The organism is Parvimonas sp. M20, from assembly GCF_035282425.1.
Lineage (GTDB): Bacteria > Bacillota > Clostridia > Tissierellales > Peptoniphilaceae > Parvimonas.
Genome location: NZ_JAYKBQ010000002.1, coordinates 1 through 57,671 on the forward strand (window position 1 = coordinate 1; position 57,671 = coordinate 57,671).

General features: G+C 27.6%; 64 protein-coding genes, 1 other RNA gene and 1 pseudogene (1 of these 66 running past the window's edge). 55 read left to right on the top strand and 11 right to left on the bottom strand.

Going from position 1 to position 57,671, the window contains the following annotated elements:
• Positions 1–407 (bottom strand): IS3 family transposase (locus VJI93_RS09370; RefSeq protein WP_442953992.1); only part of this gene is annotated, 407 nt, incomplete at its 3' end.
• Entirely contained in the window at positions 359–640 is a 282-nt protein-coding gene (locus VJI93_RS00955) for a transposase (protein ID WP_323998898.1), read from the bottom strand. The genes VJI93_RS00955 and VJI93_RS09370, both read right to left, overlap by 49 nt.
• Positions 641–721: 81 nt before the next feature.
• Here VJI93_RS00955 and VJI93_RS00960 point away from each other — a divergent pair, with 81 nt between their 5' ends.
• From VJI93_RS00960 to VJI93_RS01025, 14 genes are all read left to right on the top strand, one after another.
• Entirely contained in the window at positions 722–1,162 is a 441-nt protein-coding gene (locus tag VJI93_RS00960; protein ID WP_323998897.1) for a TipC family immunity protein, read from the top strand.
• A gap of 242 nt (positions 1,163–1,404) precedes the next feature.
• Positions 1,405–1,905 (top strand): dihydrofolate reductase, encoded by a 501-nt coding sequence (locus tag VJI93_RS00965; protein WP_323998896.1) that lies wholly within the window; start codon positions 1,405–1,407, stop codon positions 1,903–1,905.
• Positions 1,906–1,908: 3 nt separating this feature from the next.
• On the top strand, positions 1,909–2,682 hold the full coding sequence (gene srtB, locus VJI93_RS00970; RefSeq protein ID WP_323998894.1) for a class B sortase: 774 nt from the start codon (positions 1,909–1,911) through the stop codon (positions 2,680–2,682).
• A gap of 116 nt (positions 2,683–2,798) precedes the next feature.
• Complete coding sequence (locus tag VJI93_RS00975; protein ID WP_323998893.1) at positions 2,799–3,776, top strand: glycosyltransferase family 2 protein; 978 nt, start codon at positions 2,799–2,801, stop codon at positions 3,774–3,776.
• Positions 3,776–4,585: a LicD family protein gene (locus tag VJI93_RS00980; RefSeq protein ID WP_323998891.1), complete on the top strand. Its 810-nt coding sequence runs from the start codon at positions 3,776–3,778 to the stop codon at positions 4,583–4,585. Before VJI93_RS00975 ends, VJI93_RS00980 begins: the two co-directional genes overlap by 1 nt.
• Positions 4,586–4,594: 9 nt before the next feature.
• On the top strand, positions 4,595–5,407 hold the full coding sequence (locus VJI93_RS00985; RefSeq protein ID WP_323998890.1) for a LicD family protein: 813 nt from the start codon (positions 4,595–4,597) through the stop codon (positions 5,405–5,407).
• 17 nt (positions 5,408–5,424) lie between these two features.
• The gene (locus tag VJI93_RS00990) at positions 5,425–6,933 is read left to right on the top strand and encodes an oligosaccharide flippase family protein (RefSeq protein ID WP_323998889.1); all 1,509 of its coding nucleotides are present in this window, start codon (positions 5,425–5,427) and stop codon (positions 6,931–6,933) included.
• A 226-nt stretch (positions 6,934–7,159) separates the two neighbouring features.
• The gene (locus VJI93_RS00995) at positions 7,160–7,771 is read left to right on the top strand and encodes a hypothetical protein (protein WP_323998888.1); all 612 of its coding nucleotides are present in this window, start codon (positions 7,160–7,162) and stop codon (positions 7,769–7,771) included.
• A 15-nt stretch (positions 7,772–7,786) separates the two neighbouring features.
• A complete protein-coding gene (locus VJI93_RS01000; protein ID WP_323998887.1) occupies positions 7,787–8,323 on the top strand; it encodes a hypothetical protein in 537 nt (178 codons plus the stop codon).
• 143 nt (positions 8,324–8,466) lie between these two features.
• A complete protein-coding gene (locus tag VJI93_RS01005) occupies positions 8,467–10,245 on the top strand; it encodes an NTP transferase domain-containing protein (RefSeq protein WP_323998886.1) in 1,779 nt (592 codons plus the stop codon).
• Positions 10,246–10,432: 187 nt separating this feature from the next.
• Complete coding sequence (locus tag VJI93_RS01010) at positions 10,433–11,278, top strand: energy-coupling factor transporter ATPase (RefSeq protein ID WP_323998885.1); 846 nt, start codon at positions 10,433–10,435, stop codon at positions 11,276–11,278.
• Positions 11,278–12,132: an energy-coupling factor transporter ATPase gene (locus tag VJI93_RS01015; RefSeq protein WP_323998884.1), complete on the top strand. Its 855-nt coding sequence runs from the start codon at positions 11,278–11,280 to the stop codon at positions 12,130–12,132. The genes VJI93_RS01010 and VJI93_RS01015 overlap by 1 nt, the downstream gene beginning before the upstream one ends.
• Positions 12,132–12,950, top strand: coding sequence for an energy-coupling factor transporter transmembrane component T family protein (locus VJI93_RS01020; protein ID WP_323998883.1), 819 nt, complete (start codon positions 12,132–12,134; stop codon positions 12,948–12,950). The genes VJI93_RS01015 and VJI93_RS01020 overlap by 1 nt, the downstream gene beginning before the upstream one ends.
• Before the next feature lie 17 nt (positions 12,951–12,967).
• Positions 12,968–14,701 (top strand): Rqc2 family fibronectin-binding protein, encoded by a 1,734-nt coding sequence (locus VJI93_RS01025; protein ID WP_323998882.1) that lies wholly within the window; start codon positions 12,968–12,970, stop codon positions 14,699–14,701.
• A gap of 34 nt (positions 14,702–14,735) precedes the next feature.
• On the opposite strand, the gene VJI93_RS01030 is transcribed toward VJI93_RS01025, so the two are convergent.
• From VJI93_RS01030 to VJI93_RS01055, 6 genes and pseudogenes are all read right to left on the bottom strand, one after another.
• Positions 14,736–14,909, bottom strand: coding sequence for a sulfurtransferase TusA family protein (locus VJI93_RS01030; protein WP_081446152.1), 174 nt, complete (start codon positions 14,907–14,909; stop codon positions 14,736–14,738).
• Positions 14,910–14,961: 52 nt separating this feature from the next.
• Positions 14,962–16,014 (bottom strand): annotated as a pseudogene (locus VJI93_RS01035) (YeeE/YedE family protein).
• A 344-nt stretch (positions 16,015–16,358) separates the two neighbouring features.
• Complete coding sequence (locus VJI93_RS01040; protein WP_323998881.1) at positions 16,359–16,913, bottom strand: hypothetical protein; 555 nt, start codon at positions 16,911–16,913, stop codon at positions 16,359–16,361.
• A gap of 40 nt (positions 16,914–16,953) precedes the next feature.
• The gene (locus VJI93_RS01045; RefSeq protein ID WP_323998880.1) at positions 16,954–17,442 is read right to left on the bottom strand and encodes a sunset domain-containing protein; all 489 of its coding nucleotides are present in this window, start codon (positions 17,440–17,442) and stop codon (positions 16,954–16,956) included.
• 235 nt (positions 17,443–17,677) lie between these two features.
• Positions 17,678–18,025, bottom strand: a transfer-messenger RNA (tmRNA) gene (gene ssrA, locus VJI93_RS01050).
• A 60-nt stretch (positions 18,026–18,085) separates the two neighbouring features.
• Entirely contained in the window at positions 18,086–18,472 is a 387-nt protein-coding gene (locus VJI93_RS01055; RefSeq protein WP_323998879.1) for a hypothetical protein, read from the bottom strand.
• A 198-nt stretch (positions 18,473–18,670) separates the two neighbouring features.
• Here VJI93_RS01055 and VJI93_RS01060 point away from each other — a divergent pair, with 198 nt between their 5' ends.
• The 12 genes from VJI93_RS01060 (at position 18,671) to VJI93_RS01115 (ending at position 30,011) form a co-directional block, all read left to right on the top strand.
• A complete protein-coding gene (locus VJI93_RS01060) occupies positions 18,671–19,555 on the top strand; it encodes a YicC/YloC family endoribonuclease (protein WP_323998878.1) in 885 nt (294 codons plus the stop codon).
• Positions 19,556–19,568: 13 nt separating this feature from the next.
• Entirely contained in the window at positions 19,569–20,141 is a 573-nt protein-coding gene (gene gmk / locus VJI93_RS01065; protein ID WP_323998877.1) for a guanylate kinase, read from the top strand.
• 12 nt (positions 20,142–20,153) lie between these two features.
• Positions 20,154–20,351 (top strand): DNA-directed RNA polymerase subunit omega, encoded by a 198-nt coding sequence (gene rpoZ, locus VJI93_RS01070; RefSeq protein ID WP_068473103.1) that lies wholly within the window; start codon positions 20,154–20,156, stop codon positions 20,349–20,351.
• Position 20,352: 1 nt separating this feature from the next.
• Positions 20,353–21,534 carry a bifunctional phosphopantothenoylcysteine decarboxylase/phosphopantothenate--cysteine ligase CoaBC gene (gene coaBC / locus VJI93_RS01075; protein ID WP_323998876.1) on the top strand — a complete coding sequence of 394 codons (1,182 nt, stop codon included), beginning with the start codon at positions 20,353–20,355 and terminating at the stop codon, positions 21,532–21,534.
• On the top strand, positions 21,528–23,924 hold the full coding sequence (priA, locus tag VJI93_RS01080) for a primosomal protein N' (RefSeq protein ID WP_323998875.1): 2,397 nt from the start codon (positions 21,528–21,530) through the stop codon (positions 23,922–23,924). The genes coaBC and priA overlap by 7 nt, the downstream gene beginning before the upstream one ends.
• Before the next feature lie 9 nt (positions 23,925–23,933).
• Positions 23,934–24,428 carry a peptide deformylase gene (gene def / locus VJI93_RS01085; protein ID WP_323998874.1) on the top strand — a complete coding sequence of 165 codons (495 nt, stop codon included), beginning with the start codon at positions 23,934–23,936 and terminating at the stop codon, positions 24,426–24,428.
• Positions 24,428–25,351 carry a methionyl-tRNA formyltransferase gene (gene fmt / locus VJI93_RS01090; RefSeq protein ID WP_323998873.1) on the top strand — a complete coding sequence of 308 codons (924 nt, stop codon included), beginning with the start codon at positions 24,428–24,430 and terminating at the stop codon, positions 25,349–25,351. The genes def and fmt overlap by 1 nt, the downstream gene beginning before the upstream one ends.
• A complete protein-coding gene (gene rsmB / locus VJI93_RS01095) occupies positions 25,351–26,655 on the top strand; it encodes a 16S rRNA (cytosine(967)-C(5))-methyltransferase RsmB (RefSeq protein ID WP_323998872.1) in 1,305 nt (434 codons plus the stop codon). Before fmt ends, rsmB begins: the two co-directional genes overlap by 1 nt.
• A 333-nt stretch (positions 26,656–26,988) precedes the next feature.
• A complete protein-coding gene (locus VJI93_RS01100; RefSeq protein ID WP_323998871.1) occupies positions 26,989–27,753 on the top strand; it encodes a class I SAM-dependent methyltransferase in 765 nt (254 codons plus the stop codon).
• Between the two features lie 565 nt (positions 27,754–28,318).
• Positions 28,319–28,939 carry a DJ-1/PfpI family protein gene (locus VJI93_RS01105; RefSeq protein ID WP_323998870.1) on the top strand — a complete coding sequence of 207 codons (621 nt, stop codon included), beginning with the start codon at positions 28,319–28,321 and terminating at the stop codon, positions 28,937–28,939.
• A gap of 312 nt (positions 28,940–29,251) precedes the next feature.
• Positions 29,252–29,515, top strand: coding sequence for a DUF2087 domain-containing protein (locus VJI93_RS01110; RefSeq protein WP_323998869.1), 264 nt, complete (start codon positions 29,252–29,254; stop codon positions 29,513–29,515).
• Between the two features lie 16 nt (positions 29,516–29,531).
• The gene (locus tag VJI93_RS01115) at positions 29,532–30,011 is read left to right on the top strand and encodes a GNAT family N-acetyltransferase (RefSeq protein ID WP_323998868.1); all 480 of its coding nucleotides are present in this window, start codon (positions 29,532–29,534) and stop codon (positions 30,009–30,011) included.
• 80 nt (positions 30,012–30,091) lie between these two features.
• Here VJI93_RS01115 and VJI93_RS01120 read toward each other — a convergent pair whose 3' ends face one another.
• The 3 genes from VJI93_RS01120 to VJI93_RS01130 all read right to left on the bottom strand — a co-directional run bounded on the left by VJI93_RS01120 (position 30,092) and on the right by VJI93_RS01130 (position 33,426).
• Positions 30,092–31,183, bottom strand: coding sequence for a sulfurtransferase (locus VJI93_RS01120; protein WP_323998867.1), 1,092 nt, complete (start codon positions 31,181–31,183; stop codon positions 30,092–30,094).
• A 273-nt stretch (positions 31,184–31,456) separates the two neighbouring features.
• Entirely contained in the window at positions 31,457–32,356 is a 900-nt protein-coding gene (locus tag VJI93_RS01125) for a TIGR01212 family radical SAM protein (protein ID WP_323998866.1), read from the bottom strand.
• An 11-nt stretch (positions 32,357–32,367) separates the two neighbouring features.
• Positions 32,368–33,426, bottom strand: coding sequence for a rod shape-determining protein (locus VJI93_RS01130; RefSeq protein ID WP_323998865.1), 1,059 nt, complete (start codon positions 33,424–33,426; stop codon positions 32,368–32,370).
• Between the two features lie 237 nt (positions 33,427–33,663).
• Here VJI93_RS01130 and VJI93_RS01135 point away from each other — a divergent pair, with 237 nt between their 5' ends.
• The 29 genes from VJI93_RS01135 to VJI93_RS01275 form a co-directional block, all read left to right on the top strand.
• A complete protein-coding gene (locus VJI93_RS01135; protein ID WP_323998864.1) occupies positions 33,664–34,956 on the top strand; it encodes an NAD(P)H-dependent oxidoreductase in 1,293 nt (430 codons plus the stop codon).
• Between the two features lie 8 nt (positions 34,957–34,964).
• A complete protein-coding gene (locus VJI93_RS01140) occupies positions 34,965–35,981 on the top strand; it encodes a hypothetical protein (RefSeq protein ID WP_323998863.1) in 1,017 nt (338 codons plus the stop codon).
• Between the two features lie 11 nt (positions 35,982–35,992).
• Positions 35,993–36,265, top strand: a complete 273-nt coding sequence (locus VJI93_RS01145) for a DUF3343 domain-containing protein (RefSeq protein WP_323998862.1) — start codon at positions 35,993–35,995, stop codon at positions 36,263–36,265.
• Positions 36,258–37,088, top strand: coding sequence for a mechanosensitive ion channel family protein (locus VJI93_RS01150; RefSeq protein ID WP_323998861.1), 831 nt, complete (start codon positions 36,258–36,260; stop codon positions 37,086–37,088). Before VJI93_RS01145 ends, VJI93_RS01150 begins: the two co-directional genes overlap by 8 nt.
• Positions 37,081–37,290: a DUF951 domain-containing protein gene (locus tag VJI93_RS01155; RefSeq protein WP_269754373.1), complete on the top strand. Its 210-nt coding sequence runs from the start codon at positions 37,081–37,083 to the stop codon at positions 37,288–37,290. Before VJI93_RS01150 ends, VJI93_RS01155 begins: the two co-directional genes overlap by 8 nt.
• A gap of 11 nt (positions 37,291–37,301) precedes the next feature.
• Positions 37,302–37,823, top strand: a complete 522-nt coding sequence (locus VJI93_RS01160) for a nitroreductase family protein (RefSeq protein ID WP_323998860.1) — start codon at positions 37,302–37,304, stop codon at positions 37,821–37,823.
• A gap of 13 nt (positions 37,824–37,836) precedes the next feature.
• On the top strand, positions 37,837–38,532 hold the full coding sequence (locus VJI93_RS01165; protein WP_323998859.1) for a DNA alkylation repair protein: 696 nt from the start codon (positions 37,837–37,839) through the stop codon (positions 38,530–38,532).
• 160 nt (positions 38,533–38,692) lie between these two features.
• Positions 38,693–39,190, top strand: a complete 498-nt coding sequence (locus tag VJI93_RS01170) for a hypothetical protein (RefSeq protein ID WP_323998858.1) — start codon at positions 38,693–38,695, stop codon at positions 39,188–39,190.
• Between the two features lie 192 nt (positions 39,191–39,382).
• A protein-coding gene (gene prfB / locus VJI93_RS01175; protein ID WP_323998857.1) for a peptide chain release factor 2 occupies positions 39,383–40,496 on the top strand; the annotation gives its coding sequence in 2 pieces (ribosomal slippage) (positions 39,383–39,457 and positions 39,459–40,496; 1,113 coding nt in all).
• A gap of 99 nt (positions 40,497–40,595) precedes the next feature.
• A complete protein-coding gene (locus VJI93_RS01180; protein WP_323998856.1) occupies positions 40,596–41,213 on the top strand; it encodes a regulatory protein RecX in 618 nt (205 codons plus the stop codon).
• A gap of 14 nt (positions 41,214–41,227) precedes the next feature.
• Positions 41,228–41,497, top strand: a complete 270-nt coding sequence (locus tag VJI93_RS01185; RefSeq protein WP_442953991.1) for a GIY-YIG nuclease family protein — start codon at positions 41,228–41,230, stop codon at positions 41,495–41,497.
• Complete coding sequence (locus tag VJI93_RS01190) at positions 41,494–42,312, top strand: hypothetical protein (RefSeq protein WP_323998854.1); 819 nt, start codon at positions 41,494–41,496, stop codon at positions 42,310–42,312. Before VJI93_RS01185 ends, VJI93_RS01190 begins: the two co-directional genes overlap by 4 nt.
• 9 nt (positions 42,313–42,321) lie before the next feature.
• Positions 42,322–42,543: a YdbC family protein gene (locus VJI93_RS01195; protein WP_004832987.1), complete on the top strand. Its 222-nt coding sequence runs from the start codon at positions 42,322–42,324 to the stop codon at positions 42,541–42,543.
• 1 nt (position 42,544) lies between these two features.
• A complete protein-coding gene (locus VJI93_RS01200) occupies positions 42,545–43,327 on the top strand; it encodes a J domain-containing protein (RefSeq protein ID WP_323998853.1) in 783 nt (260 codons plus the stop codon).
• 77 nt (positions 43,328–43,404) lie between these two features.
• Complete coding sequence (pepT, locus tag VJI93_RS01205) at positions 43,405–44,616, top strand: peptidase T (RefSeq protein WP_323998852.1); 1,212 nt, start codon at positions 43,405–43,407, stop codon at positions 44,614–44,616.
• Between the two features lies 1 nt (position 44,617).
• On the top strand, positions 44,618–46,006 hold the full coding sequence (pepD, locus tag VJI93_RS01210) for a beta-Ala-His dipeptidase (protein WP_323998851.1): 1,389 nt from the start codon (positions 44,618–44,620) through the stop codon (positions 46,004–46,006).
• Between the two features lie 119 nt (positions 46,007–46,125).
• The gene (gene folP / locus VJI93_RS01215; RefSeq protein WP_323998850.1) at positions 46,126–47,100 is read left to right on the top strand and encodes a dihydropteroate synthase; all 975 of its coding nucleotides are present in this window, start codon (positions 46,126–46,128) and stop codon (positions 47,098–47,100) included.
• Positions 47,101–47,108: 8 nt separating this feature from the next.
• Positions 47,109–47,576, top strand: coding sequence for a 2-amino-4-hydroxy-6-hydroxymethyldihydropteridine diphosphokinase (gene folK / locus VJI93_RS01220; protein ID WP_041954420.1), 468 nt, complete (start codon positions 47,109–47,111; stop codon positions 47,574–47,576).
• Between the two features lie 80 nt (positions 47,577–47,656).
• The gene (deoD, locus tag VJI93_RS01225; RefSeq protein ID WP_009448231.1) at positions 47,657–48,355 is read left to right on the top strand and encodes a purine-nucleoside phosphorylase; all 699 of its coding nucleotides are present in this window, start codon (positions 47,657–47,659) and stop codon (positions 48,353–48,355) included.
• Positions 48,355–48,999 (top strand): deoxyribose-phosphate aldolase, encoded by a 645-nt coding sequence (gene deoC, locus VJI93_RS01230; RefSeq protein WP_323998848.1) that lies wholly within the window; start codon positions 48,355–48,357, stop codon positions 48,997–48,999. Before deoD ends, deoC begins: the two co-directional genes overlap by 1 nt.
• Positions 49,000–49,115: 116 nt before the next feature.
• Positions 49,116–50,183, top strand: coding sequence for a peptide-methionine (R)-S-oxide reductase MsrB (msrB, locus tag VJI93_RS01235; RefSeq protein WP_323998846.1), 1,068 nt, complete (start codon positions 49,116–49,118; stop codon positions 50,181–50,183).
• Positions 50,184–50,430: 247 nt separating this feature from the next.
• On the top strand, positions 50,431–51,885 hold the full coding sequence (locus VJI93_RS01240) for an alanine/glycine:cation symporter family protein (RefSeq protein ID WP_323998845.1): 1,455 nt from the start codon (positions 50,431–50,433) through the stop codon (positions 51,883–51,885).
• Between the two features lie 202 nt (positions 51,886–52,087).
• Positions 52,088–53,392: a glycoside hydrolase family 73 protein gene (locus VJI93_RS01245; RefSeq protein ID WP_323998844.1), complete on the top strand. Its 1,305-nt coding sequence runs from the start codon at positions 52,088–52,090 to the stop codon at positions 53,390–53,392.
• A gap of 27 nt (positions 53,393–53,419) precedes the next feature.
• Positions 53,420–54,349, top strand: a complete 930-nt coding sequence (locus VJI93_RS01250; protein ID WP_323998843.1) for a DMT family transporter — start codon at positions 53,420–53,422, stop codon at positions 54,347–54,349.
• Between the two features lie 113 nt (positions 54,350–54,462).
• On the top strand, positions 54,463–54,981 hold the full coding sequence (locus tag VJI93_RS01255; protein ID WP_323998842.1) for a hypothetical protein: 519 nt from the start codon (positions 54,463–54,465) through the stop codon (positions 54,979–54,981).
• A 132-nt stretch (positions 54,982–55,113) separates the two neighbouring features.
• Entirely contained in the window at positions 55,114–55,608 is a 495-nt protein-coding gene (ruvC, locus tag VJI93_RS01260) for a crossover junction endodeoxyribonuclease RuvC (RefSeq protein ID WP_009372675.1), read from the top strand.
• A 7-nt stretch (positions 55,609–55,615) separates the two neighbouring features.
• Positions 55,616–56,218 carry a Holliday junction branch migration protein RuvA gene (gene ruvA / locus VJI93_RS01265; RefSeq protein ID WP_323998841.1) on the top strand — a complete coding sequence of 201 codons (603 nt, stop codon included), beginning with the start codon at positions 55,616–55,618 and terminating at the stop codon, positions 56,216–56,218.
• Between the two features lie 8 nt (positions 56,219–56,226).
• Complete coding sequence (gene ruvB / locus VJI93_RS01270; protein ID WP_009354276.1) at positions 56,227–57,234, top strand: Holliday junction branch migration DNA helicase RuvB; 1,008 nt, start codon at positions 56,227–56,229, stop codon at positions 57,232–57,234.
• A gap of 109 nt (positions 57,235–57,343) precedes the next feature.
• Positions 57,344–57,671 carry the 5' portion of a hypothetical protein gene (locus tag VJI93_RS01275; protein WP_323998839.1) on the top strand. It continues 1,160 nt past the right edge of the window, so the window shows 328 of its 1,488 coding nt (coding positions 1–328); it begins with the start codon at positions 57,344–57,346; the stop codon falls past the right edge of the window.

The window sequence follows — 57,671 nt, forward strand, 5'->3', positions numbered from 1 at the left end:
GGATTGAACTGTTGATGTAGATGATTTACACATACTTCGTCTGTTTTTACAAAATTCTTAAATTTTGGTTTTTCTGTGGAACGCTTAGGCAGATTCATAGTGTTTATCAGTCGGTACACTCTTCCAAGGCTGATTTGAATGCCATAATCACGCTCTAAAACACGACGAATCTTGTAAGCTCCAAGTGAATTGTCATAGTCTAAGTAAATTTGCAAAATATATTGACGAATTATTTGATTTTCACAAGTTCGTGGTGCTGGATCAGAATAAAAATGTTTGTAATAAGTACTGCGATGAACTTTAAGGACTCTACAAAGTGTCTTGATTTTGTGTTGATGACGCAGCTTATGTACAGCTTCTAATCGCTGTTTGAGTGTGGCGTGAATATGGCAATCGCTTTTTTTAATATTAGGTTTTCTTCTTCGAGTTGAGCCATACGTTTTTGAAGTTCCTTAACTTGTTTTGCTGTAAGGACTTGACCATCATCTGTTTCCACAGTGGAATATTGTTTAATCCATTTTGTGAGCGCAGATTGTGATACGCCATATTCTTTGATGAGAGAAGCTTGGGTTTTACCATTGTGGTAAAGGTCTACGAGGGTTTGCTTGAAAGCATCGTCGTAACGGTTTTTTGTGGACATAAAAGATACCTCCTTTTTGTGTTCATAAATATAATACTATTATTTATTTAATGTGTCCACTTTTATAAGTAGGGTGCATCAATGAGTGAAGATACAATAGTAGATGAGAGATATGAAAATAAATATAAAACAAAAAAAATAGGAAAATGGGATATAGGATTTAGTTTTAGTTATGATACAAAAAAAGTATATATGTTCTTTTATAATGAAATACCTGAAAAGAAAAAATCAATTTCTATAGATTATAAGTATGATGTAGAAAGTAAGATATTGGTTGAAGAAGTTCGTTTTTATAATGATACTGAAAACTTAAAAAAATCAAAAATTAAAGCTATACCAAAGATAAAAGAATATTTAGAGAAAAATAATATATCCATAAAAGACTTAAAAGAAACAGTAGATGAATTGCTGTATGAAAAGGTAATAGGAGACTGGGAAAAATATACAAACTCAAGATTTTCAAAAGACAATTTAGGGACAGTAAAAATAGAAAGAAGCCCATTGTTTAACGGAGTGGATTAGGGAAAAATAAATAAGTTTAAGGAGATATTTGATTAGATATATTAAGATATATAGAATGGACATTAAATTCAATGGCATTAAAGAAATAGAAAAAAATATATTTTTATAGGTTATAAATACCATATTTTAATAACAAAAATTAGATAAAAATATGGAATTGTGGTATAATGGTTACATTGCAACAACGGAAAAGATTTATCAAAAGGAGTTGCAATTTAATAAAAAATAAAAAGGATAAAAATATGGTTTTAGATAATTTATATTTAATAGTTGCAATTACTGAAAAAAGTAATGCAATAGGCAAAGATAATAATTTATTGTATTTTATAAAAGAAGATATGAATTTTTTTAAAGAAAAAACTTGTGGTAATTCTATAATATGTGGTAGAAAAACATTTGAAGGATTTAAAATAAAACCACTTCCAAAAAGAAATAATATTGTTTTAACAAATAGTGATTTCTCATTTAATGGGGTAAAAATATTTAAAAATATAGATGATTTAATTAGTTTTGTAAAAGAAAATCCAAAAGAAAAGTTTTTTGTTTGTGGAGGGATGAGTATTTATAAACAATTAATTGACTTTTGTTCGAGAATGTATATTACAAAATATGTAGAAAAAGAAATAATAGAAGCGGATAGTCATTTTCCAGAAATTGACGAAAATATTTGGAAAGTTAGTGAAAAGATTGATGGAAAAAACGATAATCCAAAATTAACATTTTATATTTATGAAAGGATTTAAGATATGCAAAGAGAAGATATAAGGATAAAAAAGGGGAGAAAAAGACGAAATAAAAGAAAAAAATGGTTTTGGAATATACTTTTTGTAATCTGTTTGGGAGTTTTTATTTATTCTGCAGGAAATCTAATCAAAGATTATTATGGTTCATACAAGGCAGGTAAAGATTTAAGTGTTCTAAGGGAAACTGCTTTTAATGGTGATAAAGATACTGAAAGAGTAGTAAATATAGAAGAATTAAAAAAGATTAATTCTGATGCTATTGGATGGCTTGAAATACCGGGAACGAATATAGATGAGCCTTTAGTTCAAGGAAAAGATAATGACTACTATCTTTGGAGAGATTTTAAGAAAAATAAATATCCCGTAACAGGAACACTATTTTTAGATATGTATAATAAAGCAGATTTTTCAGATAGAATCAGTTATATATTTGGGCATAATATTTGGGATAAGACAAAATTTTATGAATTAAAAAAGTTTGAAGATTCAAAATTTTTAGAAAGTCATAAGACATTTTATCTTTATACAGAAAAAGGAAAAATGGAGTATGAAGTATTGGGAATAGACCTTGTAGATCCTGATACGCCACTTTATGAGCTCAGTTCAAATAGAAATGAAGATGTAGAAGCAATGAAAAAAGAATTGAGTAAACATATTCCAAAGGCTGAAGTTGATAAAATTGATAAAAACACAAAACTTTTGATGCTTGTAACTTGTAAAACGCCTGATGACAATGCGGCGAGAAGAATTTTGTTTGCAAAATTAAAAGAGAAGTAATTTGTTAAGGAGATTTTTATCTCCTTTATTTATTGTGAAAAATTGTAAATTTTAATGATTTATAGTATAATTTGTATTGACATTAATATAATACGATTAGAAAATAAAGGAGACTTATGGACAAGATAAGTGTTATTGTACCTGTATATAATGTAGAAAAATATGTTAAAAAATGTTTGGAGTCAATTTCAAATCAAACATATAAAAATATAGAAATTATAATAGTAAATGACGGAGCAACTGATAATAGTGAAAAAATATGCAGAGAATTTGTAGGAAACGAGGATAGAGCAAAACTTTATACAAAAGAAAATGGTGGATTGTCAAGTGCAAGAAATCATGGAATGCAATTTGTAACTGGAAATTATGTGTTGTTTATAGATTCTGATGATTATATTTCAGAGGAAATGATTGAAGAACTTTATAATAATATAAAAGCTGAAAGTGCAGATGTTTCTGTATGTGGAGTTTATAATGTTTATTCAGATGGTCAATCTCCACAATGCAAGGAAGAAATTTATTTTAGTTGTGATAGGGATGGATTTTTAAAAGAATATTTTATTGGAGAAAAAATTCCAGGAACCATTTGTAATAAACTCATCTCCTATGAAATTGCAAGTAAGATTTCATTTCCTGTGGGTAAAATCTATGAAGACGCTTTTTATCAGTTTAAACTTGTAAAATATGCAAAAAAATATGTTGTAACAACAAAGCCATATTATTATTATTTTCATCGAGAAAATAGTATAACAACAAAGCCTTATACTATAAAAAATATGGACTGCATAGAAATTTATTCCAATTTTTATGACTATATAAAAAGAGAAATACCGTTTCTTTCTGAATTTGCTTTTTTTAGACTTTCCTATGCACATTTTATGGTTTTTGATAAAATGTTATTGAGTGAAAATTATAAAGAAATTAAAGAATATAGAGAAGTTTTAGGATTCTTAAAGAAAAACTTTTGGAAAATTTACAAAAATAAAAATTTTAGAAAAGGTAGAAGAATAGCTGTATTAATGTTAAAAATAAATATTAAATTATATAGATTTTTGCTTTTTAAGGATTTGAAGAGAAAGGGAGTAAATGCTTAATGGAAATAAAATATCTTTCTATAGATGAAATAAAATCTGTAGAGCTTGAAATTCTAAAATATATTCACAATTTTTGCATTGAAAATGATATAAAATATTTTATAAATTATGGAACTTTAATTGGGGCAGTAAGACATAAAGGATTTATTCCTTGGGATGATGATATAGATATTTGTATGCTTAGGAAAGACTATGAAAAGTTTATAGATTTATTTTCAAAAGATGATGGAATTTATAAGATTTTATCTTTAGAAACTAATGACAAATACTATAACAATTTTATTAAGGTTGTAAATTCAAAAACTAAAATTGAAGATGAAAGAAATTATAAAACTTATGATTCAGGAATTTTTGTTGATATTTTTCCAATGGACTTTTTTGATGATTTAAGTTTAGTTGAAAAAACATATAAATTGGAAAGTTTTAAGCTTCTATCTTTTTCAAAAAAAGAAAATATTCAATATGGGGACAGTAAGCTGAAAGATTTTATAAGATTGTTTTTATGGGCAATATTAAAACCTGTATCTCCAAGATTTTTTGCGAAAAAAATTAAAAAAGCTGTTGAAGGTTATTCCAAAGAAACTGGAAAATATTTTGGAGTTGTGGGCTGTTCAAAATGGAAATATGATGACGTTTTTGACTATAATCCTTTTGATGAATTAATAGAGTTAGAGTTTGAAGATTGCAAATTTTTTGCACCAAAAAAATATGATGAGATTTTAAAAAAATATTATGGAAATTATATGGAATTTCCACCTGTTGAAAAGAGAGTATATCCTCATGAAATTAAAGCTTATTATATAGATTAGGAGATTAAGATGAAAGAAAGGCTAACGGTCGATGAGCTTAAAAATTATGAATTAAATATTTTAAAGTTTATTGACTATGTTTGTAAAAAATATAACATAAAATATTTTGTAAGTTATGGAACATTACTTGGGGCAGTAAGACATAAGGGCTTTATTCCTTGGGATGATGATATTGATGTTGCAATGTATAGAGAAGATTATGAGAGATTTCAAAAAGCTGTAATTGAAGAAAATAATGAAAGATACACAATTTTATCAAAGGATAATAGTGATTGGTATTTTCAAAACTTTTTTGTAGTCATAGATAAACACACTCTGTTGGAAGATAGCGTAAAGCGAAATAGAAAAGATAGTAATATTTTTGTTGATATTTTTCCAATTGATAGATTCAATGATTTAAATTTTGTGAAAAAAGCACATTTAATGGTAACTTTAAAACATATTTGTTTCATAAAGAAAAAATATATAATTCATAAAGATAGTAGAATAAAAGATTTTTGCAGAGTTGTCTTTTGGCATTTGTTGGCGTTTGTAAATCCGAGATTTTTTACAAAAAAAATTGAAAAATTAGTTGAAAAATATGTTGATAAAAATGGAATTTATGAGGGTGCTATTGGGCTTGATAAAACTGGAATGAAGGAAGTTTTTGAAACAGGAACTTATGAAGAATTAATAGAATTGCCTTTTGAAGATATGATGGTACCTGCTCCTAAAAATTATAACAAGATTTTAACTCAATTTTATGGAGATTATATGAAAAAGCCTTCTGATGAGGAAATTGAATATAAATCACATCTTTTAGATGCTTATAGAATAAAATAGGGAGAATAATTTTAGTTATGGCAAAAAATATAAAAGTAAATGCTTTAGCGAGTATTTTAGTTAGAGTTTTTAATATTTTATTCCCATTAATTACAGGCCCATACCTTGCCAGAATTTTGAGCAAGGAGTCTTATGGGGAATTTAATGCTGCAAATTCTATATTAAATTTGTTTATTCCATTTGCTGCATTTGGGATATACAGTTATGGGATTCGTTCAATAAGTAGAGTTAAAAATAATATAAAAGAAATAAGTAAGAATTTTACTGTTCTTTTTTCTATAAATGTAATTAGTTCTTTGAGTATTGGAATTTTATATATTGGATATATGCTTTTAAATGTAAATTCCAATATGTATATGTTATATCTCGCATTAAGTATTCAAATTTTTACTCAATTTGTAACAATAGAGTGGATGAATGAGGCTTTTGAAAATTACGGATTTATTCTCTTTAAGACATTATTTATCCGTGTACTTATGCTCGTTTCGATTTTTGCATTTGTAAAAAAAGCTGATGATATAGTAAATTATGCTTTCATTTTATCTATTACAAATCTTATAAACTATTTAATTAGTTTTTATTATATAAAGAAAAAAGTAAAATTTGTAAAAGTCAAAATAAAAGATATTTTGATACATATAAAGCCTTTAATTGGAATGTTGCTTTTAGCTAATTCATATATGCTATATACTGCATTGGATAGAGCTGTACTTTCATTATTAGACGCAAAGATTTCAGTTTCCTACTATACCTTTGCTTTATCAATAGCTCAATTAATTACAAGTGTAGTTTATTCGATAATAGTTGTAAGTATTCCAAGACTTTCGTATTACTATGGAAATGGTGATGAGAAAAATTATACAGAATTGCTAAATCAAGTTGCCAAGACATTTTTATTCTTGGTAATTCCTATGGGGATTGGATTAAGTTGTGTTTCTGACGAAGTAATGCTTATATATGCAGGGGAAAAATATCTGGAAGCTGGTTTTATTTTAAAATTGTTTTCGCTTAGAATAGTTATGTGGGCATTGGATCAACTTCTTGCAAATCAGGTCTTATTTGTAAGGGGATATGAAAAAAATATAACCGCATTTTATTTTATAGGCGGATTTATGAACTTAATTTTAAATATAGTTTTATTCAAATTAAGAGTTATTCAAGCTGAATATTTTGTATATACTACTTTATTTTCAGAAATTGTAGTATTGATAATTCAAGTTTATTTTATAACTAAGAGAAATATTGTTTCTATAAATGGGATATTAAAATCTTATATTAAATATGTACTATGTTCCATTCCATTTTTTGCAATAACTTATGGAATAAATCATATTTTAAAATATTCATTGACATTGAATTTACAATTCTTTATGAGAGTTTTAGCTATAATTATATCATGCGTACTATACTATTTTATAATTATGTTAATTACAAAGGACAAAATTTTATTTGTTACAATTGATGGAATAAAAAGTAAATTAAGATCTATGAAGTATAAACTTAAAGCAAAAAAATATAATGGATAATCAAAAAGTTCTAAAAATTTAAAATTTTTAGAACTTTTTTAATGCATATAATTTTTAATTAAGGAATATAATATAACTAAAAAGTTTTTATTTAATATTGAAATTGTAAATTTTATATGATATAATAACTTTCGTATAATATATCAGGAAAATACTTTTATGAGATATAAAGTGGTTTGAAGTGGGAGAAATAAATAATTCTGCTTCGTATCCAAAGGGAGGAATAATGAATACATTTTTTAGTTTATATAATTTTTTTGCAATTAGCTTTCTAGCGAGAAGTAATGACTTAGATGAATTTGTTAAACAATTAAGAGGATGGATATTTTTAGTTTTCCCTCCTACATGGCCTTTTGTATTAGCTATATACTTTGTAATTTATTTTATAATATTATATATAGCTATTACTCATCTTGAAATATATAATCCTTCAAAAGTCCTTATGGAATCAGTATTTAAGGCAAGCTTTTTTGGAATTTTTTGTGATATGTTAATTATAATATATTTTTTAGGTTATGTAGTTTTAGCAAGAGTTATGTATTCTAAAGAAATTGAACCTTTTTTTGAAAAGTGGATGGGTCCTTTATATGTAGCAATATTGGGTGGATTAATTAATAATGTCTTCGTAATTTTAATAATATGTTTTCTAATTTTTTTGACAAGGCTATTAAACTATAAATTGAATGAGAGTTTTATTTTTAAAAAACTTGATATAGACGAAGAAAAAAAGAAAAAACTAGCATTATATTTGATACCTGTTACAAGCATTTATGTATTTTTCGTTCCTGTAGGGTGGTTTTTTAAATTAATAGATTTTTTTAGAAATACTTTTATGTAAATTTAAGGAGGGAAAATGAATTTACTTTTTAGTTTAAACTATATTTTTTTAATAAGTTTTTTACAAAAATTTTTTGGAGAATATGGTCTTACAATGCCAGTATGGTTTTTATGGTTGATTCCAACGTTTTGGTTTTTTATTATACCTATAACTTCTATATTTTATTTAATAGTAATGATAATAACAATGTTATGTTTAAAAATAGATAGACCTTTTAATATATTAAAAAAATCAATAGTAAAATTTTCTTTTTTTGGATTTTTAACTGATCTTTTCATTGTTCATTTTCTATATGTTTTATATTTATTGATTGAACTTGATGATAAATCAGGGATTACTTTGAAGTCTTTATATGGGAATATATTCGAGAATAAAGGTATGTTATTTGCAATGTGTTTGGCTATTTTAATTTCAAGATTTATAAATTATAAATTAAATAGAAAATATACCTTTTCAAAACTTGATATTGAAGAAGAAAACAAGAGGAAATTAGCATTAGTCTTAGCAATACTTACTGCACCATATATATTTTTCTTTTCAATAACACTTTAAATAATATTATTTTGTATAAATTATAAAAAATTAAATTAAAAATGTATAAAAAGTTCTAAAACATTAAATTTTTAGAACTTTTTTCTTGTTCATTTTTATATAGTGTGGTATAATTTGTGAACAAGATATTTAAGGAGGTATTTATGTTAACAATACAACAATTTGATATTTTAAATCTATTTTTTAAAAATCCAAATAAAAAATATACTCAAAGAGAAATTTCAGAAATTACAAAAATTTCTTTGGGAAAAGTTAATGAAATTTTAAAAAAATTAAAAAATAATGAATTTATAGATAAAGATTTCAAAATTACAGCTAAAGGGTTTTCTACATTAGAGCCATATAAAGTTGATAATGCAATAATAATGGCAGCTGGAATGAGTTCAAGATTCGCTCCTCTTTGTTATGAAAGTCCAAAAGGTCTTTTAAATGTAAAAGGGGAAAAACTAATTGAAAGAGAAATTTTACAACTAAAAGAAGCGGGAATTGAAGATATTACTTTAGTTGTAGGTTATATGAAGGAAAAGATGTTTTATCTTGCAGAAAAATATGGAGTAGATATAGTCGTTAATGAAGATTATTACAGATTTAACAACACTTCATCTCTAATTTTGGTTACTGATAAATTAAAAAACACTTACATCTGTTCTTCAGATAATTATTTTCCAAATAATCCTTTTGAAAAATATGTTTACAGAGCATATTATTCAGCTGTTTATCAAGATGGAGAAAGCGATGAATATTTTGCAGAATTTGATAAAAAGGGAAGGATTACAGGTGTAACAATTGGGGGAAAAGACGATTGGATAATGCTGGGTCATGTTTTTTTTAACAGAGAATTCAGTAATAAGTTTGTGAAATTGTTGAAAGCTGAATATCATGAACCGATAGTTCATGAAAATTTATGGGAAACTTTTTATATGCGACATATAAAAGAATTGGATAATATGTATATTAGAAAATATGATGTAGAGGATATAAAAGAATTTGATTCTTTGGAGGAGTTAAGACTTTTTGACGAAAAATATGTTACTAACTCTGACTCTAAAATTTTCCAAAATATTTGCTCTGTTCTAAAATGTAATGAAGAGGAAATAAAGGATATTAAACCTATAAAAATGGGAATGACAAATACTTCTTTTAAATTCAGTTGTAAGGGGAAATCCTATGTATATAGACATCCAGGTCCCGGAACTGAATTAATCATAAATAGAAAAAGTGAGTTTGATTCAATGAAAATTGCAAAAGAATTAGAGTTAGATGATACTTACATCTATATGGATAAGGATAGTGGTTGGAAAATTTCAAAATATATAGAAAATGTAAAAATTCTAGATTATGCTGATAAAAAGAATGTAAAAAGAGCTATCTCTATACTTAAAAAATTGCATACAAGTGGTAGAATAACGAAATTTAAATTCAATATTTTTGAGGAAATTGAGAATTTTAAAATCAAAATAAAAAATTCGCATAGAGATGATTTTGATGATATGAGTTTTATGAACGATAAAATCTATAGATTAAAGAATTTTTTAGACAAAGATGATATAAAAGAGTGCATTTGCCATTGCGACAGTTATGATTTGAATTTTTTATTGGACAACAGAGATAAAATGTATTTAATAGATTGGGAATATTCTGCAATGTCAGATCCGGCAGGAGATCTTGGATGTTTTATTACTTGTTCAAAATATTCTTTTGATGAAGCAGTTGATATAATAAAAGAATATTTTAGTGGAAATCCTACAGCTAAAGAATTAAGACATTATATTGCCTATGTTGCAGTAAGTTCATTTTATTGGTTCTTATGGGCGATTAATCAAGAAATTCAAGGAAAGAGCATTGGTGAATATTTGTATATTTGGTATAATCATACTAAAGAATATGCTGACTATGCTTTAAAATTATATGAACAAAGATAAAATTGTTAATAATCAATAAATTAAGAAATTTATAAAGAAAAATAATGTAATTGAAATTAGTTTAGAATATTTTAAAGGCAACTTTACGAAAGTTGTCTTTTTTGCTGATTTTTGGGTATTCAATATTTGTTATTATTGAAAAAAAGTATTGTTTATGTTATCATAAATTGTTAGTAGGTGATAAATTTTGAATGAAAAAATAATTGATATAAAAGATTTAAGATATGAATATTCCGGAGAGGATGATAAGAAGAGTATTGCTCTGGACGGAGTCAGTTTTTCTGTGAATAAGGGAGAATTGATTTCTATTTTGGGACATAATGGAAGTGGAAAATCTACTTTAGCAAAACTTTTAAATGCTCAGATTACTCCAACAGATGGAGAAATTGAAATTTTTGGGATTAATACAAAGGATGAAAATAGAATTTGGGATATTAGACAAAAATGTGCCATGGTTTTTCAAAATCCTGATAATCAACTTGTTGCGACAGTTGTAGAGGAAGATGTAGCTTTTGGTCCTGAAAATTTAGGAGTTCCTTCTGCTGAAATAAGAGAAAGAGTTGATGAAGCTTTAAAAATTGTTGAAATGGAAGAGTATAAAAAGCACTCACCACATATGCTTTCGGGTGGGCAAAAACAGAGAGTTGCGATAGCCGGAATTCTTTCAATGAAATCGGAAGTGATAATTTTTGACGAATCAACAGCAATGCTTGATCCTATCGGAAGAAAAGATATTATTGATACTATTTTAAAATTAAATAGAGAAGAGAATAAAACTATTTTATATATAACTCATTATATGGAAGAAGCTGTTCTTTCCGATAGAGTTATTGTTTTAAATGAGGGAAAGATTGAGTTTGATGATAGTCCTAAAAAAGTTTTTTCAAATGTTGAAACCTTAAGAGATTTAGGACTTTCTGTTCCACAGGTTACAGAACTTGCCTATCTTTTAAAGAATGAAGGGATAGAAATTCCTTCTGATATTTTAACAAATGATGAAATGATAGAATTTTTGGAGAGAAAATTAAAATAATGGATATAAATTTTAAAAATGTAAGTTTTGTCTATGGAGAAAAAACTCCTTTTGAAAAACTTGCTTTAGATAGTATAGATTTAACTATAAAAAAGGGAGAATTTGTTGGTATTATAGGGCATACAGGAAGTGGAAAATCAACATTAATTCAACATTTTAATGGAATTCTAAAGCCTACAAGTGGTGATGTTTTTATTGGAGATATGAACACTAAAGATAAGGAACTTGCTAAAAGCGGTTTAAGATATAAAATTGGATTAGTTTTTCAATATCCTGAATATCAACTTTTTGAAGAGACAATTGAAAAAGATATTGCTTTTGGACCTAAGAATATGGGACTTAGCGAAGCAGAAGTTACAGAGAGAGTAAAAGAAGCAATGGAGCTTGTAGGACTTGATTATGAAGCTAAAAAGGATAAATCTCCTTTTGAAATTTCTGGCGGACAAAAAAGAAGGGTTGCAATAGCTGGAATTTTGGCTATGAAACCCGATATTTTGATTTTAGATGAACCTACTGCAGGACTTGACCCTAAGGGTAGAGATGAATTGTTTTTTCAAATTAAAAGGCTTTATGAAAAGAATAATATTACAATAGTTTTGATTTCTCATAGTATGGAAGATGTTGCAAAACTAGTAAATAGAATAATTATAATGAAAAATGGACGTATCCATTTAGACAAAAACACAAAAGAAGCTTTTAGCGATGTAGATGGTTTAAAAAAAGTTGGACTTAATGTTCCGCAAATTACAGAACTTATGGATATTTTAAGAAAAAAAGGACATCATTTTAGTAAAAATATTCTAACAGTTGATGAAGCTTTTAGCGAAATTAAAATAGAATTGAGGAAAAATTAATGGTAAAAAATATATCTATAGGTAGATTTTTTCCGGGAGACAGTATTATTCACAGACTAGATCCCAGACTTAAACTATATTTTATTTTTATGTTTATACTTTCCATATTTTTTATAAAGAGTTTTCTTGTTTTTATACCACTTGCAATTTTTTTGTTTTCAATTATAAAAATTGCAAAATTACCAATTTTAATGGTTTTAAAAGGATTAAAAGGAATTTTTTACATTGTTTTATTTACAGTGATTTTGAATTTACTTTTAACACCAGGAGAGGTTTTATTTAGAATATGGATTATAAATATAACCAAAGAAGGGGTTAAATTAAGTGCCTTTATGAGTGTTAGAATAACTCTTTTAGTTATAGGGACAAGCCTTTTAACTCTAACAACAAGCCCTATTGTACTTACAGATGCTTTGGAATATGTTATGAAGCCTTTTGAAAAAATCAAGTTTCCTGCTCATTCTGTAGCAATGATGATGACAATTGCTCTAAGATTTATACCGACAATTTTAGATGAAATGGATAAAATTACTAAGGCTCAAACTGCAAGAGGTGCTGATTTTGAAACAGGAAGTATTATATCAAGAGCAAAAAGTTTGATTCCTTTACTTGTTCCACTTTTTGTAAATGCTCTAAAGCGTGCAGATGAATTAGCTGTTGCAATGGAAGCTCGATGTTATAGAGGTGGAGAAGGAAGAACTAGAATGAATGTTCTAAAATATTCAAGAACGGATTATATAGTTATGGCTTTCATAACAGTATTTTTTGGACTTGTAATAGCATCAAGATATTTCTTGAATATTTGGATTTTTAATTAAAAATAAAGGAAAGAAAAATGAGTTTTGATGGAATTTTTACAAAAGCGGTTGTTGATGAAATATATCCACTTTTATTAAATGGAAAAATAAATAAAATAAATCAACCGGATAAAAATGAAATAAATATACAGATATACAACAAGGATAATTATAAATTATTACTTTCTTGTGCAAATAATCTTTCAAGAATTCATTTAAGTGAAAAAAGCAAAAAGAATCCGATAACTGCATATAATTTTTGTATGTTGTTAAGGAAACATTTAGTTGGAGGTACTATTAAAAATATATACCAACATAAAATGGATAGGGTTGTTTGCTTTGAAATTGAAAATTTAAATGAATTAAAAGAACTTAGTAAAAAACTTTTAATCATTGAAATTATGGGAAAACATTCAAATATAATTCTTGTTGATAAAGAGAGTAATAAAATTATTGATGCAATTAAGCATATTGACTCCAGACAAAGTAGTATAAGAGAGGTTTTTCCAAATAAGGATTATTTTTTTGTCAAAGATGAAAAAGAAAATATTTTAGATGAAAATTATAAATTGCCTTCTGAAATTTTAAAAAATTCAGAACCAATTTCAATGAAAAAGTTCTTTTATACAAATTATTTGGGCTTTTCTCCGATTATTTCCTATGAATTATTAAATAATTCAAATGTTGATTCGACTGTTAATTCTGCTAATCTAAATGATGAAGATATTAAAAGAATTGATGAGAATTTTGTAAAATTGGTTGAAAATATTAAAAATAAAAACTATTCTCCTATTTTTATTAAAGATGAAATGAATAACAATAAAGATTTTTATTGTTTTGATTTGGACTTATATGAAAAAAAAGAAAGGGTTGATAGTTTATCGAAATTAGTCGAAAGTTTTTACCATAACAATTCCTTAAGAGATAGGATTAATCAAAAGGCATCAGGATTTAAAAAGATTTTAACTACAAAGTTAAATAGACTTACAAATAAATATATTGCAATGAATGATGAACTTTTGAATAATCAAAGTAAAGAAGATTTAAAGATTAATGCTGATTTACTTTCTATAAATATCTATAAGATAGAAAAGGGAATGAAGAAAGTCTCAGTAGAAAATATTTATAATAATATGGAGGAGGTTGAAATTTCGCTTGATGAAAAGAAATCTCCAAGAGAAAATATTGAAGCATATTACAAAAAATATAAAAAATTAAAAACTGCTGACGAAATAATAAAGGCTGAATTACCGAAAATTGAAGAAGAAATGAAGTATATAAAACAAATTTTGGAAACTATTGAAATTATAACAGAATTAAACGAGCTTTCTGAAATAGAAGAAGAACTTATTTCTTTGGGCTATATTAGGAAAAGTAAAAAAAATAAACAAAAACTTGAAAAGTCAAAACCTTATGTTTTTGAAACTGACTCAGGAGCATTGATTTATGTTGGAAAAAACAATTTACAAAATGAAAATCTAACATTAAAATTTGCAAATAAAAATGATATATTTTTCCATGCGCAAGATGTTCCGGGAAGCCATGTAATCTTAAGAGGATCAAATCTAACAGAAGATGACTACAAAATCGCAGGATTTTTAGCCGGATATTATAGTTATTTTAAAAATGAAGGATATGCAAATGTAGATTACACAGAAAAAAAACATATTAGAAAAGCAAAGGGAACAGGACTTGGAATGGTATATTACGATAATTACAAAACCTTATTTATAGACTTTAAAGATAAATTGTATGATAAATATAAAAAATAGAATGGCAAAAACCATTCTATTTTTTTATATTTTTCTATTTCTTTAAAACTATTACCCAACCTTCTCTGTCAAGTTTATCAAAAGATAAAATTTCGTGATTATGTTCTTGACAATATAAAGGTAAAGTTCCAACAGCTTCTGGACATGTAAATTCCAATTCAATAATTTGCCCAACCTGAGCATCACCCAAAGCTTTTTTAAGCTCTATAAGTGGAAGAGGTCAATCAAGTCCATGTGTATTTACTTTTATTACGTCCATCTTAACTCCTTTGTTTACTAACTAAAAATATTCTTGCACTTATCCAAATTCCTAGCATTAAGAATACAAATGCAAACCAACCTTTCATAGATAATTGAGCGGTGAAAACAAATCCGTTTGAAATGATACAACCTTGTCCCCAAATAGCTCCAAGTGCCATCAATGCACTACCTATGATTGTATATATTATTGTTTTTTTATTAGGCATAATGATTGAAAATTCTTTACTAATAAAAGATGTAAAGAAAGAGCCGAGTATAATTCCTAAAACAAACATACTTCCCCAGCCAAGACCTTGGCCATCGACACCTCATCCTATGCCTGCAGTTTCAATTGGACAAATTTTATCTGCCCAAGTTAAAATTGGAGTTGAAATTCCAAAACTACCAACACGTCCTGTAAGGCTACTAAAATAGAAAGTCAATCCCATTAAAAGTCCTATTAGAATAACAGTAAGTTCTTTTGACCACATTTTTTCACAAAATACATGGCGAAGACCTGTATATCTACTATGTAACTTAAATTTTAATTTATGTGATTTATAATGTCTGAACATTAGGAAGTATAATACTAAAACTATAATTGCACATAATATAATTGGTGAAAAAGGCAACTTTTCTAAAAAGTTATCCGGCAAAGTCAATTTTCCTGATTCAAAATACTTCGAAATTGGCTTTAAAGGTCCTTTTACAGCAATATATGATGTTATTGTGAAGGTTACAAGAGAAATTAATCCTATAATTCTACCATCACCGCTTTTTATTAGAGTGCTTGTTAAACATCCATTGCACATAATCGCACCAAAACCAAATATGAAGCTACCAAATGCAATTGCTATTACTGGGAAATCAACGAAAAAAGTCATAGGAACAAGATTAAAATAACGTAATATATGATAAATCAAAGCATTAGTAAAAATAATTGCTAAGAGTAAAACTAGGTTATAATATCTCTTTTCAAGATAAATATCACGAATAGTTCCTGTTGGACAAAATCTAGATCTCTTTAATAAAAAGCCAAAAAGAAAACCAAAAAGTAATCCTGTATAAATCATATTATCCTCCTTTTTTAAATATCGTCAAGTACAATTTTAACAAATATTTGCTAAAAGGTCAATTAAATTTACTTATGGATTTATTACCTTATTGTGAGAAAATTAAAGAAAAATTTAATTATATTTTATGACATAATAATTAAAATATATTTTTAAAAAATGTCAAAACTAATAATTCTAAAATTATTAATAATTTTATCTGAATTGAGTTTTTACAGATTAAGTTGAAAAATCTATTTTACAATTTTGATGAAAAATAGAAACAAATCAAACAAAAAAGGAGCGTAGGCTCCAATGTTTGTTTGGGAATTATTCTTTTATAATATAATATGATTTTAATTAAATTATTTCATTATATCTTTAATTACTTTTCCAGCTTTTACTTCAACTATAGTTTTGGTTTTATCTGTTGGTTGTAAAATTTTTACTGTTATACTTTTATCAAGATTTTTTGATATTAATAAAGCTGTATCAACAATTTCATTTTGCCAACCTTCAAGCATTGGTTTAGTCATCATACCTTTATCATTATAGTCAATCAATCCTGATACATCTGAAGCAGCTTGTTCAACTAATTCAATATTAACTGTATTATTCTTTTCATCAAATGTAGTCTTGGCAAAATGTTTATTAGAATTATTGAATTCTTGCAAATATTTATTAATCTTTGCAACAGATTCACTTGTAAGAGTTTTATTTTCTGAATTTTTTACTTTTTCTTTTAATTCTTTATTTTCCTTTTCCAGAGAATTAATTTTTTCTTGTAACTCAATGTTTTTCTTTTCCAAAGAATCTTTTTGCTCTTGGAACTGTTTAACAACTTTATTTTCTTCATTATTTTTACCAGAACAACTAACTAACATAATACTTATTAATAGCATAATAACAATTTTTTTCATAATAAAATCTCCTTAAATATATTTTTTAAGTATTTTAATTTTATTTTTTTGCTTTTCTATATCCTGCATTAATAGCTTCTTGTTCGCTATGAAATATAACTAAATTTTTGCTTGAAATTCTGTTATAATGTGCTTGACCTGGCATATGGTAAATTTTAGATTTTCTATTTGCGTGAATTTCTATTGATTCATTATTATAATTTGACGAACTGTTTTTCTCATTAGCTTTTCTTTCTTGTTCATAAGCTTCTTCATCTTTTTTCTTTTGTTCTTCCTGTTTTTGCCTTTCTTCTTCCTTGAGTTTCTCTTCCTCTAGCTTTTTATTTTCTTCTTCTTTACGTTTTTCTTCTTTACGTTTTTCTTCTTCCTCTTTTAACTTTTGCTCTTTTTTCTCTGATTCTTTTTGCTCTTTTTCTAGTTTGGCTTGTTGCTCCATTTTTTGTTGGTTGCTTTTTTCTTTAGAAGAACAACTTACAAAAATTAAAGAAGCCAGCAATAGTGCCAAAAAGCGAGTTTTACTTTTCTTCATTTTATTTCCTCCTAAAAATAAATATTTATAATAAATACTTTAAATATAAATAGTAAAATTTATATATAATAGTATTACTTTACATATAAAATTACATTGTTTAAAATAATTATACATTTAGAATTTATAAATGTCAATAAAAATCGATTGATGAATAGGGGAGATTCTACATAAAACTAAAAAACTCTTGTATATAAGTCATTTTATAAACTTATTATACAAGAGTTTTTTGATTTGGTGGAGATGGTGGGTGTCGAACCCACGTCCGAAAAAGCATTCATATCACTTTCTCCGAATACAGTCAATTTTAAATTTTCCAATAACCTATAAACTAACAAAATCAGTTAAAAGTATCTTATAAATACAATTACAAATCTAAGAACTTTTGTAAAGGTTGCCCACGAATTTAATGATAGAGTTTAGACTTTTGTGGGAAAAGAATAGACTCCAAATAGCTGACTAGGCAGCTAATGCAAAATTATTATTTTCTGCGTTTATATTTAATTTACCACTTTTTATGTTGATTGGATACAACAATTCGCTTATGATACTGCAACTTCCCCGTCGAAGCCAGTTCATCCCCATATTACTAAATATAGTATACCCATATTTTTATATCATGTCAAATTCAAAAAAGGAAAAATCAATTAGACTTTTTTAAAATTCTTGAAATTGATATAAAAATTGTAATTATTGAAAGAATAGCAAGGAAAAATAAAATCATAGTTATTCCATCGTCAAATAATCTTCTATAAAATCTATAAAAGTTATAAATTCTTAATATAAAAAATAAAATTATACCAACATTTATAGTTAAAAGATATTTTGTATTTTTTGTTACCAATAATAAAACAAATATAAATATAAAAATTAGAGAAATACTTAATGGAATATTTTTAAATATTGTTAAACTATGCATATATGGTTCATCAGAAGGATAAGATCCAGCTGATAGTTCTAAAATCAAAAGGTATAATAAAAATATTAAAAAACTAAATATTGAGTAAATTTTTTCTTTTATTAATTTCATAGTATCCTCCTTTTTATATGAACATTAGCAATTTATAACTTTATTATAAGATTATAAAGCTTTTTTGTAAAGTATTTTTTAAAAAAAATAGTCTAAAAGAAAAATTATTAAATTTTCGTAATAAAGTATTGTAAAATATTTTTACTCGATTTATAATTTATTAATATAAAAATAATATAAATTTTTAAGGAGAAAAAGATGTTAAAATCAATGACCGGTTATGGTAGAAGTGAGTTCGTTGATGAAAATTATGATTTATCTTTTGAGATGAAAGCTGTAAATCATAAATTTTTAGATATTCAAGTTAAATTACCATATTTTTTAAATTTTTGTGAAGAAGATATAAAAAAAGTTGTGAGAAAAAAATTATCAAGAGGACGGGTTGATATTTTTATAAGAGGAAAACAAAAGTTTTCTGAAAGTAATTCTGCTTTAGATGTCAATTATGATTTAGCTTCTGCTTATTTTGAGGCTTATAAAAGCATTTCTAAAAATCTTGGAATTGAGAGTTCTGTAAGTATAGGGCATATTGTTAGAAATGAGAATGTAGTTGATGTTAAAACTTCTGAAATAGACGAAGATTATTTGAAAAAGAATGTTTTGGAGTCCATTGAAAATGCGGTTGATGAGCTTGTTTCAATGAGAATTGTTGAAGGAGAAAATCTGAATAAGGATTTGTTAGACAATCTTTTAGCTTTTGAAAATAATTTAGAGAATATCAAAGAAAGAAAAAAAGATGTTTTAAATAATCAAATTGAGAGATTAAAATTAAAACTAAATGAATTTTCTGATGAATTATCTGAAAGTGAAATAAACAGATTAAATCTTGAAGTGATTTTTTATACTGATAAACTTGATATAAGCGAAGAAATTACAAGACTTCATTCACATATTCAAAATTTTAAGAAGTTTTTAAATCTAGAAAATCAAGTCGGTAAAAAAATTGAATTCTTATTACAAGAGATGAATAGAGAAATCAATACAATAGCAAGTAAATCAAATAATTATGCGATTTCAACTTATGTTATTGAAATGAAGGTTATTATAGAGAAACTTAGAGAACAAATTCAAAATGTTGAATAGTTTTGGAGGTAATATGAAAAAGGGATTTTTGATGGTTGTTTCAGGTCCGTCAGGAGTTGGTAAAGGTACTATTTGTGATATTTTATTAAGAGATAATAAAGATATTAAGTATTCAATTTCTGCAACGAGTAGAAATAAAAGACCTAATGAAGAACATGGAAAAAATTATTTTTTCATTTCAAATGATGAGTTTGAAAAGATGATAGCAGATGAAAAACTTTTAGAGTATGCAAGAGTTCATGGAAATTATTATGGAACTCCTAAGGATTTTGTTTTAAATTCTATTGATAATGGAGATGTAGTAATTTTAGAGATTGACGTCCAAGGAGCACTACAAGTTAAGAAAAATTATCCTGATGCAGTTTTAGTTTTTGTTTTGCCACCAGATTTTGAAGAATTAAAGAGAAGACTTGTAGAACGTGGAACGGAAGATGAAGAAACTATAAATGTAAGAATGAATAATGCAAAAAAAGAAGTTGAATTTTTAAATGAATATAATTATTCCATAGTGAATGATTTTATAGATGAAAGTGTAGATAAAATGAAGGCGATTATTGAAGCCGAAAGATTAAAGATTAAGAAATAGGAGGAATGAAAGATGATAAATCCATCATTTAAAGAATTAGAAAAAATTGATAAGAGTAGATATGCTCTAGTTGTAATGACAAGTAAAAGAGCTAGAAGAATTGTAAACGGATCTAAAAATTTAATGGAAACAGATGCACAAAAACCAATTACTCAAGCACTTCAAGAAATAGTAGCTGAAAAGGTAACTAAAAAAGAAAAGGAAGATTAATATGAAAAAAAATATTTTAGTTGGAGTAACTTCGGGGATTGCAATTTACAAGTCTTTAGACTTGGTTAGTATGTTGGTTAAGGCAGGATATGAAGTTAATGTTGTTATGACTGAAAACGCAACTAAACTTATAAATCCTTTGATTTTTGAAACAATAAGTCAAAATAAGGTTTATAGCGATGTTTTTGAAAGAGATATGGATAGTGAAGTTAAGCATATAAAACTTGCAAAAAATGCAGATTGTATTATTATTGCGCCACTTACTGCAAATACTATGGCTAAAATTGCTTATGGAATTGCTGATAATTTAATTACAAATATTGTACTTGCACATACTAAAAAGATGATTTTAGTTCCAGCTATGAATGTTAATATGTATGAAAATCCAGTAACTCAAAAAAATATTGAAACTTTAAAAGAAAGACATATAGTTGTAAGTCCAGATTATGGTCGTCTTGCTTGTGGTGATTATGGAAAAGGAAAATTTCCTACAACAGAAAGAATTTTCGAGGAAATTGAGAGCTATTTTGTGAAAAAAGATTTGCTTGGAAAAAAGGTATTAATAGGAAATGGTGCAACAATTGAAGACATTGATCCGGTTAGATACATTTCAAATTATAGTAGTGGAAAAATGGGAAATGAATTGGCACTATGTGCTAAAAGACGTGGAGCTGATGTAAAAGTAGTGTGCGGAAAAGTTAATAGTGATTACAGAAAATTTGGAATTGAATACATTGATGTAAAAACTAATGAAGATATGTATAACTCAATAAAAGAAAATTTTAACGAAGCAGATATTTTAATTATGCCCGCTGCACCTGTTGATTTTAAGGTTAAAAACAAAAAAGATTTTAAAATCAAAAAGACAGAAAATTTTGAAAATATTGAAATTGAAAATAATATTGATATTTTAAAAAGTATTTCAGAGTATAAAAAATCACAATTTGTTGTAGGCTTTGCAGCTGAAACAAATGCAGTTAGAGATTATGCAATTTCAAAGATGAACAATAAAAATTTGGATATGATAGTTGCAAATGATGTTTCATTAAAAGATAGGGGCTTTGGCTCTGATTTTAATAAGGTTACTATAATTACGAAAGATAGTGAAATTGAAACGGAAGTTTTAACTAAAAGAGAAATTGCAGATAAAATTTTAGATGCTATTTTGGAGAAAATATGTTAGCAGAAGTTGTTGTTAAGTCTTTTTTACTATCAAGAGCTGAAAATATTTTTACTTATAAAATTCCTAAAAATATTGAAGAAGAAATTTCAGTAGGTAAGAGAGTAATTGTTCCTTTTGGTAAAGGTAATAAGGGAACAGTTGGACTTGTTATAAATATTTTAGATGAAAAAGATGTTGAAACAGATATAAAGTTCAAAGAAATTAACATGGTTATAGATGAAAAGGAAATTGTAAGTAAAACACAGATTAAACTTGCAAAGTTTATGAGTGAAAAATACATTACAAATCTTTCTTATTGTCTAAATTGTGTTTTGCCTCCCGGAGATTGGAGTAAAATTGAAGAATTTTTTGTTTTAAATAAAGAAAAATACAATGAATTTTCAACTGTTGAAACTGAATTTTTTTCAAAGAGAAGAAACATTTTAGAAATTCGAGAATTTTATAATGATGATAAAAAGGTAAATTATCTAATTGAAAATAAAATTTTAGTAAAAAAATACAAATATAACAACTCGGAAAATAAATTTTTAGAAAAATTTGTTAAACTTAACGAAGACTTTGATTTTTCAAAAATTCGTAAAAATGCAGTAAAACAATTAGAACTTTTAAATTTTTTAAAGGGAAAAGACTTTGTAAGTGTTAAAGAATTAAGAGAAAATAACTTTACAAAAACTGTAATAGATTCTTTAATTTCAATGGAAGCACTTTTTTTAACTGAAAATAAAATTTATAAAAATTCTGTTGAAGGAATAAAGAATTATGAAAAATTAAAGCTAAATAAAGAACAACAGGAAGTTTTAGATAGTATTTTAAATTCTAAAAATGATAAATTTTTAATTCACGGAATAACAGGAAGCGGAAAGACTGAGATTTATCTTCAACTCGTTGAAAATATGTTAGAACAGGGAAAAAGCAGTATAATTTTAGTTCCTGAAATTAGTCTTACACCACAGACCATAGAAAGATTTTCAGGACGTTTTGGAAATGATATTGCAATTATTCATTCCAGACTTACAATGATTGAAAAATTAAATCAATGGAAACAAATTCAAGACAAGGATATAAAAATTGTGGTTGGAGCTAGATCTGCAATTTTTTCTCCTATAAAAAACTTGGGACTTGTAATAATTGATGAAGAGCATGAATCTAGTTATATTAGTGACCAAAATCCAAAATATTATACTCACGAAGTGGCAGAATATTTAGTCGGATTGTCAGGAGCAAAACTTGTCTTAGGATCCGCGACTCCGTCTGTAAATATCTATGCAAGAACAAGTAGTAATGACATTAAACTTTTAGAATTAAAAAACAGAGCTACAAAAAATTCTTTACCTGAAGTTGAAATTGTAGATATGCGTGAAGAATTGTTGCTTGGAAATAAGAGTATTTTAAGTAATAGTTTGTATGAAGAAATTCAAAAAACTTTGGATAGAAAAGAACAGGTAATTTTATTTTTAAATAAACGTGGAAGAAGCTCTTTTGTTTTTTGTAGAAGTTGCGGTTATGTTCAAAAATGCGATTATTGTGATATTTCTATGACTTATCATAAAGATAATAGAAAAGATATTTGCATCTGTCATATGTGCGGAAGAACTAAACCAAAACCTAAAATATGTCCAAATTGTTTTAAACAATCCATAAAAGAATTTGGTTTTGGAACTGAAGCATTGGAAGAATATATCAAAAATGCTTTTAAAGATGCTAAAGTTTGTAGAATAGATGCAGATACTTCAAAAGAAAAAGGAGTCTATGAAGAAGTTTATCGAAAGATGAAAAATAAAGAAATTGACATTTTAATCGGTACCCAGATGATTTCAAAAGGACTCGACTTTCCAAGTGTAACTTTGGTAGGAGTTGTACTTGCCGATATAAGTTTGAATATTCCATCTTTTAGATCTGCTGAAAAGACTTTTCAACTTTTGACACAGGTTGCAGGTCGTTCCGGTCGTGGAGATAAAGAAGGAAAAGTAATAATTCAAACATATAAACCAAGTCATTACAGCATTGTTAATTCTTCGGATCATAATTATGAAGAGTTTTTTAAAGAGGAAATAAATTTTAGAAGAAGTTTTCTATATCCGCCAAAGGCTCATATCGTGAATTTTCAATTTAGAAGTAAAAGTGTTGAAAATTGTATGGAAGAATTAAAGAAGATAAGAGATTTAATTTTTGAAAAATTTAAAAAAGAAATAAATTTAAAAAATATAATTATTCTAGGGCCTAATCCAGATGCTATAAAATGGGTAAATATGGTGTATAGATATAATTTAACTATAAAAGTTTTAGAAGACTATGATGTCTTTAGACAATTTTTGACAGAATTAATTTTTAATAAAAAGTATTCATTTAATACTGAAAAAAATGGAAAATTAATTTTGACGATAAATTAAGGAGGAAAAATGGCATTAAGAAATGTTAGAATTGACGGCGATCCTGTTCTTAGAAAAAAGGCAAGGAAAGTTGAAGTTATTGATGATAAAATAAAAGATCTGCTTGAAGATATGGCAGAAACAATGTATAATTCAGACGGAGTTGGACTTGCGTGTCCTCAAATAGGAATTTTAAAAAGACTTGTAACAATAGATGTCGGAGATGAACACGGATTACTTAAAATGGTAAATCCTGAAATTTTAGAAAGTTCCGGAGAACAAGTTGGACCAGAAGGATGTCTTTCAATTCCAGATGTGAGAGGTTTTGTAAAAAGACCTGAAAAAGTAAAATTCAAATATACAGATATTGATGGAAACGAACAAATTATAGACGCAACAGGTCTTTTGGCTGTTTGTGTATGTCATGAAATAGATCACTTAAATGGAATTTTATTTACAGATTTAGCTTTGGAGGGAGAAGAAGCTGAAATGTATGAAAAATTGTATTATGGTGAGGAAGAATAATGAAAAAAATAATTTTTATGGGAACTCCTGAGTTTGCAGTTCCACCTTTAGAAACTTTGAATGAAAATTTTGAAGTTTCTTTAGTTGTTTCTCAAAAAGACAAACTTAGAAACAGAAAAAAATTATTACCAACTCCCGTAAAGCAAAGATCATTGGATCTTGGACTTGAAGTTGTAACTCCTGATAGTGTAAAGAGTGATGAATTTTTTGAAATTGTAAAAAAAATAAATCCTGATTTTATTGTCGTGGTAGCATTTGGACAGATAATTAACAAAAGGTTAATCGACTTTATGAAAGGTAGAATTTTAAATATTCATGCTTCTATTTTACCGGAACTTAGAGGTTCTGCGCCAATAAATTGGGCTATTGTAAATGGACTAGAAAAAACGGGTGTAAGCATTATGTCAATAGATGTTGGGCTTGATACGGGAGATGTTTTGGATATTGAAGAAACAGAAATTTTAGAGTCGGATAATGCTGAAACTCTTTATGAAAGACTTTCAAAAATGGGTTCAAAATTGATTGTTAAAACTATCAATGACTTTGAAAATAAATATGAAAATAGAGTTAAACAGGGAGATATTTTTTCCTATGCTCCAATGATTAAAAAGGAAATGGGAAAACTTAATTTTAATGATACTTCAAGAAATATTTTCAACAAAGTAAGAGGTTTTTATAATTGGCCAAGTACATTTTGTGAATATTTGGGAGAAAATATAAAAGTTCATAGAGCTGAAATTTCAAAAGAAAATCCGAATGAAAATGTCGGAACAATTTTTAAAGTTTCAGATGATGCAATTTTTGTTAAAACTTTAGACGGAAGTATAAAACTTTTAGAAATTCAATTTTCTGGTAAAAAGAGAGTTTTAGTTAAAGACTATCTTTGTGGCAATTCTATAAAAGTTGGAGAAATTTTAAAATAATGAGAAAACTTGCAGTTGAAATTCTTTGTGAAATCAAAGATGAAAATTCAAATTCAACAAATTTATTAAATAAAAATACAAAAAACATTTCTGATTTAGATAGTAAATTTTTAAGAGAAATTGTATATGGAACTTTGGAAAATAGAATTTATCTTGATTATATAATCAAAAAGCTCTGTAAATTAAGAATTAAGAAGTTCAATCCGTATATTTTAAATATTTTAAGAGTTTCTATTTATCAGATTATTTTTATGGATAAAATTCCTGAATTTGCAATAATAAATGAGGCTGTTAATCTTACAAAAGTTTTTAAACTTAAAAAATTTTCCTCTTTTGTTAATGGATCTTTAAGAAATTTTTTGAGAAATAAAGAAGACTTTGTAAAGATTGAAGCTGACAATGTAGAGGAAGCTATCTCTATAAAATATTCTGCTAATATTGATATTGTAAAAATTTTACTTTCCGATTATGGCAGGGAAGAAACTATAAAAATTCTCGAAAATTCTATGTCCAAACCTCATTTTGCAATAAGAATTTCATCTTTTGAAAAGACGGAACAAAAAGTTTTTAAGGATTTGGTAAAAGACGGATATAAGCTTAAAAAATCTGAAATTTCAAAACTTACTTATTTTGTAGAAAATCCTACTAATATATTGGAAACTGAAAGTTTTAAAAGAGGAGATTTTACGGTTCAAGATGTTGGAAGTATTCTAACGGGAGAAATTTTAGCTCCAAAAGAAAATTCAAAAGTTTTAGATATCTGTTCTGCACCGGGTGGAAAAACTTGTCATCTAGCTTTTCAGATGAAAAATAGTGGAGAAATCTTTGCGAACGATATTGTAAAGAGTAAATTAAAAAAGATAGAAGAAAATTGTAAAAGACTTAATATAAAAAATGTAAAATTACTAAATTTTGACGCTTCAATTTACAAAGAGGAATATAAAGAACAATTTGACTATATACTCTGTGATGTAATTTGTTCAGGAATTGGAGTTATGGATAGAAAACCTGAAATAAAATTATTCAGAAGTCAAGAAACTATTGATGAAATAATTAAATTGCAGAGAAAAATTTTTGACAATGCAGTAAAATATCTAAAAGATAAAGGAGAGATAGTTTACAGCACTTGCTCTGTTTTGAAATGTGAAAATGAAGAAAATGTCAAATACTTTTTAGAAAAACATAAAAATTTAAAAATAAAAGATATTGAATTTTTTGGCAAATCAGAAAAATTTATAAAATTATTACCTGAAAAATATAAACATAATGGATTTTTTATAATAAAATTTATTAAAGAGAATTAAGGGATTGAGGACTAGTCTTCAATCTTTTTTTATAAGAAAATTGTCTTGATCAAAATCAGCAAAGAGAAAAAATGAGTCAAGATGATAAACTATTTTAGGATAAAATAAGTCAAAAGAGAAAAAAATCTTAAAAATCTTGTACTATTTTATAGTGGATTAAAAAAAATAGTTAGAAAAATGAATATTTAGCTTGAGTAAAAGACAAAATGTGGAAAAGGTGATATAATGAGATGGACGAGAAATTGACAATTTAGAATTTGTAGAGGTGAAAAATGTAATGGCTACATATTCAACTTAAATCAAAATAATATAAAATTACGAGGAGATTATAAGATGAACAATTATATAAAATTAAATGAAGATAGATGGAATAATGTAAAAAATGACTATACTGAGCCATTGACACATGAAGAATTAGAAGAAGTTAGAAATAATCCAATTTCTGTTGCATTAACTGTTGGGAAAAAAGTTCCAAAAGAATGGTTTGAAAAAGCAAACGGAAAAAAGATATTAGGTTTAGCTTGTGGTGGTGGACAGCAGGGATCAGTTTTTGCTATAAAAGGTTATGATGTAACTATAATGGATTTTTCTAAATCACAATTACAAAGAGATGATATGGTTGCTAAAAGAGAAGGCTTAAAAATCAATACAGTTCAAGGCGATATGACAAAACCATTTCCATTTGAAAATGAAACTTTTGATATTATTTTTAATCCAGTTTCAAATGTATATATAGAAGATTTAGAAAATATGTATAAAGAAGCCTCTCGAGTATTAAAAAAGGGTGGATTGTTAATGGTTGGATTTATGAATCCTTGGATATACATGTATGATGCTGACATTGTATGGGACAAACCCGATGAGGAATTACTTTTAAAGTTTTCAATACCTTTTAATTCAAAAGAGCTTGAAGAGGAAGGCAAGATAACCATAAATCCAGAATATGGATATGAATTTAGCCATACCTTAGAAACTCAGATTAGAGGACAACTTAAAAACGGTCTCGCTATGATAGATTTTTATGAATCATGTGATAAAAGAAATAGATTATCACGATATGGAAATGACTATATAGCTACACTTTGCATTAAACTATAATGTTATAGAACATACTTCAGGAGAATAGCCCGTTTTATTTTCCGTAAGGGTTAAAATCTAAATTTCAGTTTGTCGAAATAAAACTATTAAATAATAATTACAAAAGTTCTCTTAGTAAAATGGAAGAAGTAGAATTTTTGGGTAAATCAGAAAATTTTATAAAATTGTTACCAGAAAAACAAAAATATAATGGATTTTTTATAATAAAATTTGTAAAAGAGAGGTAAAGGATTGAGGATTAGTCTTCAATTTTTTTCACATAATTTTATATAAAATTTTAGAAATAAATTTTCTGTTTTTTGATGTTTTATAAGAAAGTCATCTAGACCAAAATTAGCAACTTGAAGGAAAATAAGTCAAAATGATGAACTATTTAAGGATAAAATAAGGTAAAAGAGAAAAAGCCTTAAAAATCTTGTACTATTTTATCATAAATTAAAAAAATATAGTTAGAAAAATGAATTTTTAGCTTGAATAAATGACTAAATGTGGAAAAAGTGATATAATGAGATGGACGAGAAATTGACAAATTAGAATTTGCAAATTTAAAATTAGAGGAGGTATTATGAAAAAAATATATATGTATGTATTAGATACAATGGCAGATTGGGAGAATGGATATTTCTTACAAGGCTTGACCTTACAAAAAATGGCAGGAGAGTTAAAATATGAATTACAAACTGTTTCAGTATCTACGAGAGCAATTAAAACTGCTGGTGGAATTACTGTTGTTCCAGATATTACTTTAGAGGAAATTGATGAAACACAGGCGGGAGCATTATTATTGATTGGAGGAGATACTTGGCAGGAAAAGTCAAATCAACCGATACTTGAGATCGCTAATTCATTTCTTAAAAAGAATATATTGGTAGCTGCCATTTGTGGAGCTACATTAGGGTTGGCAAATAAAGGAATTTTAAATTCATACTATCGTACAAGTAATGCTTCGTTCTTTTTGAAAGAAAGTATTAAATATCAAGGCGAGAAATATTATAAAGATACACTCGCAGTGATGGACAAAAATCTCATTACTGCAAGTTCAGCAGGTTCTTTGCTTTGGGCAAAATATATATTTGAAAACTTAGAACTATACTCTCATGAAACTATCGAAGCATGGTACAACTATTTTTCTTCTGGAAAAGTGGAGTACTTTGGAGAATTAATGAGTTCTTTTAATAAGCATTAAACAAATCTCAGTTTGTCGAAGTAAAAAAATCAAATAGGATATTACCAAGAGGAAGTAAAAGCAAATAGCGGATACTTCAACAAAAATGTAATTGAAACAATGCAAGATAAACTTACAAGAATAATGCTTAGGGAGTTGCGGAGAAAATTGAATGAAAAACGATAATTTTGATTAAAAGTCCTTAACAAGTAGCAACAGGAGTGATAAATTGAAAATTTTCCTGTTTTTGTTTTTATATTTGGAACAGTTAGTTGCCAATATTTCTAAAATGTAAGATTTATAGTAATTAATAAATTGTTTTGGAGAAAATTTATGGAATTTAATAAAGATAAATGGATAAAAGACGGTAAGATTTTAAATATGCCAAAAAAACAGCAAGATAAATATGAACTTTTTGTTTATTTAGCTTCTATTTGTTTTGATGAGAGAAAATATAAAGAAAAAGAAATTAATGAAATTTTAAAGAAATATTATGTAGATTATTGTTATTTGAGAAGATCTATGGTTGATTTTAAACTTTTAAAAAGGACTGATGATGGAAGTGAGTATTTCTTTGATAAGTCGGTATTAGATTGAATTTAGTAGGAGAGATATGATATATATAAAAGAAATTTCGGCTAAGGATATTAATTTGTTTTGGGAGAAACATATTAAGTATTTAATTGAAGATGAAATAATTACAGATAAGGAAGATATAGAATATTTTTTAAGTAGTGAGTATAGAGATTTTTTAGAAAATCGTATGATTGTTGATAAGGATAGACATTATTTTGCTTATTTTTTTGAAAATGATATAGAAATAGGAGCGGTTCAATTTACAATTTATAACAACAAAGATGGAAAATATTTTGGAGAATGTTTTATACTTGATTTTTGGATATATCCTGACTTTAGAAATAAATCTAAAGGTTTGGAATGTTTTAAGAAATTAGAAAAATATACAAAGCCACTTGGGGCAAAGCACTATGTTTTAAATTCAATGAAAGAAAATTCAATTAGATTTTGGAAAAAAATAGGATTTGTAGAAAATGGAATTGATGAATGGGGTATGAAATTGTTTAGACTATATTAACTTTTAAAAAATTTACAGATAAATAAATTAGAGAAATGTTAAAGGAGCTTTTAAAAAGCTCCTTTGTTTTTAGTTTAGTATTAATCTTTGCAAGAAGGGTCTTTACTTGCTTTATCTTTTGGTAAGTCTCCAACTTTTTTATATTCTACATCTTTTGATTTAGGATCTCCAATTTGAACAGGAAGTTCATCATCCATTTGCCATTGATTCCAGCCGCCATCATATAGACTAGCGTTTAATCCATTTTCATGAGCAAGCAAGAATGCAACAGAGCCTCTCCAACCGGTTCCACAGTAGAAAGCCAATTGTTTGTCCGTTGAAATTCCTTGTTCTTCCCACATTTTCTTTATTTCAGAAAAATCTTTATATTTTCCGTCTTTATCAGTATATGCATCCATTGATTGTTTATCATGTCCTGCTTTTCCCCATAAGGCTCCTTTTGGTTCTCCTGCTCTAGGTATATAAGTATAACCACTTTCTTTTCCCAACCATTCGTTTTCACTTCTAATTGAAATTAATTGGAAGTTATTGTCCTTTCCAAGTTTTTCTTTAACAGCTTCTATTGAAGTAATATATTCAGGATGAGCTGGGATTTTAGTTTTAAAATCAGCTACAGGGGTAGGTTTAGTTTCTTCTTGTTCTACAGGATAATTTTTATTCATCCAGCTTTTTAAACCACCATTTAAAATTTTTACATTTTCAACTCCTGCATATAGATATGCTGTTGCAACTCTAGCACAGCCTGTATTTTGTCCATAAAGAATAACGACAGTATCTTTATCTATTCCATAATTTAATAAACTTTTTTCAAGTTCTTCAGGGCTTCTTAAATTCCATACAGGTTCTTTTTCTACTGTATCAGTATTGATATGTATTGCACCTTTGATATGATTTTGTAAATAATCCGGACTATCTTTTGTTTCACCCCAAGAGACTTCAGCAATTATAAATTTTTTAGAATCTTCATTTTTCCCATCAAGAACTTCTTTAACATAATCTTCATCAACAAATATAGTATTTTTAGTTACTTTTTTAGTTGAAGAATTTTCTTCTTTTTTCTCTGTTTGTTCTGTCTGCTTTTCACTTGTTTTTTCTTCTTGCTTTTTAGAACAAGAAGCTAAAACTCCTAAAGCTAAGAATAAAATTAATAATTTTTTAAAACATTTTTTCATAGTATCCTCCTTAAATGTTTTATGATTACAATTATATAATGACTATTTTTTATCATAGTTATTAATTATATAATTATAATCGTTATGTTTATTATATAATAAAATATAATAATTGTAAATAAAGGCATTAATTATTTACAATTAAGTTAAAAGTATAATTAAAATTTTGATATTCAAAATGTGAACTGAATTATTACGCAATTCTTTTCTTCACGAGGTCACTTGGGAAACTTGTTATTTAACTAAAATAAGTTATGTTTAGTTAAACATAACTTACTTTAAATTTATTCCTTGATATGAATTTTTTTGTTTTAGAATTTTACTAATTTCTCCAATTGTTTTAATTTTATCTTTTGACCAAAGGGGAGCAACAAGTTTTTCTTTGTCACCATCTCCTGTGAGTCTATGAATAATTATGTTCTTGTCTAAATTTTCAATTGCCATAATTAAAGCATTTATATATGCATCCCAAGTTATGACTTTGAAATTATTTTTTAAGTATTCCTCATATAGTTCACAATCGTTCTGAATATAAAGACTGTGAATTTTAATACCCCAAGGTTTTTGAGTATTTACATAATCAATAGTATTTTTATAATCTATTTCTGTTTCATTTGGAAGGCCAAAAATTATATGAAAGATAGTTTTTATATTTAATTCTTTTAATTTTTTTACACAATTTTCAAAAGTTTCTGTACTGTAACTGATATTCATATTATTTCTTGTATTTTCATTTGAGCTTTGTAATCCAAGTTCAATCCATACTTCAATTTTTTCATTCAGTTCTGCAAGCAAATTATAAATTTTTTCATTGAAACAGTCTGCTCTTGTAGCAATAGATAGCACTTTTACATTTGGGAAATTTATTGCCTCATAGTACATTTTCCTAAGTTCTTCTATAGGCAAAAATGTATTTGTATAGCTTTGGAAGTAGGCTATATAACCATTGTTTTTATCTTTTTCTTTTAAAAAATCTATTTGAGCATTTAATTGTTCGGTAATTGACTTTCTTTTAGTTGTAAATTCTCCACTTCCACTTTCGGAGCAAAATTTACAACCACTTTTTCCGTTTTGTCTATTTGGACAAGAAAACCCTCCATCAATGGAGAGTTTTAAAAGTTTTGAACCGAATTTTTCCTTTAGATAAGAACTTAAATCATTATATCTTTGCATATTATCTCTTTTTATCTCTTTCTTAATTGTTCTTTTTGTTCTAAAACATGGCGCTTTAATTCGTCTAAATATTCTATTTCATCATTTGAAAAATCAACATTTTTCAAAAATTTTCCTGCTCCTTTTATTACCATTAATTCAGGGTTTTCTGGATTTAAAACCTCTAAATGTGTTCTATCTGTTATTAATTCAACAAATCCAGGAATTAATGACGAACCTCCAGTTAGAATTAATCCCTTTTCAGAAATATCGGCGATTAATTCTGGTGGAGTTTTCTCCAAAGTTTCAGTTATTGCATTTAAAATTTTATTTAAAGTCATTCCAATTGCATGAGAAATATCTGAATCATTTACAAAAATATGCATTGGAAGACCATTCATAACATTTCTTCCTTTAATTTCATACATTGAGCCTTCATTTGTTGGATATGCTCTTGCAACTGATAATTTAATAATTTCTGCTGTATTTTCTCCAATCAACATATTATATCTCGTACGAATGAAATCTGCAATTGCTTGATCAATTGTATTTCCACCGACACTCATACTTTTGGCAATAATTATTTCTCCATTTGAAATTACAGAAATATCTGTCTTTCCAGCTCCAATATCTACAACCATAGTACCTGATGGATCGTTTACATTTACACCACAACCAATGGCAGCAGTTATTGTTTGTTCTAAGAGAACAACATTGTTTGCACCAGCAAGTTTTACTGCTTGAGTTATAGCTCTTTTTTGTACTTGTGTCAATTCACTCGCAATACAAACTAAAACATTCGGTCTGAAAAAATTATTTCCAACAGATTTTTTTATAGCTCTTTTTATAATAGCTTCTGTTGCATTAAAATCTACAATATTTCCTCCAACAACAGGTCTTTTTGCAACTACATTTCCCGGAATACGTCCTAATAATTTTTTTGCGGTTTCTCCATAATTTAAAATTTTATTTTTATATGTATCCATAGTAACGACTGATGGTTCATTAACTACGATACCTTTATTTTCTACGAAAGTTACTACCTTTGATGTTCCAAAATCAATGGCAAGAGTTTTTCTAAAATACTTCATAAAAATCCCCTATCTATTTTACTCTAAAAATTATTCAAAATTTAAAGTCTTGAATAATTTTATTTATAAATTTAATTTAACTATAATTTTTTATTTTAAATGAAATTTTACTACTATAATTTTACACTAAAATTTACATATAGTAAAGAGTAATTTTCATATAAAAAAATTTGATAAAATTTATATGTTGTAGTAAAATAAGAATAATATAATTAATAATAAATTTTGGAGGACTTTATGTTTAGAATGAAAAACAAGCTTAATAATTTATATAATGCAAATAGAGAAGTTAAGTTTGCTCTTATTGGAGCCGGAAAAATGGGAAAGGGACTTGTTAATCAACTTTCCAGAATTAAAGGTCTTACAAGTTCTGTTGTAATAGATGAAAAACCTGAAAAAGCTATGGAAGCTCTTATTTCATCCGGTGTTAGAAAGTCAGATATTACTACAAGTGATAATATAAGGATAATTGAAAATTCTATAAAGAATGGAATGTATGTCGTTTCTGATGATTATACTATTGCTTGCAAATTACAAGATATTAAAGGAGTTGTTGATGCAACAGGAAATCCTCCTTTTGGAGCAATCTTAGCAATGGAGGCAATTGAAAATAGAAAACATACAATTATGTTAAATGTTGAATGTGATGCAGTTATTGGGCCATATTTATTTAATTTAGCTAAAAAGAAAAATGTAATCTATACTGGCTCTGCAGGAGATGAACCTGGAGCAATAATGGAACTTGCTGATTTTGCTTTAGGTGCAGGTTTTAAACTTCTTGCTGTTGGAAAAGGGAAAAATAATCCGCTTAATCATTATATAACAGAGGATGATGTTAGAGAGGAAGCAATTTCAAAAGGACTCTATCCAAAAATGCTTGCAGGTTTTATTGATGGAACTAATACCATGATTGAACTTACAAGTACTGCAAATGCCTTGGGATTTATCCCTGATGTCATTGGTTGTCATGGTCCAAATGCTACACCTGCTGATTTAGCGAAAATTTTCTCTCTTAAAGAACAAGGGGGAATTTTAAATAATTATAAGACTGTAGATTTTGCTTTTGGAGTTGCACCAGGAGTTTATGCTATCGTAACAAGTGATAGTGATGAGGTTCACGATTTAATGAAATATTTAAAAATGGGGGATGGACCGAATTATGCAATTTACAGACCTTATCATTTAACAAGTTTGGAAACACCAATCACAATATATAATGCAATTGTTGAAAAAGAATCAACTATTGTTCCAGCTTGTGGGCAAGTTTCAGATACCATTACAGTTGCAAAAAGAGATTTGAAAGCAGGAGAAATCTTAGAGGGAATTGGTGGTAAATCCGTTTTTGGAAAAATAACTAGCCACGCATATCAAAAAAGAAAAAATCTTTTGCCAATTGCCATGATTACTAAAAAAACTAAGTTAAAAGTAGATGTTAAAAAAGATGAGCTTATCACTCTTGATATGGTGGAATTAGATGAGGAGCATATTATAACTAAACTTAGAAGAAAGCAAGATAAATTAGGTCTTTAGGAGAAAGTATGGAAATAATTTCAAAATATAAAAATAGAATTGCAATAGGAATTTCGGCTATTGCAGTAATTATATTGATTATATTTTTAAGTCATAACTTTTCGAGCAATTCTAATAAAGAAGTGCCTTATGATTTTTCAAAACCTTATACTAAAATTGAATTTATTAAAGATGAAATGTTTGTTTTTAATAATAATAAATTTTCAAGATATAATAAAAATGGAAAACTAAAATTAGAAAAAGAGATTGAAAACAATGGGAAAATCAGAGTTTCTAATGATGTTATCTATTCACTTATGCCTAATGAAATAATTATGTATAGCAAGAATTTTGATGAAATTAAAAGAGTTTCATTAGAAAAAGAAACTCAGGATTTTATTATTGAAAATAATAAAATTATTTTAATCAATAATGCGAGTTTTAAAATTTTCGATGAGAATTTGACAGAAATATATTCAAATGAAGATGTTCAAAATCCTGGATATGTAAAGTTTTCAAAAAGTAAAAATAATTTTGTTTATACAGATTATGTAAAGTCTGAAAATACTATTAAATCAAGATTTCATATTTTGAATTTAAAAGATAAGTCAACTGTTTGCGATTTTACATTTTTTAATGAATTTATAATAGAATTTGGCTTTGTAAATGATTCAGATGACAAACTTTTTGTTGCAACAAATGAAAAATTATATTTGTTTGAAAAAAACATCATAAAAAATCAATATTATATGAAAAATTTAAAAAATGTTATTTATCATTCTGGAAAAATTTATTTATTTTCTGAAGACTTAAAAGTTTTTAATGCTAAGGATTTAAAATTGGAAAAAACTGTTGATATTGGTAATGACTATGTGAAATCTTATATCTTAAGTAAAGATATTCTGTTAGTCAAAAAAAATGGGTATGTATTGATTGATAAATCCACTTTTAAAACTAAAGAATTTTCAGGTGAAATAGCAGATTCTATTCAAAGTGAAGATTCAGTTTATTTGATTCAAAAAGATAAATACAAAAAAATAAAATAGGGGGGATTTTTTTGGACGAAAAATATTTATTATTGACTTTTAATTCAGTTAATCATACAATGCAATTAGAAAAGGAACTAAAAAATTTGGAAAAGAAATTTAAAACAATTCCAACGCCAAGGGAAGTGAGTCGTTCTTGTGGTCTTGCAATTTTACTTGATCCAAGTGAACTTGAAACAGTAAAATCACTAAAAGAAGCGGGTAAAAATGTTGATTACCTTTGGCTTTTTGAAAAGACACAAGATAGAGGAAATGTTGTAACGGAGATAAATATTAATGAATAAATTTTTTGAAAATTTTATTTATTCGGAGTCTATTAGAAGCCTAATTATAAAAGTAATTTTATCTATAATAGTTTTCTTGGTTGCTAAAATTATAATTTATATTTTTACAAAAGCTTTGACAAATTTAGTTAAAACATATAAATCAAATGATTTTAGAAACTCTAAAAAGGTAAACTCGATAGTTTCTATATCATCAAGTGTTTTGAAATATATAATTTATTTTATAGTCATAGTTATAATTTTAAGCATTTTTGATGTAAATACTTTATCTTTAATAGCAACTGCTGGAGTTGGTGGTATTATTATTGCCTTTGGAGTTCAAAGTATTGTAAAGGACTTGTTCAGTGGAGTTTTTATTCTGTTAGACGACCAATATAATATTGGGGATGATGTTATTATTAATGGAATCTCCGGTAATATTATGGCTATAAATATGCGAAATACACAGATACAAGGTTATGACGGAAGTGTAAATACAATTTCAAATGGAAGTATAACAACTGTTACAAACTTTAGTAAAAACAATCAAAGATCTGTTGTTACTTTTTGTTTTCCAATTGATGTGGATGTTGAAAAAGTTAAGAAAATTATAAGCGATTTTTCAACCGAATTTTCAGAAAAATATAAAAGTGTAATCAAAGATCCGGTATTTTTCGGAGTTACAGAAATGGGAAGTTATTATATAAAAATAGCTGTTGCTCTTTGGAGTAAACAGTCAACACAATGGCAAAATGAAAAAAAATTAAGAGAAGAATTGTATAAAAAATTTAAAGAAAAAAATATTGAATTTTTGAAACTTGAAAAGGGTGATAAAATTGTATAAATATAAAGTATCGGATATTGTAGTGCTAAAAAAAGAACATCCCTGTGGAACAAATAGATGGGAGATTTTAAGGACAGGAATTGAAATTAAATTGAAATGTCTAGGTTGTGAAAGGGAAGTTTGGATTAAAAGAATTGATTTTGAAAAAAGACTAAGAAAAGTTGAAATAGATGGGAAACTTTTCAAAGTTGCTAATCTTTAAAGGAGGTAATTATGAATTTCTTAGAATTGGCAAAAAAGAGATATTCTGTAAGGGAATTTTCTAGTAAAAAGGTTGAAAAAGAAAAGATTTTAAAAATTTTAGAGGCTGGGAAAATTGCACCGACAGCAAAAAATAACCAACCAATAAAAATTTACTATTGTACTGAAGATGAAAAGTTAAAACTTTTAAATGAGTCATCCCCTTGTGAATATAATTCTCAACTTATGTTTGTTATAACATACAATTTGGATCAATGTTGGTATAATAGTTATACTGGAATTCCAAGTGGAGTTGTAGATGCTACAATTGTTGCAACGCAAATGGTTCTTGAAGCAGAAGACTTGGGATTGGGCTCAGTATTTATTGGAGCTTTTAATTCTGATATTGTAAAGGAAAAATTTGATATTCCTGAACAAAATCAAATAGTAATGCTATTATTTATGGGTTATAAATCTGAAAATGCTATGTCTTCACCATTGCATGAAACTTATAAATCTGATGAAGAATTATTTGAAGAATTAAAAATAAGATAATCAGGGGGATTATATGGATAAAATATTAGAAGATTTATTTTCTTTACAAGATATTGAATATAAAAATTTTAATGCAAAACTCATTCCCACAGTAGATAAAGACTTAATAATCGGAGTTAGAACACCTGATTTAAGAAATTATGCAAAAAAATTATTTAAAGAAGATGAAAAACGAAGCTTTCAGTTTTTAAATAATCTTCCACATAAATATTATGAAGAAAATAATCTTCATGGTTTCTTGATTGAACAAATAAAAGATTTTGATTTAGCGATGGAATATACAGAAAAATTTATTCCCTTCATTGACAATTGGGCAACTTGTGATACATTTTCGCCAAAAGTTTTTAAAAAATTTCCAAATGAAACATACAAATATATTTTAGATTGGATAAAAGATGAAAAAACTTATGTTATAAGATACGGAATAGGTCTTTTACTTTCAAATTATTTGGATGAAAATTTTAAAGAAGAACATTTGGAAATTGTTTCAAAAGTTAGTTCTGAAGAATATTATGTAAATATGATGATTGCTTGGTATTTTGCAACTGCCCTAACAAAACAACAAGAGTATGCTATAAAGTTTATAGAAAATAAAAAACTTGATGATTGGACTCATAATAAAGCCATTCAAAAGGCAATAGAAAGCAGAAGAATTACTGAAGAAGAAAAATCATATTTAAGAAGTTTAAAAGTAAAAATAGTGAAATAGAATGAAAAGATTTAGTAATTAGGATTAGGGAGTAAATTTTTAAAGGTATTTCCTAATTTTTTTATTGATAATTCATAAACAATGAAAATATGCTATAATATAGTTATTAAATTATGTTATATCTTTTATGAATATTTATTTGGGAGGTTTGTGGCTATATATGAATAATTTTTTTGAAGCATTGATTGGAGAAAAATCAGAAAGCAAAAATATATTTTCTCCTCTAATTGGAGAATGGGAAATTGAATGGGTTGATGGAAAAGGAACTGAAAAAGAAAGGCATGTAATAGGAGAATGGTTGTTTTCAGAGATATTGAACGGTCAAGGAATTCAAGATGTTTTCATTTGTCCGTCAAGAGTAGAAAGAGTTGCAACTCCACAACCGGATGCTGAATATGGTACAACTATAAGAATATATAATCCAAAAAAGAAAAAATGGGATATTTGCTATTCCTGTTTAGGAAAGATGGTTTGTTTGGAAGCAGAAAAAATAGATGATAAAATTGTACTAGTGAATAAAGAGAAAACAGAGAGTCTTAATCAATGGATATTTTCAAATATTACTCTCGACACATTTCATTGGGAAAGCAAAACATCTTTTGATAATGGCAAGAGTTGGGTTACAAATGGTGAAGTATTTGCAAAGAGAAAAAATTGAACATATGGGTTGAATTTAATATGAAAGGTAGTGTAAAAATTTTGTATCTTGACACACTACCTTTTTTATTGGACTTGACGAAAATATTTTAATAGTATAAAATTAACTGTAATTATATTTTCATTATTGAATGTAATTGACTCTATTTTAAAATAAAAAAGATTGTATTTTATTGTTGTCGTTGGGGGAGAGATGGAAAATTTAAGTACGGTTATTGAAAGACTAAAAAAACTGCAACAAAATTTGTTAGAAATTGGTGATTCACTTTGACATTTCTAAGTTAGAGGATGAGTATAGGAGTCTTGAGGCTCAAAGTTTCAAAGAAGATTTTTGGAATGATTCTAAAAATGCAAAGTCAATTTTGGATAATATGAAAAATTTGAAATTTAAGATTGAAACTTTTACTTGTCTAAGCCAGAAGATTGTAGACTCAATAGAATTTTTAGAAATTTTATCTGACGAAGAATTTATGGAGTATGAAAGAGAAGCATTAAAAAATATTCACAATATTGAAAAAGAATATTTATCATTGAAGTTAAATACTTTGATGGTTGGAGAATATGACTCAAATAATGCCATTTTAGAAATTCATGCCGGAGCCGGTGGTACAGACGCTCAAGATTGGACTGAAATGTTACAACGTCTTTATACAAGATGGATTAACAGTAAGGGTTTTTCATTTTCAATTTTAGATTACAATTCTGATACTGAAGGTGGAATTAAGTCTGTTACTTTAAAAGTTGACGGCAAAAACGCCTATGGATTTTTAAAAGGGGAAAAAGGAGTTCATAGACTTGTTAGAATTTCTCCATATGATTCGTCAAATAAGAGGCATACAAGTTTTGCAAGTGTAGATGTTTTTCCAGAAATTGAAGAAATTACTGATATTAAAATAAATCCTAAAGATTTAAGGATTGATACTTATAGATCTGGTGGTGCCGGAGGACAACATGTCAATAAAACGGATTCAGCAGTCAGAATAACTCATATTCCAACAGGAGTAACTGTTTGTTGTCAATCCGAAAGAAGTCAAATATTTAATAGAGATACAGCGATGAGACAGCTTATTGCAAAACTCTTAATTATAAAACAAGAAGAAAATAGAGAAAAAATAGAAGATATTCAAGGGAAATATTCTCAAATAGCTTGGGGTTCACAGATAAGATCTTATGTATTTCAACCTTATACACTTGTCAAAGATCATAGGACAGGTTATGAAACTGGAAATGTGGAATCTGTTATAAATGGGAATATTGATGAATTTATAAATCAGTATTTATGTGAGTTAGTTAAAAAAAGCAGGTGATTTTATGAAAAGAGAAACAGCAACTAGAATTGTTGCACTTATATTAGCTTTGATGATGCTAGTAGGAATATTGCCAACAATTATAGGATTATTTAGATAATGCAAGTTATAAAAATAAATTATAGTAAGTCTAAAGAAGTTTTTGAAGTAATTTTTGAGGATGAAACAAAGCTTCTTTTGAATTACAATATTTTTGAAAAGTATAAAGTTTCAGTTGATATGGATTTTTCAGAAAATGAAATTTTAGAAATGAAGTATTTTTCAGATATTGAAAGAGCAAAGTCGAGAGCAATAAATTATATTTCAGGAAAGTTGAAAACTAAGTATGAAGTAAGATTAAAACTTAAAGAAAATGACTTTGCAGAAGATGTTATAGACAAAGTTTTGGATATTTTAGAAAAAGAGGAATATTTAAACGACAGAGTCTATTGTGAAATATTTATTGAAGATAAGAAAAAATTAAATGGCTATGGAAAAAATAAAATCAAATCTTTATTAATTCAAAAGGGAATTTCTAAAAATATTTTTGAAGATTTTTTGGATGAGTTTGAATACGATGAAGAATTTGATAATGCTCTTAAAATGGGTATAAAAAAGTTGAACCTATTGTCAAATGAAGAGGATAATTTCAAGAAAAGGCAAAAAATTATAAATTATTTGGCTTATCGTGGTTTTGGATTTGACGTTATAAATGATGTTTTAAAGGAAATATTATGATGACTTTTGTTTATATGTTGGAGTGTAAGGACGGAAGTTTTTATACTGGCTATACGACTGATTTAAAAGCCAGATTTGAAAAACATAATTCAGGCTGTGGTGCAAAATATACAAGAGGAAGAACTCCTGTAAAACTCGTTTATTTTGAAATTTTTGAAACGAAATCAGAAGCACTCAAAAGAGAAATTAAGATAAAAAAGATGAATAGGTTAAAGAAAGAAAAATTAGTATTAAATTTTGATAAAAGCAAATTTTCTACTTATATGGAAGGTGATGTTTTATGATTAATGAAAATTTATATAATCAATATGATGATTTAAGAGAAAATTTAGCGGAGTTATTACTTCTAAAAGAGGAAATTATTTCAATTAGAAACGACTTAGTTTTAGAAGATGATGAAAAGTTTAAACTTTTATATAAAAAGAATATTGAAAGTCTTATGAAAATTCAAAAGTCTCTTGAAAGAGATGTTATGAATCTATTTAGGGCAGGGGAAATTTTAAAAACTCTTGAATTTGCAGATAATTTTGTAGATGTAAGTCAAGTTTATACAATCATAGATTCAGAGAATAAAAACAGCAAAAAATTTAATTCAAATGAAGTTAAAAATTTTGTAGGATTATTTGATGAACTTGATACTGAAGAAAATAGCACTTGTGATGATGTCTTTAAAGCGATTGCAAAGGAAATTTCTCCACAGACAAATAGTAAAAATTGGGATAAAGAGCTTTGGAAAAAGACGCTAAAGGCTAAAGCTGATGACAGCAAAAGAACAATGAATAAAATTTTTAAAACTATTGAAGAAGAAAGATTGATAAAAAATCCAGTAGATTTTAATATTGATGAATATTCAGAAAATATTCGAACTTTAGAAAAGAATTTGGAATTTTTGCAAAGAGAAGTAAAAACTCTTGGAGAATCATGCAAAGGTACTCTTGATGAAAAAAAGGTTGAGAGAATGCAAAAGTTATTGAAAAAAGTTGAGCATAGAAAGGCAGATATAAATCATTCAATTGAGGTTTTAATAAAAATAAAAAATGGTTTAATGGATGGATTTATAGCGTCTTTGCCTACAAATAAAAATGGAATGTTAAATTAGGAGGAGAAAATGGAATTAAAATTTGAAATTACAGAGGAATTAGGAATTCTATCCGAAAATGAAAAAGGTTGGAGGAAAGAATTAAATTTAGTGAGTTGGAATGAGAGAGAACCAAAATACGATATAAGAGATTGGAATCCAAGTCATGAGAGAATGTCTAAGGGAATAACTCTTACAAAGGAAGAAGCACAAGCACTTTATGAAATTTTAAAGGAAGAATTTGGAGAATAGTGTGAAAAAACTTTTTGGGAAATTTATTTTAGGACTTTCTAAAGTTTTAGATAAAATTTTAGGGGCAATAGTAACTGGCTTATCATATATTGTAAATTTGCTAAGTAGTATCTCCATATTTTTGGTATTAATTGGAATAGCTTTTTTAACTTTAGGTTCGTTTTTGCTTCCTTTGCTACTGATATTTTTACTTTCCAATCCGGTTTTTTGGCTAATAATATTTGTTTTTTTCATAGTTCCGTTTTTAGGAAAGAAATTTATTTCTTTTTTAAGATATATTAATTATTCACTATGTGAATATCTAAATGATTATGGAAATTTTTTATTAGGGAACAACAAGGGATATTCATCTTTTAAAGATTATAAAAGAAAATATGAAAGGGTTCAAGAAGAAGAGCGTCAAAGAGAAAGAGAAGAAAGACAAAGAAGAGAGCAAGAAGAATGGGAAAGACGATTTAATTCTTTTAATGAATTTTTTTCAAATAATGGTGGGTTCTATAGTGGTTATCAAGGAAATCAAGGATATTATCAAAATACCGATGCAAGTTATGATCCATATAGCGATTTTAAAAATAAATTTGAAAATGCTTGTAGGGTTTTGGAGTTTAATTCTTATGATATAGATTTTTATCAGGTTAAGTTACAATATAGAAAACTTGCTAAAAAATATCATCCTGATTTGAATAGAGATAGGGATACAACTGAGAAATTTCAAGAAATTAATTCAGCTTTTGAGTTTTTAACAGAAGAAAATATAAAAAGATATAACCAGATGAAAAGATAGCAGAAGATAATTGCTATCTTTTTTTAATTTTAAAATTGTGGTAAAATAAATATGAAATAAAATATTTGGAGGTAGTTATGAATATAGTAGATCGTTTTGTGGAATATGCAAAAATGGACACTCAATCAAATCCTAAGTCTGAAACCGTTCCTTCAACAGAGAAACAAAAGAACTTGGGAAATTTACTTGTAAAGCAATTAAAAGAAATGGGAATTGAAAATGCTCATATTGATGAAAAGGGTTATGTTTATGCTCATTTGAAATCAAATGTAGAAAAGAATCTTAAAAAAGTTGGTTTTATTGCACATATGGATACTGCAACAGAACTTACCGGAGCAAACGTAAATCCTCAATTTGTTGATTACAAAGGAGGAGATATTAAGTTAAATGATGAATTTACAATGTCTGTAAAAGAATTCCCTTGTTTAAATGAAGTTGTAGGAGAAAGACTTATAACAACTGATGGAAATACTTTATTGGGGGCTGATGACAAGTCAGGTATTGCAATTATTATGGATGCAATTCAAAAAATTATATCAAATAATTTACCACATGGAGATATTTCAATAGGATTTACTCCCGATGAAGAAATTGGGCGTGGAGCTAATCATTTTGATGTCAAAAAATTTGGAGCAGACTTTGCTTATACAATTGACGGTGGACCTATTGGAGAACTTGAATATGAAAGTTTCAATGCTTGTAGTGCAGTTGTAGATATTAAAGGAAAAAATGTTCATCCGGGTTCAGCAAAAGATATTATGAGAAATTCACTTATGGTTGCTCATAATCTTTTATCAATGTTACCTGCAAATGAAAGACCTGAACATACTGAAGGATATGACGGTTTCTATCATTTATTGGAAATGAACGGAGATACTGAAAATACTCATATGGAATTTATCATAAGAGATTTTGATAGAGCAAAATTTGAAAATAAAAAAGAATATATGAAAAAAATAGTTGAAATTTTAAATTTCAGATATGATAATTCAATCACTTTGGAACTTAAAGATTCATATTACAATATGAGAGAAAAATTGGAAGATAGAAAAGATATAATCGACCTTGCCTATAATTCAATGGTTGAAATTGGAATTACTCCAAAAATTCAAGCAATTAGAGGAGGCACTGATGGATCAAGACTTTCTTTCATGGGTCTTCCTTGTCCAAATATTTTTGCTGGGGGATTTAATTTCCATGGTAGATATGAATTTGTTCCTATTTCATATATGGAAAAAGGATCAGAATTACTTGTAAAAATTGTAGAAAATATTGTAAAAGGAGAATAATATGAATTTAAAACCGGAAAGAGTTTTTCACTATTTTAGAGAGCTTTCAGATATTCCTCGTGAATCACACAATGAAAAGGCAGTATCGGATTATATTTATGATTTTGGAAAAAAACTAGGACTTGAAACAAAACAAGATGATATTCTTAATGTTTATATAAGAAAGCCTGCAACTAAGGGATATGAAAATAAACCTGGAATAATCTTACAAGGACATATGGATATGGTTTGTGAAAAAGCTACAAGCTCAAAACATAATTTTGCAACAGATAAAATTGAATGGGTAATTAAAAATGATTTGCTTTTTGCAAATAACACTACACTTGGAGCAGATGACGGAATTGCAGTTGCAATGGCAATGGCGATTTTGGAAGATGAAACTCTAGTTCATCCTGAACTTGAAGTTCTTATTACAGTTACTGAAGAAACTACAATGGCAGGAGCTTTGGGACTTGAAAAAGGACTATTAAAAGGAAAGTACTTTTTTAATATCGATTCTGAAGAAGAAGGTATTTTAACTCTTGGCTCAGCTGGTGGTACTTTATTTAAAACAAATTTAGAATTAAAATTTGAAAATAAGGAAGTAGAACTTGTTAAACTTCATTTTGACGGATTTTTGGGTGGACATTCAGGAATGGAAATCGGCAAAAATAGAAGAAATATGATTAAAACAATTGCTGAATTTATAAAAGAGAGCGGACTTTCAATCTCGAGTGTAAACTGTGGAAATAAAGACAATGCAATTCCTAGGGTTGGAGAAATTGTAATTGAAAATTCGCCAAAATTAGATGAATTAATTTCTAAATTTACAGAAAAATACAATGGGGAAGAACAACTTACAATAGATAAAAAAGAAATATTTAATGGAAAAGTTTTAACAAACGCATTAAAAAATACTCTAGTTGATATTTTACAAGAATTGCCAACAGGAGTTAATTCTAAAGATGAAACTGGAATTATAAGTTCATCAAATCTTGCAATAGTTAAAACTACTGAAAATGAAATTATAATCCGCGACTCTATTCGTTCATCTTCATTGAGTATTTTAGCAGATATGAAGTCATCTTTTAGTAAAATCGGAGAAAAATTTGGCTTGAATTATGAATTTTCAGGTGGTTATCCTTCATGGGAAAAGAAAGAAAATTCAACACTACAAAAATATGCAAACAAAGTTTATAAAGAGTTAACTGGAAACGAATTTGAAAATATTATAGTTCATGCAGGACTTGAGTGTGGAGCAATTTATGAAAAATATCCAAATCTTGAATTGATTTCATTTGGGCCTGACATAAGAGGAGCACATACTCCGCAAGAAAATCTTTCAATTTCATCAACTGAGAGAGTTTATGGCTTTACACTAAAATTAATTGAAGAAATTGCAAAAAATTAATTTTAAAATTTTATTGAAAATCAGCTAAGCGATTAGCTGATTTTTTATGTTGATATTTTAAGTTTTATTTAATATAATAAATATATAATAATTAAAAATTATTTTATATGGGGGTCTTTATGAGTGATATTGAATTTAAGTTTGGGAGCAAGTCAATCAGAAATGGAGAAAGTACAAAGTTATGTTCAATTTTGAATGTGACACCAGATTCTTTTTCAGATGGTGGAAAATACTTTGATATTGATAGAGCTGTAAAAAGAGCAAAAGAGCTTGTTTCAAAAGGAGCTTATATGATTGATATAGGTGGAGAGTCCACAAGACCTGGAAGTAAATTAATTTCCGTAGAAGAAGAGATTGAAAGAATTGTTCCAATTATCAAGGCAATTAAGTCTGAAATGGATGTTGTAATTTCAGTAGATACTTGGAAATCTGAGGTTGCTAAGTCAGCAATTGATGCAGGAGCGGATATTATTAATGATATTACAGGATTACTAGGCGATGAAAAAATGGTTGATGTCATTGCAAATTCAAATGTCGGATATATTATGATGTTTAATCCCGTGATTATAAGACCTGAACATGAAGGCTCTAAAATTTTTCCAAAGTTTGGAAAAAATGCCTTTATGACAGATAAAGATTTGGAATATTTTCAAAGTTTGGATATTTTAGATATGATGGAAGAGTGTTTTAATAAAACTATAAATATTGCCATTTCAAAGGGAATAGAAAAGTCTAGAATTTGTTTAGACCCCGGTATTGGTTTTGCTCTTACAAAAAGAGAAAATCTTGAATTGATTAAGGGAATAGACAGAATTCATAATATGGGATATTTATCTTTTTTAGGAGTTTCCAGAAAGAGATTTGTAGTAAATATTTTAACTGAAAATAATATTGACTCAGATATAAAAACAGAAGAGGGACTTTCTAATGTAGATTTGGCATCTGCATATTTAAGTGCGATTGCATCTTTTAAAGGTGTAAATATATTAAGAGTTCATAATTTTGATAAACATTTTTCAGCAATTTTAATTGGAGATGCAATTAGAATGGCAGATAAAAGCGAAGATATTAATTTTGGAGCATATAAAAAATAGGAGGACTTATGAGTAAAGTTTGGATTGCTTTAGGTAGTAATATGGGAGAAGGTCGGAAAAATCTTGATTTAGCAATTAAGATGATGAACGAAAGGGGAGTTTTAGTTGAAAAAGTTTCAACTTATATAGAAACTGAGCCTTATGGTTATACAGAACAGGATAACTTTGTAAATGCAGTTTGTATAGCTGAGACAAAGCTTAGTCCTAGAGAGCTTTTAGAAGTTCTTTTGAAAATAGAGCTTGATATGGGACGAGTTAGAATAATCAAATGGGGACCAAGAATTATTGACTTAGATATTTTATTCTATGAAGATTTAATAATTGATGAAGAAGATTTAAAAGTTCCACATATTGAAATACAAAAAAGGTCTTTTGTTTTAGAGCCTGTGAATGAGATAAGTCCAGATAAAATTCATCCTGTATTTAAAAAGACTGTTCATCAATTATTGTTGGATTTAAACTCTTGTGATATTTAGAATTTAGGCTATTATTCTTGAAAAAATAGAGTTTTTATGTTAATATTATGTAAGATAAAAGATAATTAAGGAGGTTTTTTATGACACCACATAATAGAGCGATAGAAGGAGAAATTGCAGAAACTGTCTTAATGCCAGGAGATCCTTTAAGAGCTAAGTTTATTGCAGAAAATTTTTTAGAAGATGTTACATTATTTAATGATGTAAGAGGAATGTTAGGTTATACAGGAACTTACAAAGGAAAAAAAGTTTCAGTCATGGGAAGTGGAATGGGTGTTCCATCAATTGGAATTTACTCTTATGAATTAATCCATTTTTATGGAGTTAAGAATTTAATCAGAATCGGTTCTTGTGGAGCTTATAGCGACAAATTAAAATTATATGATGTAGTTGTAGGAATGGCTGCATCTACAGATTCCAACTTTGCTCATCAATATAAATTAGATGGAACATACTCAGCAAATTGTTCTTGGGAACTTTTAAGAAAAACTTATGAAGCTTCAAAAGAACAAAATATTGACATCAATGTTGGAAATATTTTCTGTTCAGATATTTTCTATAATGCTTCACCTGAAGATTGGAAAAAATGGGCACAGATGGGTGTTCTAGCGGTAGATATGGAAAGTTATGCACTTTATTGCAATGCTAACTATGCCGGAGTTAATGCAATTACAATTTTAACTGTTTCAGATTCATTCCATTTTAAAGAAATTACAACTCCTGAAGAAAGACAAAACAGTTTTACAACGATGATGAAATTAGCATTGGAGATAGCATAATGAAATTAAATAGATATATGGATCATACTGCATTAAAAGCAGATACTACTTATGAAATGATAGACAAACTTTGTGAAGAGGCTAAAAAATATGACTTTTTCTCTGTTTGTGTAAATGGTTGTCATGTAAAAAGATGTGCTGAAAACTTAAAAGGTTCAAATACTAAAGTTTGTACTGTTGTAGGATTTCCACTAGGAGCAATGACAACTGAAAGTAAAGTTTTTGAAACAGAAAATGCAATTAAAAACGGTGCAAATGAAATTGATATGGTAATCAATATAGGTGCATTAAAATCAAATGATTTAGACTTTGTATATAATGATATAAAGGCACTTGTAGATGCTACAAGAGGAAAAGTACTTTTAAAAGTTATTATAGAAACTTGTCTTTTAACTGATGAAGAAATTGTAAAAGTTTCTGAACTTTGTGTTAAGGCGGGAGCAGAATTTGTAAAAACTTCAACAGGATTTAGCACTTCAGGAGCAAATGAACATGTTGTTTCACTTATGAAAAAAACTGTTGGAGAAAATGCAAAAGTGAAAGCTAGTGGAGGAATTAGAGATAAGGCTACAGCTTTAAAAATGATTGAATTAGGTGCTGACAGATTGGGCGTAAGTGCAAGTGTAAAAATAATTTCAGAATAATTTATGGAAGTTGGAAACAACTTCCTTTTTTATAATTACGATTTTTTTAATACATTTGATTGTTATTATCTTTCGGAGGGTATATTTTTTATAAAATCAGGAAGGGGATGATTTTTATGAAAAAATTTTTAATACCTTTTATTTTATGTGTTTTTATAATAGGATTTGTAGTAACATATAAAGTAAAATCAAAAAAAGGAGAGAAAGTTATGGACAAACCAAAAGTTGATTTAAGTTCAATTAAAAACAAAGGAGAAATCTATTTAGCAGGAGGTTGTTTCTGGGGTGTTGAAGGATATTTTTCAAAAATAGAGGGCATTGCGGATACAACTGTTGGATATGCAAATGGAAATGGCTCAGAGACAAGTTATGAAAAAATTAAAAGTACAGACCATGCAGAAACTGTGCATATAGTTTATGATAAGGATAAAATTTCACTTGAAGAAATTTTACAACATTATTTTAGAATAATTGAGCCTACAAGTGTTAATAAACAAGGAAATGATAGTGGTAGGCAATATAGAACAGGAGTTTACTATGTTGATGAAAATGATAAATCTGTTATAGAAAAATTTATTGACGGACAGAGAGCGAATTTTGACAAGCCGATAACTGTAGAAGTTGAAAAACTTAAAAATTTTGTTGTCGCTGAAGAGTATCACCAAGATTATTTAAAGAAACATCCAAATGGATATTGTCATATTGACTTAGGTCTTGCAGATAAACCTCTCGAAAGAAGAGATGGAAAATATAAAAAGCCAAGTGAAGAAGAATTAAAAAATAAATTGAGCGACTTGGAATACAATGTTACTCAAAATGGAGCAACTGAAAAACCATTTTCAAGTAAATATGATAAATTTGATAAAAAGGGAATATATGTTGATGTAGTAACAGGAGAACCTCTTTTTTCTTCAAAAGATAAATACGATGCAGGTTGTGGATGGCCAAGTTTTACAAAGCCAATTGATGAAAATATAAATTACAAAAAAGATGATAGTCATGGTCTTAAGAGGGTTGAAGTAAAAAGTAAAGGTGGAGATTCACATTTAGGACATGTCTTTGATGATGGTCCTAAGGATAAAGGAGGAAAAAGGTATTGTATTAATGGAGCTTCTTTAAGATTCATTCCTTTAGAGGATATGGAAAAAGAAGGATATGGGAAATATATTGATAAAGTCAAATAAAAAAATTTTAAATATTTAGTTGGGAAAAGGTATATAATTTTATAAATTTAATTATATACCTTTTTTGTTGTGAAATAATAATACTATTAAGTATTTGCTTTGTGCAAAATGTTCAAAAATTGCTAATAACTGAGCTTTTTTAAGTAAGTAAAAAGGTTATAAAATCTCAAAAGTTTTCCCGAAACATATTGACTTATATATCAATTAAGAGTATAATACAATTAATAAATTTTATAGGAGGTATTATATGAACTTATTATCTAATTTTGTATTACTAAGCGGTTCGGAACTTGTTGATACTATCAACAAAATAAACGATTTTATCGCTGGTAAAATTTTAGTAACTGGTTTGTTATTTGCTGGATTATTCCTTTCATTTATTTTGGGTTTCCCTCAAATTACAAAACTGGGAAAGGCTTTTAAATTGGTTTTTGGAGGACTTTTCAAAAAGAAAGAAGGACCTAAAGAAGAGGGTTCTATGTCTTCATTCCAAGCATTGGCTACAGCGGTAGCTGCACAAGTAGGAACAGGTAATGTTGCAGGGGTTGCAACTGCTATTACTGCAGGGGGACCTGGAGCGATTTTTTGGATGTGGTTATCAGCATTCTTTGGAATGGGAACAATTTTCGTAGAAGCAGTTTTAGCTCAAAAGTACAGATCTAAAATTGATGGAGAATTTGTAGGAGGACCTGCATATTACATATCAAAAGGTCTTAAAAAGGCTGGTGTATTTTCTAAGGTTTTAGCTGGATTTTTTGCAATTGCAATAGTATTAGCTTTAGGATTTATGGGTAATGCAGTTCAATCAAACTCAATAGCGTCAGGTATTAAAGGTATTCAAGGACTTGAAAGTATTAATCCAGCTATTATTGGTGTTATTGTTGCTGTTTTAGCAGCTTTAATTTTTATTGGTGGTATTGACAGAATAGCAAAATTTGCTGAACTTGTAGTTCCTGTAATGGCAGCAGTTTATATCTTAGGGAGTATAGTTATTCTATTTATGTTTGCAAATAAAATAGGGCCTACTTTTGCATGGATTTTTGAAAGTGCATTTAGTGGAACTGCTGCAATGGGTGGTATTGCAGGAGCAGCAGTTAAGGTTGCAGTTCAAAAAGGGGTTGCAAGAGGTTTGTTCTCTAATGAAGCTGGTATGGGTTCTACACCACATGCTCACGCAGTTGCAAATGTAAAACACCCTGCCGAACAAGGTTTAACAGCTATTATTGGTGTATTCATTGATACAGTTTTAGTATGTTCTGCAACAGCACTTGCTATTTTAGTAACAGGTGCTTATAGTGTTAAGGGAGCTGATGGAAAATTCTTAGCTGGAGCACAGTTAACTCAACAAGCATTCAGATCTGCATTTGGATCAGGTGGAGCTATTTTCTTAGCTATTTGTTTATCATTCTTTGCATTTACAACTATTGTAGGTTGGTACTATTTTGGAGAATCAAATATCAAATATTTATTTGGTAAAGCAGGACTTTTACCATACAGAGCTATAGTTCTTATTTGTATCATAGCTGGTTCTCTAGGAGAAGTTGCTATTGTTTGGTCACTAGCGGACATTTTTAATACTTTAATGGTGTTGCCGAACTTGGTTGCTATCCTTTGGTTGTCATTTGAAGCTAGAGCTATTATGAAAGATTATAATAAATGTCTATTAAATAATGATGTGCATTATGATTACGAAGTAAAATAGTAATTAAATTATATAAATTTAGGAGGGATTTTATCTCTCCTTTTTTAGTGCAAAAATAGGTTTTTAATAATTTTGTAACACTTTTGTAATAATTTTGTAATTTTTAGTGCATATTTTTAGCTATTTGTTGATGTTATAAAAAAAATATGTTAAAATTATTTACGTTAGATAGTTATTATAAAATAATTAATAGGAGGTATTTATGAAAATAAAAAAGAAAGTTTTAGTGTTTTCTTTATTGTTGTCAAGTGTATTAGTTTCTAAGGATACATTTGTTAGAGAAAAAATAGTCGAGGCTGCAGAATATAGACATAAAATATTTTATGGGGATGACGGGAAGCCTGCAAACTGGTGGTACGATGACGGTAAAGATTGGTACTTTTTCCAAAACGGAAAGAAACATAATGGATATGGAAAAGATGCTTCCGGAAAGAAATTTTTTGACAACGGAAAATATGCAAACTGGTGGAATGACGATGGAAAGGAATGGTATTTTTTCCAAAAAGGTGAAAAACATAGTGGTTATGGAGAAGATGCTTCCGGAAAGAAATTTTTTGACAACGGAAAATATGCAAACTGGTGGCATGATGATGGTAAAGACTGGTACTTTTTCCAAAACGGAAAGAAATATAATGGATATGGAAAAGATAATTCTGGAAAGAGATTTTTCTACAATGGGAAATATGCAAATGGTTGGTGTGAAGATGATGAAGATTGGTTCTTCTTCCAAAATGGATATAAGCATTCCGGCTATGGAATAGACGCCAATGGAACTAAATATTTTTACAATGGAAAATATGCTGGTGGCTGGTATGATGATGGAAAAGATTGGTACTTTTTCAAAGATGGATCAAAACATCACGGATATGGAACAGATGGCAACGGAAAGAAATATTTTTACAATGGGAAATATACAGACGGCTGGTACGATGATGGAGAAGATTGGTACTTTTTCAAAAATGGTGAAAAATTTACTGGACGAGCTAAAGATGAGTCAGGATATAGAGACTTTGTAAATGGGAAATATAGAAGAAAATCATTTAACAATGCTTTTATAGATAAGATTTATCCTGGAGTTTTAAAAGCTGTTAAAGGTAAAGGGTTGTTCCCTTCAGTGGCAGTTGCACAAGCTTGTTTGGAAACTGGATTTGGAAAAGATAGTTTATCTCCTCCACCTATTTATAATTTATTTGGAATAAAAGCTCCTAAAGGTACTCCACCTTCAAGATATCATGAAATAAGAACTGCAGAATATAAAAATGGAGTAAAATATTATATTACTGCTAGGTTTATGAAATTTACAGGATATGATGAAGCTTTTGAATATTATGCTAAGCTATTTACAAAGAACAAATGGTTAAGAAATTATTATTCAGGTGTATTGTCTGCCAGAACTCCGGAAGAAGCTGCAAGAGCATTAACAGGTACTTATGCAACTGATCCTAATTATGGTAAAAAGCTTCTTAACATAATTGATAAGTACGGATTAAGAGAATTAGATAAATAAATTTTTCCGAATGGAGTAAAACCTTAGATGAAAAAATTTAAGAACGAATTTATCGGACTATCTTCAGGATTTCTGTGGGCGGTCAATGGTATAGTATTTTCTTTGCTGATGGGAAGCGAATTGATTAAAAACTATAATGTGGAAATTATATTTTTTCTACCTTTAGTTTTTGCAGGATTTAATGACTTATTTGCGGGATTACTAGTTCTTGGATATAATGGATTTTTAGGAAAATTGAAGATGATATTACCTGCATTGAAGACAAAGACTGGTAAATGGGTCTGCTTTGCGGGTTTAATTGGAGGACCTGTTGGACAGTGCTCATATATAATGGGGATTTCTCTGGCAGGTCCTGCTTATGCAATTCCAATTTCTGCATTATGTCCAATGTTTGGTACTATTTTATCATTTATATTTTTAAAAGAGAAAATTAACTTAAAAACTATTGTTTGTATTATTGGTTGTATTATTGGAACATTTGTTCTTTCTTATACGAAACCTACAGGCAATTACCCTTATTTTTATCTTGGAATTTTATTTTCTTTACTTGCAGGTTTTAGTTGGGGACTTGAAGCAACTATTGTAAGTTTTGCAACAAAAGAAGAACTTGAAGAGGAAATAATACTAAATATAAGGGAGATAATATCTGGAATTAGTATATTGTTTTTAGTTTTACCTTGTTTAAATTTGTTTGGTAGTTTTATTACAACAATACAAAGTATTGCTATAATAAAATATCTACTCTTTGCTGGATTTTTTGCAAGTTTAAGTTATTTGCTTTATTATAAAGGAATGAACTTAAATGGAGTTTCAAAGGGAATGGCTTTAAATAGCACTTTTAGCTTATGGAGTGTTGTTTTATCGGTTATTTTTTTATCTACGCCACTTACCGTAACCTTATTGATTGGTGTTGCTATAGTAACTATATCAGTAATAGGTTTATCATTTAGTGAGTAAAAATTCGTTTGATGGTATATAAAATATTTTAATAATTTTATGGTAAAGTATTTATTTAAAATTGAAAATGTAGTATAATAAACATATATGAAAAATAAAAGGAGGAAATTTGTATGCATCCAATGTTACAAAAAAGTGTAGACACAGGTTATATGAAAGAAGAACATGGTCTATACATCGAAGAAGCTATTGCTAAAGGAGAAACTTTAATTATTTCAGGACATAGATCTGCCGGAATAAGACCGTTTATGGCAGCTGTTATGGCTGTTGCAAAAGGTTCACATAAGACTGTTCAAGTTAAAGACGAAGCTGGAATCGAAGCTGCAAGTGATGTAGATTATATTTTAATTCCTGCACTTACTGAAGAAAACTGTGAATCAATGGTTCAAGCTGCTTTCAATAAAAAAGGAATGTCAACAATTACTTTTAAAGAAACTGAACTTAAATATTCAATGATGAAAATCATGAAAACTCAAGCTAAAGAAGTTGGAGATTTGAATAAAGTTGTTCATTTAATTGAATGTAGAAAATTAGATGGTATTCCACATTTAATCAACTTTAGTAAAATGACTTATGACGAAAAAGGAAAAGTTAAGAGAGAAGATTTACTTAGTTGTGAAGATTACGAATAAAAATATGAGCAAGAATTTTAATTCTTGCTTTTTTTGTGCATAAAATTACTTTATGAAAAAATTCTAAAATAATCTTAATTGAAAAAAATTGTTTTTTATGTTATCATATTTGATAGTATTGGAGGATTTTTTGTGATTATTTTTGGATTAGACCCCGGAATTGCAATTGTTGGGTACGGAATTATAGAGGCTATCGGGAATAGAGTAAGACTTATAGATTATGGAGTAATTGAAACAAAAGCAGGAATTCCACTTCCTGATAGGCTTAAAATTATTGATGAAGAATTGAACAAATTAATAGAACTACATAATGTTGATGAACTTGCAATTGAAGAGTTATTCTTTAATAAAAATGTAAAAACTGTAATCAATGTTGCACAGGCAAGAGGGGTTGAAATTTTATCTTTTATAAAGAAAAATATCTTGGCTTATGAATATACTCCTTTACAAGTTAAACAAGCCATTACAGGATATGGTAGAGCGGATAAAAAGCAAATGCAAGAGAGTGTTAAGATGATTTTTAAACTTAAATCCGTTCCTAAACCCGATGATGCTGCGGATGCTTTGGCAATTGCACTTTGTCATTTTTTTAGCTTGAAATTTAAAGAACAATTTAGAATGAAATAGGTGTTTTATGTACGAATATATTAGTGGAGAACTTAAATTTATTTATAATGATTATATTGTTATAGATAATGGTGGAATAGGTTATAAGATTTTTACTTCCAACAATACATTATTTAATGTAACAGTTGGAGATTTTTATACAATTTATACAGATTACATAGTAAAAGAAGATTATGTCGCTCTGTTCGGATTTAAAACTATGGATGAACTTTCAATGTTTAAATTACTTGTAAGCGTAAATAGCATTGGTCCAAAGGTTGCATGTGGAATATTATCCTCAATGTCTGTTGATAGTTTAAAATTGACTATTGTAAATGGAGATGCAGTTGCTCTTGCTACAGCCAAAGGTGTGGGCAAGAAAACAGCACAGAAAATTATTTTGGAATTAAAGGATAAAATTTCTATTGACAGTATCAGTAGTAAAGATATTTCAGGAATGGAAGCTTCAACTTTAGATAGTGGAAAAGACTTGGAAAAGAGAGAGCTTGTTTCAGATGCTTTAATAAATTTAGGATTTATGAAAAATGATATTGAGAGATTTCTTTCAAGTATAAATATTGATGAAATGGAAATAGAAGATATAATTAAACTTAGTATGAAAAAATTATAGGTGTTAGTATGTTTGAAGATTATGAAGATAGAATTATCGGTACAGGTTTTTCAAGAGAAGATATTGAAATAGAAACCAGTTTAAGACCGAAATGGATTGATGAATATATTGGTCAAGAAAAAGCAAAGGAAAGACTTAAAATCTTTATTGAGGCAGCAAAAACTAGAAATGAGCCTCTTGACCATAGTTTGCTTTATGGTCCTCCGGGACTTGGTAAAACAACTCTTGCAAATATCATTGCAAATGAAATGGGTGTTAATATCAGAGTTACTTCAGGTCCAGCCATAGAAAAGCCAAGCGACCTTGCAAGTATTTTGACAAATTTAAGTAAAGATGATGTTTTGTTTATAGATGAAATTCATAGAATAAATAGAAGTGTTGAAGAAATTTTATATCCTGCAATGGAAGACTATGCACTTGATATAATAATAGGAAAGGGTCCAAGTGCCAGAAGCCTTAGAATTGACCTTGAAAAATTTACTTTGATAGGTGCAACGACAAGAACAGGACAACTTACAGGACCACTTCGTGACAGATTTGGAATTATGTTGAGTCTTGAATTATATAGTATTGAAAATTTACAAAAAATAATTACAAGATCTGCAGGAATTTTGGGAATTGAAATTGAACCTGAAGGAGCACTTGAAATTGCAAGACGTTCCAGAGGAACTCCTAGAATTGCAAACAGACTTTTAAAGAGAGTTCGAGACTTTGCACAAGTTAAGAGAAATGGAAAAATTGATTTACAAACCAGCAAAGACGGGCTTGATATTTTGGAAGTGGATTCTCTTGGTCTTGATACGATAGACAGAAAAATAATAACTACAATAATAGATAATTTTTCGGGAGGCCCTGTTGGGATTGATACAATAGCAGCTTCAACAGGTGAGGAGAGAATTACAATCGAAGATGTCTATGAACCTTATTTACTACAAATAGGATTTCTAAGTAGAACAAGCAGAGGAAGAATTGTAACTGAAAAAGCATATAAGCATTTTGGTAGAATGAAAAAGTAAAATATATTATTAGTGTATTTCAGAGTATGGACAAAATCTTTACTTTGTCCACACTCTGAGAATTAGCTATATTTTTATATTGTTAATTCTCTTTTTTTTGGAGGATGTAATGAAAAAGATTATTTGTTTTCTTTTAGCTTTAATATTTTTAACTTCTTGTGGGTCTTTTGGAAATAAAAATTCTAATGTAAATACAAATGAACTCATATTTTTTAATGGAGAAAATAGGGAAGTTAGAAACAAAAAACTTATTGAGGATTTAGAGCATTTTGAAAGTGTAATGCTTGAAAAACATCAAAAGGAATATAGATATATTACAGATGAAGATTTTAAAAATAGAATAAAAGAATTAAAATCAAATATAGATAATATTTCTGACAGTGAGTTTGTAGTTGAAATTCAACGAATAATGAGCTATTTTAAAGAAGGACATCTTA

Bases quoted from the DNA above. Each gene is read 5' to 3' on its own strand.
- srtB (WP_323998894.1), top strand. From the start codon at position 1,909: ATGCAAAGAGAAGATATAAGGATAAAAAAGGGGAGAAAAAGACGAAAT.
- VJI93_RS00955 (WP_323998898.1), bottom strand. From the start codon at position 640: ATGTCCACAAAAAACCGTTACGACGATGCTTTCAAGCAAACCCTCGTA.
- VJI93_RS01000 (WP_323998887.1), top strand. From the start codon at position 7,787: ATGAATTTACTTTTTAGTTTAAACTATATTTTTTTAATAAGTTTTTTA.
- VJI93_RS01255 (WP_323998842.1), top strand. From the start codon at position 54,463: ATGCATCCAATGTTACAAAAAAGTGTAGACACAGGTTATATGAAAGAA.
- fmt (WP_323998873.1), top strand. From the start codon at position 24,428: ATGAAAAAAATAATTTTTATGGGAACTCCTGAGTTTGCAGTTCCACCT.
- VJI93_RS01140 (WP_323998863.1), top strand. From the start codon at position 34,965: ATGGAAATAATTTCAAAATATAAAAATAGAATTGCAATAGGAATTTCG.
- VJI93_RS01040 (WP_323998881.1), bottom strand. From the start codon at position 16,913: ATGAAAAAAATTGTTATTATGCTATTAATAAGTATTATGTTAGTTAGT.
- VJI93_RS01245 (WP_323998844.1), top strand. From the start codon at position 52,088: ATGAAAATAAAAAAGAAAGTTTTAGTGTTTTCTTTATTGTTGTCAAGT.
- VJI93_RS01185 (WP_442953991.1), top strand. From the start codon at position 41,228: ATGTTGGAGTGTAAGGACGGAAGTTTTTATACTGGCTATACGACTGAT.
- folK (WP_041954420.1), top strand. From the start codon at position 47,109: ATGAGTAAAGTTTGGATTGCTTTAGGTAGTAATATGGGAGAAGGTCGG.
- folP (WP_323998850.1), top strand. From the start codon at position 46,126: ATGAGTGATATTGAATTTAAGTTTGGGAGCAAGTCAATCAGAAATGGA.
- VJI93_RS01240 (WP_323998845.1), top strand. From the start codon at position 50,431: ATGAACTTATTATCTAATTTTGTATTACTAAGCGGTTCGGAACTTGTT.
- VJI93_RS01150 (WP_323998861.1), top strand. From the start codon at position 36,258: ATGAATAAATTTTTTGAAAATTTTATTTATTCGGAGTCTATTAGAAGC.
- VJI93_RS01190 (WP_323998854.1), top strand. From the start codon at position 41,494: ATGATTAATGAAAATTTATATAATCAATATGATGATTTAAGAGAAAAT.
- VJI93_RS00960 (WP_323998897.1), top strand. From the start codon at position 722: ATGAGTGAAGATACAATAGTAGATGAGAGATATGAAAATAAATATAAA.
- rsmB (WP_323998872.1), top strand. From the start codon at position 25,351: ATGAGAAAACTTGCAGTTGAAATTCTTTGTGAAATCAAAGATGAAAAT.
- VJI93_RS01045 (WP_323998880.1), bottom strand. From the start codon at position 17,442: ATGAAGAAAAGTAAAACTCGCTTTTTGGCACTATTGCTGGCTTCTTTA.
- VJI93_RS00985 (WP_323998890.1), top strand. From the start codon at position 4,595: ATGAAAGAAAGGCTAACGGTCGATGAGCTTAAAAATTATGAATTAAAT.
- deoD (WP_009448231.1), top strand. From the start codon at position 47,657: ATGACACCACATAATAGAGCGATAGAAGGAGAAATTGCAGAAACTGTC.
- VJI93_RS01060 (WP_323998878.1), top strand. From the start codon at position 18,671: ATGTTAAAATCAATGACCGGTTATGGTAGAAGTGAGTTCGTTGATGAA.
- rpoZ (WP_068473103.1), top strand. From the start codon at position 20,154: ATGATAAATCCATCATTTAAAGAATTAGAAAAAATTGATAAGAGTAGA.
- VJI93_RS01100 (WP_323998871.1), top strand. From the start codon at position 26,989: ATGAACAATTATATAAAATTAAATGAAGATAGATGGAATAATGTAAAA.
- VJI93_RS01170 (WP_323998858.1), top strand. From the start codon at position 38,693: ATGAATAATTTTTTTGAAGCATTGATTGGAGAAAAATCAGAAAGCAAA.
- def (WP_323998874.1), top strand. From the start codon at position 23,934: ATGGCATTAAGAAATGTTAGAATTGACGGCGATCCTGTTCTTAGAAAA.
- coaBC (WP_323998876.1), top strand. From the start codon at position 20,353: ATGAAAAAAAATATTTTAGTTGGAGTAACTTCGGGGATTGCAATTTAC.
- deoC (WP_323998848.1), top strand. From the start codon at position 48,355: ATGAAATTAAATAGATATATGGATCATACTGCATTAAAAGCAGATACT.
- VJI93_RS01020 (WP_323998883.1), top strand. From the start codon at position 12,132: ATGGTAAAAAATATATCTATAGGTAGATTTTTTCCGGGAGACAGTATT.
- ruvB (WP_009354276.1), top strand. From the start codon at position 56,227: ATGTTTGAAGATTATGAAGATAGAATTATCGGTACAGGTTTTTCAAGA.
- VJI93_RS01125 (WP_323998866.1), bottom strand. From the start codon at position 32,356: ATGCAAAGATATAATGATTTAAGTTCTTATCTAAAGGAAAAATTCGGT.
- ruvA (WP_323998841.1), top strand. From the start codon at position 55,616: ATGTACGAATATATTAGTGGAGAACTTAAATTTATTTATAATGATTAT.
- VJI93_RS01165 (WP_323998859.1), top strand. From the start codon at position 37,837: ATGGATAAAATATTAGAAGATTTATTTTCTTTACAAGATATTGAATAT.
- VJI93_RS00965 (WP_323998896.1), top strand. From the start codon at position 1,405: ATGGTTTTAGATAATTTATATTTAATAGTTGCAATTACTGAAAAAAGT.
- VJI93_RS00980 (WP_323998891.1), top strand. From the start codon at position 3,776: ATGGAAATAAAATATCTTTCTATAGATGAAATAAAATCTGTAGAGCTT.
- pepD (WP_323998851.1), top strand. From the start codon at position 44,618: ATGAATTTAAAACCGGAAAGAGTTTTTCACTATTTTAGAGAGCTTTCA.
- VJI93_RS01130 (WP_323998865.1), bottom strand. From the start codon at position 33,426: ATGAAGTATTTTAGAAAAACTCTTGCCATTGATTTTGGAACATCAAAG.
- VJI93_RS01160 (WP_323998860.1), top strand. From the start codon at position 37,302: ATGAATTTCTTAGAATTGGCAAAAAAGAGATATTCTGTAAGGGAATTT.
- VJI93_RS01120 (WP_323998867.1), bottom strand. From the start codon at position 31,183: ATGAAAAAATGTTTTAAAAAATTATTAATTTTATTCTTAGCTTTAGGA.
- VJI93_RS01055 (WP_323998879.1), bottom strand. From the start codon at position 18,472: ATGAAATTAATAAAAGAAAAAATTTACTCAATATTTAGTTTTTTAATA.
- priA (WP_323998875.1), top strand. From the start codon at position 21,528: ATGTTAGCAGAAGTTGTTGTTAAGTCTTTTTTACTATCAAGAGCTGAA.
- VJI93_RS00995 (WP_323998888.1), top strand. From the start codon at position 7,160: ATGAATACATTTTTTAGTTTATATAATTTTTTTGCAATTAGCTTTCTA.
- VJI93_RS01025 (WP_323998882.1), top strand. From the start codon at position 12,968: ATGAGTTTTGATGGAATTTTTACAAAAGCGGTTGTTGATGAAATATAT.
- VJI93_RS01110 (WP_323998869.1), top strand. From the start codon at position 29,252: ATGGAATTTAATAAAGATAAATGGATAAAAGACGGTAAGATTTTAAAT.
- VJI93_RS01015 (WP_323998884.1), top strand. From the start codon at position 11,278: ATGGATATAAATTTTAAAAATGTAAGTTTTGTCTATGGAGAAAAAACT.
- VJI93_RS01180 (WP_323998856.1), top strand. From the start codon at position 40,596: ATGCAAGTTATAAAAATAAATTATAGTAAGTCTAAAGAAGTTTTTGAA.
- VJI93_RS01135 (WP_323998864.1), top strand. From the start codon at position 33,664: ATGTTTAGAATGAAAAACAAGCTTAATAATTTATATAATGCAAATAGA.
- VJI93_RS00990 (WP_323998889.1), top strand. From the start codon at position 5,425: ATGGCAAAAAATATAAAAGTAAATGCTTTAGCGAGTATTTTAGTTAGA.
- VJI93_RS01115 (WP_323998868.1), top strand. From the start codon at position 29,532: ATGATATATATAAAAGAAATTTCGGCTAAGGATATTAATTTGTTTTGG.
- VJI93_RS01105 (WP_323998870.1), top strand. From the start codon at position 28,319: ATGAAAAAAATATATATGTATGTATTAGATACAATGGCAGATTGGGAG.
- msrB (WP_323998846.1), top strand. From the start codon at position 49,116: ATGAAAAAATTTTTAATACCTTTTATTTTATGTGTTTTTATAATAGGA.
- gmk (WP_323998877.1), top strand. From the start codon at position 19,569: ATGAAAAAGGGATTTTTGATGGTTGTTTCAGGTCCGTCAGGAGTTGGT.
- VJI93_RS01005 (WP_323998886.1), top strand. From the start codon at position 8,467: ATGTTAACAATACAACAATTTGATATTTTAAATCTATTTTTTAAAAAT.
- VJI93_RS00975 (WP_323998893.1), top strand. From the start codon at position 2,799: ATGGACAAGATAAGTGTTATTGTACCTGTATATAATGTAGAAAAATAT.
- VJI93_RS01195 (WP_004832987.1), top strand. From the start codon at position 42,322: ATGGAATTAAAATTTGAAATTACAGAGGAATTAGGAATTCTATCCGAA.
- VJI93_RS01250 (WP_323998843.1), top strand. From the start codon at position 53,420: ATGAAAAAATTTAAGAACGAATTTATCGGACTATCTTCAGGATTTCTG.
- pepT (WP_323998852.1), top strand. From the start codon at position 43,405: ATGAATATAGTAGATCGTTTTGTGGAATATGCAAAAATGGACACTCAA.